At 57.9% G+C, this 54,874-nt stretch carries 62 protein-coding genes (1 of these 62 cut by a window edge); 27 read left to right on the top strand and 35 right to left on the bottom strand.

Translation table 11 applies throughout. The features are described from left to right. Positions 1-22 precede the first annotated feature (22 nt). Positions 23-331, top strand: a complete 309-nt coding sequence (locus tag QN370_RS09030) for an antibiotic biosynthesis monooxygenase family protein (RefSeq protein ID WP_416347704.1) — start codon at positions 23-25, stop codon at positions 329-331. A gap of 17 nt (positions 332-348) precedes the next feature. On the opposite strand, the gene QN370_RS09035 is transcribed toward QN370_RS09030, so the two are convergent. The 3 genes from QN370_RS09035 to htpG form a co-directional block, all read right to left on the bottom strand. Next, entirely contained in the window at positions 349-639 is a 291-nt protein-coding gene (locus QN370_RS09035) for a type II toxin-antitoxin system RelE/ParE family toxin (RefSeq protein ID WP_322128354.1), read from the bottom strand. Then, on the bottom strand, positions 636-920 hold the full coding sequence (locus QN370_RS09040) for an antitoxin of toxin-antitoxin stability system (protein WP_322128353.1): 285 nt from the start codon (positions 918-920) through the stop codon (positions 636-638). The genes QN370_RS09035 and QN370_RS09040 overlap by 4 nt, the downstream gene beginning before the upstream one ends. A 223-nt stretch (positions 921-1,143) precedes the next feature. Next, positions 1,144-3,057, bottom strand: coding sequence for a molecular chaperone HtpG (htpG, locus tag QN370_RS09045; protein WP_322128352.1), 1,914 nt, complete (start codon positions 3,055-3,057; stop codon positions 1,144-1,146). Between the two features lie 246 nt (positions 3,058-3,303). Here htpG and QN370_RS09050 point away from each other — a divergent pair, with 246 nt between their 5' ends. Next, positions 3,304-3,639: a BrnA antitoxin family protein gene (locus tag QN370_RS09050; RefSeq protein WP_322128351.1), complete on the top strand. Its 336-nt coding sequence runs from the start codon at positions 3,304-3,306 to the stop codon at positions 3,637-3,639. A gap of 337 nt (positions 3,640-3,976) precedes the next feature. Continuing rightward, positions 3,977-5,044 carry an SDR family oxidoreductase gene (locus QN370_RS09055; RefSeq protein ID WP_322128350.1) on the top strand — a complete coding sequence of 356 codons (1,068 nt, stop codon included), beginning with the start codon at positions 3,977-3,979 and terminating at the stop codon, positions 5,042-5,044. 25 nt (positions 5,045-5,069) lie between these two features. Here QN370_RS09055 and QN370_RS09060 read toward each other — a convergent pair whose 3' ends face one another. Continuing rightward, a complete protein-coding gene (locus QN370_RS09060) occupies positions 5,070-6,059 on the bottom strand; it encodes a Gfo/Idh/MocA family oxidoreductase (protein ID WP_322128349.1) in 990 nt (329 codons plus the stop codon). Between the two features lie 213 nt (positions 6,060-6,272). Here QN370_RS09060 and QN370_RS09065 point away from each other — a divergent pair, with 213 nt between their 5' ends. After that, complete coding sequence (locus tag QN370_RS09065; RefSeq protein ID WP_322128348.1) at positions 6,273-6,533, top strand: helix-turn-helix transcriptional regulator; 261 nt, start codon at positions 6,273-6,275, stop codon at positions 6,531-6,533. After that, complete coding sequence (locus tag QN370_RS09070) at positions 6,530-7,810, top strand: type II toxin-antitoxin system HipA family toxin (protein ID WP_322128347.1); 1,281 nt, start codon at positions 6,530-6,532, stop codon at positions 7,808-7,810. The genes QN370_RS09065 and QN370_RS09070 overlap by 4 nt, the downstream gene beginning before the upstream one ends. Before the next feature lie 18 nt (positions 7,811-7,828). Here QN370_RS09070 and QN370_RS09075 read toward each other — a convergent pair whose 3' ends face one another. The 3 genes from QN370_RS09075 to QN370_RS09085 all read right to left on the bottom strand — a co-directional run bounded on the left by QN370_RS09075 (position 7,829) and on the right by QN370_RS09085 (position 10,003). Beyond that, the gene (locus QN370_RS09075) at positions 7,829-8,029 is read right to left on the bottom strand and encodes a hypothetical protein (protein ID WP_322128346.1); all 201 of its coding nucleotides are present in this window, start codon (positions 8,027-8,029) and stop codon (positions 7,829-7,831) included. 130 nt (positions 8,030-8,159) lie between these two features. After that, positions 8,160-8,582: a hypothetical protein gene (locus QN370_RS09080; protein WP_322128345.1), complete on the bottom strand. Its 423-nt coding sequence runs from the start codon at positions 8,580-8,582 to the stop codon at positions 8,160-8,162. Then, positions 8,579-10,003 (bottom strand): PLP-dependent aminotransferase family protein, encoded by a 1,425-nt coding sequence (locus QN370_RS09085; protein ID WP_322128344.1) that lies wholly within the window; start codon positions 10,001-10,003, stop codon positions 8,579-8,581. The genes QN370_RS09080 and QN370_RS09085 overlap by 4 nt, the downstream gene beginning before the upstream one ends. A gap of 99 nt (positions 10,004-10,102) precedes the next feature. Between QN370_RS09085 and QN370_RS09090 the strand changes: the two genes are divergently transcribed. From QN370_RS09090 to QN370_RS09105, 4 genes are all read left to right on the top strand, one after another. Next, positions 10,103-10,705, top strand: coding sequence for a LysE family translocator (locus QN370_RS09090; RefSeq protein WP_322128343.1), 603 nt, complete (start codon positions 10,103-10,105; stop codon positions 10,703-10,705). Positions 10,706-10,796: 91 nt separating this feature from the next. Continuing rightward, complete coding sequence (locus QN370_RS09095) at positions 10,797-11,261, top strand: RidA family protein (RefSeq protein WP_322128342.1); 465 nt, start codon at positions 10,797-10,799, stop codon at positions 11,259-11,261. A gap of 109 nt (positions 11,262-11,370) precedes the next feature. Beyond that, entirely contained in the window at positions 11,371-12,564 is a 1,194-nt protein-coding gene (locus QN370_RS09100) for a PLP-dependent aminotransferase family protein (RefSeq protein ID WP_322128341.1), read from the top strand. Continuing rightward, positions 12,558-13,475, top strand: coding sequence for a delta(1)-pyrroline-2-carboxylate reductase family protein (locus QN370_RS09105; RefSeq protein WP_416172163.1), 918 nt, complete (start codon positions 12,558-12,560; stop codon positions 13,473-13,475). The genes QN370_RS09100 and QN370_RS09105 overlap by 7 nt, the downstream gene beginning before the upstream one ends. A gap of 48 nt (positions 13,476-13,523) precedes the next feature. On the opposite strand, the gene QN370_RS09110 is transcribed toward QN370_RS09105, so the two are convergent. From QN370_RS09110 to QN370_RS09160, 11 genes are all read right to left on the bottom strand, one after another. Next, positions 13,524-13,994 carry an RES family NAD+ phosphorylase gene (locus tag QN370_RS09110; RefSeq protein ID WP_322128340.1) on the bottom strand — a complete coding sequence of 157 codons (471 nt, stop codon included), beginning with the start codon at positions 13,992-13,994 and terminating at the stop codon, positions 13,524-13,526. Beyond that, entirely contained in the window at positions 13,991-14,533 is a 543-nt protein-coding gene (locus QN370_RS09115; RefSeq protein ID WP_322128339.1) for an MbcA/ParS/Xre antitoxin family protein, read from the bottom strand. The genes QN370_RS09110 and QN370_RS09115 overlap by 4 nt, the downstream gene beginning before the upstream one ends. A 157-nt stretch (positions 14,534-14,690) precedes the next feature. After that, entirely contained in the window at positions 14,691-15,881 is a 1,191-nt protein-coding gene (gene pncB, locus QN370_RS09120; protein WP_322128338.1) for a nicotinate phosphoribosyltransferase, read from the bottom strand. Positions 15,882-15,890: 9 nt separating this feature from the next. Next, on the bottom strand, positions 15,891-16,979 hold the full coding sequence (locus QN370_RS09125; protein ID WP_322128337.1) for an MBL fold metallo-hydrolase: 1,089 nt from the start codon (positions 16,977-16,979) through the stop codon (positions 15,891-15,893). Continuing rightward, positions 16,979-19,297 carry a DNA topoisomerase IV subunit A gene (gene parC / locus QN370_RS09130; RefSeq protein WP_322128336.1) on the bottom strand — a complete coding sequence of 773 codons (2,319 nt, stop codon included), beginning with the start codon at positions 19,295-19,297 and terminating at the stop codon, positions 16,979-16,981. The genes QN370_RS09125 and parC overlap by 1 nt, the downstream gene beginning before the upstream one ends. Before the next feature lie 14 nt (positions 19,298-19,311). Beyond that, on the bottom strand, positions 19,312-20,103 hold the full coding sequence (locus tag QN370_RS09135) for a lytic transglycosylase domain-containing protein (RefSeq protein ID WP_322128335.1): 792 nt from the start codon (positions 20,101-20,103) through the stop codon (positions 19,312-19,314). After that, positions 20,081-22,069 (bottom strand): DNA topoisomerase IV subunit B, encoded by a 1,989-nt coding sequence (locus QN370_RS09140; RefSeq protein WP_322128334.1) that lies wholly within the window; start codon positions 22,067-22,069, stop codon positions 20,081-20,083. Before QN370_RS09140 ends, QN370_RS09135 begins: the two co-directional genes overlap by 23 nt. Before the next feature lie 407 nt (positions 22,070-22,476). Further along, positions 22,477-23,559 (bottom strand): PDDEXK nuclease domain-containing protein, encoded by a 1,083-nt coding sequence (locus QN370_RS09145; protein ID WP_416172162.1) that lies wholly within the window; start codon positions 23,557-23,559, stop codon positions 22,477-22,479. A 150-nt stretch (positions 23,560-23,709) separates the two neighbouring features. Continuing rightward, the gene (locus QN370_RS09150; RefSeq protein WP_322128332.1) at positions 23,710-24,879 is read right to left on the bottom strand and encodes a hypothetical protein; all 1,170 of its coding nucleotides are present in this window, start codon (positions 24,877-24,879) and stop codon (positions 23,710-23,712) included. After that, positions 24,873-25,466, bottom strand: a complete 594-nt coding sequence (locus QN370_RS09155) for a GNAT family protein (protein WP_322128331.1) — start codon at positions 25,464-25,466, stop codon at positions 24,873-24,875. Before QN370_RS09155 ends, QN370_RS09150 begins: the two co-directional genes overlap by 7 nt. 10 nt (positions 25,467-25,476) lie before the next feature. Further along, positions 25,477-26,331 (bottom strand): MoxR family ATPase, encoded by an 855-nt coding sequence (locus QN370_RS09160; RefSeq protein ID WP_322128330.1) that lies wholly within the window; start codon positions 26,329-26,331, stop codon positions 25,477-25,479. A 235-nt stretch (positions 26,332-26,566) separates the two neighbouring features. Here QN370_RS09160 and QN370_RS09165 point away from each other — a divergent pair, with 235 nt between their 5' ends. Continuing rightward, positions 26,567-26,887 (top strand): cytochrome c, encoded by a 321-nt coding sequence (locus tag QN370_RS09165; protein ID WP_322128329.1) that lies wholly within the window; start codon positions 26,567-26,569, stop codon positions 26,885-26,887. Between the two features lie 13 nt (positions 26,888-26,900). Then, positions 26,901-27,257, top strand: a complete 357-nt coding sequence (locus QN370_RS09170; protein ID WP_322128328.1) for a c-type cytochrome — start codon at positions 26,901-26,903, stop codon at positions 27,255-27,257. A gap of 62 nt (positions 27,258-27,319) precedes the next feature. Here QN370_RS09170 and QN370_RS09175 read toward each other — a convergent pair whose 3' ends face one another. Beyond that, positions 27,320-27,745 (bottom strand): DUF1841 family protein, encoded by a 426-nt coding sequence (locus tag QN370_RS09175; RefSeq protein ID WP_322128327.1) that lies wholly within the window; start codon positions 27,743-27,745, stop codon positions 27,320-27,322. A gap of 110 nt (positions 27,746-27,855) precedes the next feature. Here QN370_RS09175 and QN370_RS09180 point away from each other — a divergent pair, with 110 nt between their 5' ends. After that, positions 27,856-28,437 carry a malonic semialdehyde reductase gene (locus QN370_RS09180; RefSeq protein ID WP_322128326.1) on the top strand — a complete coding sequence of 194 codons (582 nt, stop codon included), beginning with the start codon at positions 27,856-27,858 and terminating at the stop codon, positions 28,435-28,437. Here QN370_RS09180 and nth read toward each other — a convergent pair whose 3' ends face one another. From nth to fdxA, 4 genes are all read right to left on the bottom strand, one after another. Further along, positions 28,438-29,088 (bottom strand): endonuclease III, encoded by a 651-nt coding sequence (nth, locus tag QN370_RS09185; protein ID WP_322128325.1) that lies wholly within the window; start codon positions 29,086-29,088, stop codon positions 28,438-28,440. Further along, on the bottom strand, positions 29,085-29,813 hold the full coding sequence (gene rsxB, locus QN370_RS09190) for an electron transport complex subunit RsxB (protein WP_322129180.1): 729 nt from the start codon (positions 29,811-29,813) through the stop codon (positions 29,085-29,087). Before rsxB ends, nth begins: the two co-directional genes overlap by 4 nt. An 85-nt stretch (positions 29,814-29,898) precedes the next feature. Then, positions 29,899-31,134 carry a polyhydroxyalkanoate depolymerase gene (locus QN370_RS09195; RefSeq protein WP_322128324.1) on the bottom strand — a complete coding sequence of 412 codons (1,236 nt, stop codon included), beginning with the start codon at positions 31,132-31,134 and terminating at the stop codon, positions 29,899-29,901. 558 nt (positions 31,135-31,692) lie between these two features. Then, the gene (fdxA, locus tag QN370_RS09200) at positions 31,693-32,016 is read right to left on the bottom strand and encodes a ferredoxin FdxA (RefSeq protein ID WP_322128323.1); all 324 of its coding nucleotides are present in this window, start codon (positions 32,014-32,016) and stop codon (positions 31,693-31,695) included. A 366-nt stretch (positions 32,017-32,382) separates the two neighbouring features. Here fdxA and QN370_RS09205 point away from each other — a divergent pair, with 366 nt between their 5' ends. From QN370_RS09205 to QN370_RS09220, 4 genes are all read left to right on the top strand, one after another. After that, positions 32,383-32,985: an FxDxF family PEP-CTERM protein gene (locus QN370_RS09205; protein ID WP_322128322.1), complete on the top strand. Its 603-nt coding sequence runs from the start codon at positions 32,383-32,385 to the stop codon at positions 32,983-32,985. A gap of 919 nt (positions 32,986-33,904) precedes the next feature. Next, the gene (locus QN370_RS09210) at positions 33,905-34,525 is read left to right on the top strand and encodes an FxDxF family PEP-CTERM protein (protein WP_322128321.1); all 621 of its coding nucleotides are present in this window, start codon (positions 33,905-33,907) and stop codon (positions 34,523-34,525) included. A gap of 200 nt (positions 34,526-34,725) precedes the next feature. Next, positions 34,726-35,712 carry a D-glycerate dehydrogenase gene (locus QN370_RS09215; protein WP_322128320.1) on the top strand — a complete coding sequence of 329 codons (987 nt, stop codon included), beginning with the start codon at positions 34,726-34,728 and terminating at the stop codon, positions 35,710-35,712. Between the two features lie 4 nt (positions 35,713-35,716). Continuing rightward, a complete protein-coding gene (locus QN370_RS09220) occupies positions 35,717-36,001 on the top strand; it encodes a polyhydroxyalkanoic acid system family protein (RefSeq protein ID WP_322128319.1) in 285 nt (94 codons plus the stop codon). Between the two features lie 49 nt (positions 36,002-36,050). Here QN370_RS09220 and QN370_RS09225 read toward each other — a convergent pair whose 3' ends face one another. The 4 genes from QN370_RS09225 to QN370_RS09240 form a co-directional block, all read right to left on the bottom strand. Further along, entirely contained in the window at positions 36,051-36,311 is a 261-nt protein-coding gene (locus QN370_RS09225; protein WP_322128318.1) for an acyl-CoA-binding protein, read from the bottom strand. Positions 36,312-36,338: 27 nt separating this feature from the next. Beyond that, on the bottom strand, positions 36,339-36,524 hold the full coding sequence (locus tag QN370_RS09230; protein WP_322128317.1) for a hypothetical protein: 186 nt from the start codon (positions 36,522-36,524) through the stop codon (positions 36,339-36,341). 5 nt (positions 36,525-36,529) lie between these two features. Further along, the gene (locus QN370_RS09235) at positions 36,530-36,880 is read right to left on the bottom strand and encodes an FKBP-type peptidyl-prolyl cis-trans isomerase (RefSeq protein WP_322129179.1); all 351 of its coding nucleotides are present in this window, start codon (positions 36,878-36,880) and stop codon (positions 36,530-36,532) included. Positions 36,881-36,990: 110 nt separating this feature from the next. Further along, positions 36,991-37,347, bottom strand: a complete 357-nt coding sequence (locus QN370_RS09240) for an FKBP-type peptidyl-prolyl cis-trans isomerase (protein WP_322128316.1) — start codon at positions 37,345-37,347, stop codon at positions 36,991-36,993. A 178-nt stretch (positions 37,348-37,525) separates the two neighbouring features. Between QN370_RS09240 and QN370_RS09245 the strand changes: the two genes are divergently transcribed. Genes QN370_RS09245 through QN370_RS09265 form a run of 5 tightly spaced genes read left to right on the top strand, consistent with a single transcriptional unit; the run spans position 37,526 to position 41,958 of the window. Continuing rightward, entirely contained in the window at positions 37,526-38,491 is a 966-nt protein-coding gene (locus QN370_RS09245; RefSeq protein WP_322128315.1) for a cytochrome D1 domain-containing protein, read from the top strand. A gap of 18 nt (positions 38,492-38,509) precedes the next feature. Beyond that, positions 38,510-39,319 (top strand): polysaccharide deacetylase family protein, encoded by an 810-nt coding sequence (locus tag QN370_RS09250; protein WP_322128314.1) that lies wholly within the window; start codon positions 38,510-38,512, stop codon positions 39,317-39,319. Next, positions 39,319-40,302 (top strand): sterol desaturase family protein, encoded by a 984-nt coding sequence (locus QN370_RS09255; protein WP_322128313.1) that lies wholly within the window; start codon positions 39,319-39,321, stop codon positions 40,300-40,302. The genes QN370_RS09250 and QN370_RS09255 overlap by 1 nt, the downstream gene beginning before the upstream one ends. Beyond that, the gene (locus QN370_RS09260) at positions 40,302-41,123 is read left to right on the top strand and encodes an EI24 domain-containing protein (protein WP_322129178.1); all 822 of its coding nucleotides are present in this window, start codon (positions 40,302-40,304) and stop codon (positions 41,121-41,123) included. Before QN370_RS09255 ends, QN370_RS09260 begins: the two co-directional genes overlap by 1 nt. Positions 41,124-41,130: 7 nt before the next feature. After that, positions 41,131-41,958, top strand: coding sequence for a competence/damage-inducible protein A (locus tag QN370_RS09265; protein ID WP_322128312.1), 828 nt, complete (start codon positions 41,131-41,133; stop codon positions 41,956-41,958). On the opposite strand, the gene ureG is transcribed toward QN370_RS09265, so the two are convergent. From ureG to QN370_RS09300, 7 genes are all read right to left on the bottom strand, one after another. Then, positions 41,927-42,541, bottom strand: coding sequence for an urease accessory protein UreG (ureG, locus tag QN370_RS09270; RefSeq protein ID WP_416172161.1), 615 nt, complete (start codon positions 42,539-42,541; stop codon positions 41,927-41,929). The two genes, QN370_RS09265 and ureG, sit on opposite strands and share 32 nt — an antisense overlap. A gap of 152 nt (positions 42,542-42,693) precedes the next feature. After that, a complete protein-coding gene (locus tag QN370_RS09275; protein ID WP_322128310.1) occupies positions 42,694-43,374 on the bottom strand; it encodes an urease accessory protein UreF in 681 nt (226 codons plus the stop codon). Further along, on the bottom strand, positions 43,375-43,893 hold the full coding sequence (ureE, locus tag QN370_RS09280; protein WP_322128309.1) for an urease accessory protein UreE: 519 nt from the start codon (positions 43,891-43,893) through the stop codon (positions 43,375-43,377). A gap of 14 nt (positions 43,894-43,907) precedes the next feature. Further along, positions 43,908-45,620 carry an urease subunit alpha gene (gene ureC, locus QN370_RS09285; RefSeq protein WP_322128308.1) on the bottom strand — a complete coding sequence of 571 codons (1,713 nt, stop codon included), beginning with the start codon at positions 45,618-45,620 and terminating at the stop codon, positions 43,908-43,910. After that, on the bottom strand, positions 45,617-45,925 hold the full coding sequence (locus QN370_RS09290) for an urease subunit beta (protein WP_322128307.1): 309 nt from the start codon (positions 45,923-45,925) through the stop codon (positions 45,617-45,619). The genes ureC and QN370_RS09290 overlap by 4 nt, the downstream gene beginning before the upstream one ends. Before the next feature lie 8 nt (positions 45,926-45,933). Beyond that, the gene (locus QN370_RS09295) at positions 45,934-46,236 is read right to left on the bottom strand and encodes an urease subunit gamma (protein WP_009667877.1); all 303 of its coding nucleotides are present in this window, start codon (positions 46,234-46,236) and stop codon (positions 45,934-45,936) included. 20 nt (positions 46,237-46,256) lie between these two features. Then, complete coding sequence (locus tag QN370_RS09300) at positions 46,257-47,102, bottom strand: urease accessory protein UreD (protein ID WP_322128306.1); 846 nt, start codon at positions 47,100-47,102, stop codon at positions 46,257-46,259. Positions 47,103-47,316: 214 nt separating this feature from the next. Here QN370_RS09300 and QN370_RS09305 point away from each other — a divergent pair, with 214 nt between their 5' ends. Next, positions 47,317-49,803, top strand: coding sequence for a DUF349 domain-containing protein (locus QN370_RS09305; RefSeq protein ID WP_322128305.1), 2,487 nt, complete (start codon positions 47,317-47,319; stop codon positions 49,801-49,803). A gap of 106 nt (positions 49,804-49,909) precedes the next feature. Here QN370_RS09305 and phaP read toward each other — a convergent pair whose 3' ends face one another. After that, the gene (gene phaP / locus QN370_RS09310) at positions 49,910-50,479 is read right to left on the bottom strand and encodes a TIGR01841 family phasin (protein WP_322128304.1); all 570 of its coding nucleotides are present in this window, start codon (positions 50,477-50,479) and stop codon (positions 49,910-49,912) included. A 256-nt stretch (positions 50,480-50,735) separates the two neighbouring features. Here phaP and QN370_RS09315 point away from each other — a divergent pair, with 256 nt between their 5' ends. The 5 genes from QN370_RS09315 to pbpG form a co-directional block, all read left to right on the top strand. Next, positions 50,736-51,668 carry a histone deacetylase gene (locus QN370_RS09315; protein WP_322128303.1) on the top strand — a complete coding sequence of 311 codons (933 nt, stop codon included), beginning with the start codon at positions 50,736-50,738 and terminating at the stop codon, positions 51,666-51,668. An 8-nt stretch (positions 51,669-51,676) separates the two neighbouring features. Beyond that, on the top strand, positions 51,677-52,573 hold the full coding sequence (locus QN370_RS09320; RefSeq protein ID WP_322128302.1) for a DMT family transporter: 897 nt from the start codon (positions 51,677-51,679) through the stop codon (positions 52,571-52,573). Next, positions 52,573-53,028: an acyl-CoA thioesterase gene (locus QN370_RS09325; RefSeq protein WP_416172160.1), complete on the top strand. Its 456-nt coding sequence runs from the start codon at positions 52,573-52,575 to the stop codon at positions 53,026-53,028. Before QN370_RS09320 ends, QN370_RS09325 begins: the two co-directional genes overlap by 1 nt. Beyond that, positions 53,025-53,720: a nitroreductase gene (locus QN370_RS09330; RefSeq protein ID WP_322128300.1), complete on the top strand. Its 696-nt coding sequence runs from the start codon at positions 53,025-53,027 to the stop codon at positions 53,718-53,720. The genes QN370_RS09325 and QN370_RS09330 overlap by 4 nt, the downstream gene beginning before the upstream one ends. 183 nt (positions 53,721-53,903) lie before the next feature. After that, positions 53,904-54,874 carry the 5' portion of a D-alanyl-D-alanine endopeptidase gene (gene pbpG, locus QN370_RS09335; RefSeq protein WP_322128299.1) on the top strand. 94 nt of this gene lie beyond the right edge of the window, so only the first 971 of its 1,065 coding nucleotides appear in the window; it begins with the start codon at positions 53,904-53,906; its stop codon lies beyond the right edge, outside the window.

The following is a 54,874-nucleotide window of genomic DNA, read 5'->3' on the forward strand; positions in this document are numbered from 1 at the left end:
TTCGACAGCAACCCGCTGCGCTCTGATTTATACGACATCACGAAACGGCGCAATCACGCCTCTGAGTGAGCGCTTACCTGCCTACAGCGACATGGCCGAAGCGATGTTGGCGCTTGCTGCGCAGCAACCGGGGTTTCTCGGGGTTGAATCTGCCCGCGAATCAGGTCGTGAAGCGGTCGGGATCACGGTGTCGTATTGGGATGGACTGGAGGCGATCGCCGCGTGGAAGAAGAATGCTGCGCATTTGGTGGCGCAGCAGCGTGGTCGGGAGAATTGGTATGCGGCGTATCGGGTGCGGATTTGCCGGGTGGAGCGGGAGTATGGTGTGTGATGGTTGATGCAGGAAGATTACCTTTTCCGGTTGACCGGTGGCCACTGTTTTGACGTGCTCACCAATGCAAGTATCCAAACGGTATCACCTTCAATTTCGTAAACCAGACGATAGCTTTCGTGCGGAATCCACTCACGCGTACCGGGAATTTGTCCGATACGACCAATCTGCGGAAAGTCAGTCAGGTTATGCGCGGCGTCGCTGAACAGGGCATCCATGGTCACTGCAGCCGGTTCGTTGTCCTGGGCAATACACTCGAAGATATCCTCGCGATCTTGTTCCGCTTCGGGTGTCCAGCGGAGTTTCATTCCTCGTTTTCTCTGGTCAATTCAGCACGCCGCGCCGCAAATCGTGCTTCGACTATTTCATTTGTGTTGCCAGATCCAGCCTGTACCGATAGCCGCGCTGTCGCTACTTTGTCGCGTAAAAATTCGTTGTAGTCACGTGCTTCGCGCTGGTTCTGGACGAACCCGCGCATCATGTCTCGAACGATCTGTGAGGCTGGGCGATGCGACGCTTGCGCTTCGGCCATGAAGGCAGCGCGCAACTCCGCTTCAAGTTTCATTGTAAAAACAGCTTCTTTAGACATGGCAGTGTCTTTGCGGTAGTGGGTATAGGCGAAGTATATACGACGTAATTACCCATCGGTGGTGTTGCCGGTACCGCACGTTTTCAGGTGTGCGATAGAGCTCATCCACAGAATCGCTAACCGTGGTCTGCAGCCACACAAAAAAAAGCGCAACCACCCGAGGATGATTGCGCCATTGGTCAGCCCGACCGGGTTTTACCGGCCATCAGCCTTGCTTGCCTGCTTACCGGCTAGCCATTCCCAGCAACAGTTCATTCAACCGCTTCACGAACGCAGCCGGATCGGCCAGCGCGCCGCCTTCGGCCAGCATGGCCTGATCAAACAGGATGTTGGACCAGTCATCGAACTTGGCTTCTTCGTATTTCAGGCGTTGCACCAGCGGATGATCCGGGTTGATTTCGAGGATGGGTTTTGAATCCGGCGCGCTCTGACCCGCAGCTTTCAGCATGCGCATCAGGTTGCCCGACAGTTCATTCTCGTCGGCTACCAGACAAGCTGGCGAGTCGGTCAGACGGAAGGTGACCCGCACATCCTTGGCCTTGTCGGCCAGCGCGGTTTTCATTTTCGCGACCAGGTCGTGGTACTGCACTTCGGTTTCTTCGTGCTGCTTTTTTTCGGCTTCGTCTTCAAGCTTGCCCAGATCAAGGCCACCCTTGGCGACCGAGGTCAGTTCCTTGCCGTCGAATTCGGTCAGGAACGACAGCATCCATTCATCGACGCGATCCGTCATCAGCAAGACTTCGACACCTTTCTTGCGGAAGATTTCGAGGTGCGGGCTGTTTTTTGCTGCAGTGAAGGTTTCGCCGGTGGCGTAATAAATCTTGTCCTGGCCTTCTTTCATGCGGCCGAGGTAATCGGCGAACGAGGTGGTTTGCGCACTGTCGTCGTTGTGCGTCGACGCGAAACGCAGCAGCTTGGCGAGGCGATCCTTGTTGGTCGCATCTTCGCCGATGCCTTCTTTCAGGACCTGGCCGAACTCGTTCCAGAACGTGACGTACTTGTCTTTTTCGGTTTGCTCGTCATTGTTGGCCAGTTCTTCCAGCATCGACAGCACGCGCTTGGTCGACCCTTCGCGGATCACCTTGACGTCGCGCGACTCTTGCAACAGCTCGCGCGAGACGTTCAGTGGCAAGTCGTTCGAATCAATCACGCCCTTGGTGAAGCGCAGGTACACCGGCATCAGTTGCTCGGCATCGTCCATGATGAACACGCGCTTGACGTACAGCTTGATGCCGCCGCGCTTGTTGCGATCCCACAGGTCGAATGGTGCGCGGGCCGGAATGTAGAGCAGTTGCGTGTACTCGCTACGACCTTCAACGCGGTTGTGCGTGTAGGTCAGCGGCGCTTCGTAGTCATGCGAGACATGCTTGTAGAACTCGACATACTGCTCCGGCGTGATCTCGTTGCGGTTGCGTGCCCACAATGCGCTGGCCTGGTTGATGGTTTCGAGTTCGGTGGTGACGACCGATTCTTTTTTCTCTTCGTCCCATTCCTCTTTCTGCATCTGGATTGGCAGCGAGATGTGGTCCGAGTATTTGCGGATGATCGATTTCAGCTTCCAGTCCGACAGGTATTCATCCTGGTCGGCACGCAGATGCAGCGTGATCGTGGTGCCGCGCTGCGGCTTGTCGATGGCTTCGACGGTGAAGTCACCGGCACCTTCGGATTCCCAGCGCACGCCGTCCGTGGCAGGCAAGCCGGCACGGCGGGTATCGACCGTGATGCGATCGGCGACGATGAAGCCGGAGTAAAAGCCGACACCAAACTGGCCGATCAATGCAGCGTCTTTTTGCTGGTCGCCGGACAGCTGTGAAAAGAAATCCTTGGTGCCGGATTTGGCAATGGTGCCGAGATGCGCGATGGCTTCATCGCGGCTCATGCCGATGCCGTTGTCGGCGATGGTGATCGTGCGTGCCGTCTTGTCGAAGCCGACCGTGATCTTCAGTTCGGTATCGTCTTCATACAGCGCCGCATTATTGATACCTTCAAAGCGCAGCTTGTCGGCCGCATCGGACGCATTCGAGATCAGCTCGCGCAAGAAAATTTCCTTGTTCGAGTACAGCGAGTGAATCATCAGCTGCAGCAGTTGCGTGACTTCGGTCTGGAAACCAAGGGTTTGCTTTTCGGTTGTGGTCATTGTGGCCTCGGGAATGGAAATGGATGTTGGTTGCTGCTGACGGTGAACGTGGGGGTGGTGCGGGTGAATTCAAGGCGGCAAGGGTTGGCGGTGACGATGTTGGTGAATTTTTACCAGGTATTTAGCGGTTTTCGTTTTGCTGATCGCCGCCTAATCAGGCAACAACGGTGGTGGATTGCCTGCAACCCGAGATACCATCACCGAATCTGGTTTGTATTCAAACGTCCAAGTTAGTAATATTTAAGAATGATTGATCTTGCAAAAATTTCAGGGTTCGACTGGGACCGAGCTAATGCTCGCAAAAACGAGAAGCATGATGTGTCCTCAGCCGAGTCGGAGCCGGTATTTTCTAGCGAGGCCGAAGAACGGAAGTTCTGGGAAACCCATGACTCGTCCGACTATGTTGATTGGACCAAAGCGCGCAAAATCGTTTTGCAAAATTTGAAGCCAACGACGAAGACGATCTCGTTGCGCTTGCCACAGCACCTGCTTGATTCGATCAAGGTGGCGGCTAACGCACGCGACGTTCCCTACCAGTCGTTGATCAAGGTATGGTTGCAAGAGAAATTACACGGTCTTTAAAAAATGGGACATCAAACAGCAGGGCAGCGCATGCCGGTCCAATCAGTCGACTGGATCGGTACCGGCCTTGACGTTGTCACAGTCTCAACTCAATAACCCTTCTCTTCCCTTCATCACCAGCACATCAATCACCGGCCTGAGTTTCGGCAGTAAATGCCTTGTCTGCGGCCATACCGCATATATCTCGCTTTCGCAGGTCGATGCGGTGCGCCGCCCTTGCGGTCCATCGCGAAGTACGCGGCGTCTAATAAGTAGAGATAAGTAGAGATTCAAAGGTGATTTACTGTCTAGCAATTCGACAGTAGGCTTGTCTAATTGAAAACTTTGGAGGTTCACCATGCAAAAAACAGCATTGGTAGTAGGCGCAACTGGCATCGGTGGCAGCAACCTGGCTGCCGAACTGATCAAGCAGGGCTGGACGGTTTATGGCCTGGCACGCAATCCGCGCGATGATATTCCCGGCTTGCGCCCTGTCGCTGTCGACTTGCTCGACCAGGCGGCGTTACAAACGGCACTGGCTGACATCGCCCCGACCAACGTCTTTCTCACGACATGGATGCGGCAGGAAAATGAAGCGGCCAATATCCGTGTCAACGGTGCACTCGTGCGTCATGTACTGGCCGCGCTGGCACCGAAAAAATCGGTGCGTCACGTGTCGCTGGTCACTGGTCTGAAACACTATCTGGGGCCGTTCGATTCCTATGCCAGCGGAGCCACGTTGCCGCAGACGCCGCTGCGCGAAGACCAGCCGCGCTTGCCGGTCGAGAATTTTTATTACGAGCAGGAAGACGAGCTGTTCAAGGCCGCCGAGCGCGACGGCTTCAGCTGGAACGTGCATCGGCCACATACCGTGATCGGCAAGGCCGTCGGGAATGCGATGAACATGGGCACCACGCTCGCGGTCTACGCATCGATCTGCAAGGAAACCGGTCGGCCGTTCCAATGGCCCGGTTCGCAGGCGCAGTGGGAAGGAATCTCTGACGTGACGGATGCCCGTCAATTGGCACGACAGCTAGTGTGGGCGGCCGATGCCGAGGCGGCGCACAACACCGCATTCAACACCGCCAATGGCGATGTGTTCCGCTGGCAGTGGCTATGGGGCCAGTTGGCGACATGGTTTGGTGTCGAGGCAGCCGGATTTGATGGCACGGTTCGTCCGCTCGAGCAGGCGATGTCGGGCGACCACGCCGTGTGGCGCGAGATCGCGCAACGGCACGGCCTGGTCGAGCCCGACCTGAACCGGCTGGCATCGGCATGGCATTCCGACCTTGACCTGGGGCGGCCGATTGAAGTCATGACCGACATGACCCGCAGCCGCAAGCTGGGTTTCACCGCTTATCAATCGACCGAAGAATCGTTTACCGATTTGTTCGCCCAGCTTCGTGCGGAGCGGTTGATTCCCTGAGCGGCGGTTGCCACAGTAGCCTGCGTTACTGGTTATCAGCCGGATAGCGCAGGCCGATCTGGCTGCGCATCTGGTCCAGGCTGTCGAGCAATGCGACGGTCTGGTCCAGCGGCATGACCGGACTCTCCTGCAGTCCCGCCCGCAGGCAACGGCCCACTTCAAGGATTTCGTGCGCATAACCGTTGCCTGTCAGAGGCATCGTCAAAGTCTGTACGTCCCCATCCCGCAATGCAATCGTAATCTGTCTGGCTTGAGAAAACGGCTGCGCGACACGCACCGAACCCAGCGGCCCGGAAATCACCAGCTCACGCGGCGTGGTCACCCGGAACGAACAAAAGCACGACGACAATCCTCCTTCTGCATGACGCAACGTGAACGCCGTCTGTTCATCGACCCCGGTCGCGCCGAGTTCGGCGATCGCGTGCGCCGATGCCACCGGCCCGAGAAAAAACGCGGCCATCGAGAGCGGATAAATCCCTAGGTCCAGCAACGCGCCACCACCCAGCGCCGGATCGAGCAAACGGTGCTTGGGCCCCACTTCGGCGTAATAACCGAAATCAGCCTGCACATGCTGCGCGCGGCCGATGACGCCGGAATCGACCAGCCGTTTGGCCTCGACGATGCCCGGCAGGAATCGGCTCCACATCGCTTCCATCAGAAACAACTGCTGCTCACGCGCCAGCGCGACGACGCTGCGTGCTTGCCCTGCATGCATCGTGAACGGTTTTTCGCACAGCACCGGTTTGCCGGCCTGCAGGCACAGGCGCACATTGTCGGCATGCAGCGGATGCGGCGTGGCGATGTAGATCACATCAATGTCGGGATCAGCAGCCAGAGCGGCGTAGCTGCCGTGGCAAGTCGGTACGGCGAAGTCGCGGCCGAATGCCAGTGCGGTTGCCTGCTGGCGCGAGGCCACGGCCTGCAAATGCGCATCGGGCACATGGTGCAGGGCGTCGGCAAACTGGCGGGCAATGATGCCGGTGCCGAGGATGCCCCAGCGGATCGGATGGTTCATGGAGTGCTCCGGTGAGGGGAAAGAACGAGAGGCAAGTTGCCCATGACTGCATCGGGTGTTCCCCGGCACGAGACAAGAGACTGCAGCATAGTCTTTAGCGCAGCGCCGTGGCGATCAACGTCATTACCGATCGGGATAAAACGTGTGCGTCAGCCGCCAATTGCGCTATTCTTTACCGAACGGTAAAACTTCACTCCCAAAGACACGCTCGTCATGAAAAATAGCCCGAACGGTAAAAAACTCACTATGCATCCCGTCATCACATCGGTTCCGGAACTCGGTTCGCTGGTGCGCCAGGCGCGCAAGGAACAGGGCCTGACCCAAGCCGACATGGCGGGTCTGGCCAATACCGGCACGCGTTTCCTGGTCGACCTCGAAAACGGCAAGCCGACCATCCAGCTGCAAAAAACACTGGATGTGATGGCATTGCTTGGCTTGGAACTGGTGGTGGCGAAGAAGGGAGCGCCACGATGAAGACCACTGGTAACGACGAGTCCCTTGCCGTGTTCATGGAGTCAGCGTTGATCGGTACGCTGTATGACGACCAGCCGCTGGCGTTCGAATACGCTGCGGCGTGGCTGAGTCAGCCTGCGGCTCTGGCGCTGACGCCAGACATCCCTTTGCAAGCTGGCAAAATCAGTACCTCCTTTGTCCATGCTTTTTTCGAGAACCTGTTGCCGGAAGGTGAACAGCGCACGCTGATCAGTCTGCGTTACCACGTATCGACGGTCTATGGATTACTGGCGATCATCGGGGGTGATACCGCCGGCAGCACGGTGTTATTGCCAGCCGGTCAGCGACCGCAGCCCGCGTCTTATCAGCGTAGCAGCTGGGAGGCAATCAACGCGCTGCTGCACGGTAGTGATAGCGCCGCCGACGAGAGTGGCGAATTGGCCGCCGGAAGCGAATCCGGACCGCGGCTATCGATCTCCGGGGCGCAGTTCAAGTTGCTCGTTTCAATCGATCGTGACGGCAATCCGCACCTCCCGCTGGGTAACTCACCTTCGACCCATATCCTGAAACCGGACATGGTGCGACCCGGTATCAAGCTGTTCGCGTCAGCCGCCAATGAAACCATCGTCATGCGCGCAGCCCATTTGTGCGGTCTGCCCACGGCTGCAGTGAGCTACCGCCGTGAGGTCAAGGCTTGCCTGGTGGAGCGCTATGACCGCTACTGCGATTCCGCCGGCGTCTTGCGACGGCACTGGCAAGCCGACTTTTGCCAGTTGTCCGGCAATGCGTCGGACGTCAAATACGAGGTGGACGGCGGGCCGACATTTGCGCAATGTTTTGCGCTCTTGCGAATGCATTCGGTCGTGCCTGCAATCGATCAGCGCAACTTGCTGCGCTGGCTATTCTTCAATTTGTACGTAGGGAACAACGATAGCCACGCAAAGAACCTGTCGATCCTGGCCACGCCAGAGGGTCTGCGCCTCGCACCGTTTTACGATTTGATGTGCACGCGAGTCTATACAGGTCTGAGCAGGCAGTTTGCCTTCCAGATTGGCGGGGAGAGCCTGCCCGGGAAAATCGGTGCTCCACAAATTCAGTTGCTGGCGCAAGCGCTGGGCGTCACGCCGAAATATTTACGCTCGATTGCGGGCGACATGGCCGGGAAGGTGGAAGCAGCTATCGGACTGGCAGCCAATGAAATTGGTCTTGACCTCAGCCCGTCCGAACTAGTCATGGCCGAGCGGCTGCAGGTGAAGATTGCCGGGATCGTGAAGCAGATGCGTGCAAGGATTTTGTAACGGCGCTGGTCTAGCCCATCATCCCCGCGCTGCCCCCACCTCCCGCTCCAGAAACCGCCACACCGCCGCATCCTCCATCGTTGCCACATTGATGCGCATCCGGTGTGAAGGCAACTGGCGTGGCGAGAACAGGCAACCCGGTGCAAGCAACATGCCGTCGGCCATGGCTTTTTCGGTCAGCGCATTGGTGTCGCAGCCGGCATCGGCCCAGACGAACATGCCGCTGGTGCTGCCGGATCGGCGCGGATGCCGATGCGTTTATTCCTGCGCAGGAAATCGCAATTGAGAAAAATGGCGTCCGTTCCGTAAATAGAAGCTCTGGCTTGTCATCCACTACGCCTGGTCCTGCTTACGGAAGTAATGCATGCAGGCTGTTCACCATCGCCTGTGTCCTTGCTGCGGGCAAGCGCGGCATTGGAAGATGGGCTTGCGACATCAATAAAAATAAATCTTCGTCGCTGTCGATACCGAGTGCGGCCATGGTGTTCGTGTCGTTGACGTGTCCCAATGAAAAATCCAGCAGCGCTTTGAAGTTCTGATTTTCGGCCGCTTCCGCAGCTTCATAGGTTTCGACGAAATGTCGCAGTTCGGCGTTCAGCAGGGCATTGACCGAGGTGTCGGATTTAGCGGCAATGATTTTGGCGCGTCTTAGCAATTCCTTGTCGACTGCGCCGGTAAAGTTGACTGTTCCTGCCATCGCGATCCCCTTAACATTAAACCTGAATAAGTATGGCACGGTTGTTCTTGCTTGAAACTGATCTTCCGCAATCATTCCCGCGCCGCCCCCACCTCCCGCTCCAGAAACCGCCACACCGCCGCATCCTCCATCGCCGCCACATTGATCCGCATTCGCTGCGACGGCAACTGGCGTGGCGAGAACAGGCAACCCGGTGCAAGCAACATGCCGTCGGCCATGGCTTTTTCGGTCAGCGCATTGGTGTCGCAGCCGGCATCGGCCCAGACGAACATGCCGCTGGTGCTGCCGGTATCAACGCGAATACCGATGCTGTCGAGTCGGCGTATGGTCTTGTCGCGCACGCTGTCGAGGCGGCTGCGCAGGCGGTCCAGGTGCTTGCGGTAGCGGCCTTCGGACAGGATCTTGTAGATCACGCGTTCGCCGATTTCGCTGGTGGTCAGCGCCGACAGGATCTTGCGGTCGGCCAGCTGGATCGCCAGTTCGGGCGAGGTCGCAATGAAGCCGACGCGCAGGTTGGCCGCCAGCGTCTTGGAAAATCCACCGAGGTAAATCACGCGCTGCAACTGGTCCAGCGCGGCGATGCGGGTGGCACCGCCCGGATGCATGTCGCAGTAGATGTCATCCTCGATGATCATGAAGTCATGCTGTTCGGCCAGCTTCAAAATCTGGAACGCCTTGGCGGCCGACAGCGAGGTCGAGCTGGGGTTATGGAGTACCGAATTAATCACGTACAGACGCGGCTTGTGCAGCGCGGCCATCTCTGCCAGTCGCGCGATATCGGGACCATCGGCCAGACGCGGGATGCCGATCACCTTGGCCCCGAGCAGCGAGAACGAACCGAACATCAGGAACCAGGCCGGGTCATCGACAAAGATCGTGTCACCCGGTTGCAAAAAATGCCGCGCTACCAGATCGAGCCCCTGCGTCACACCGCTGGTGGTGATGAACTGTTCGGGCGTGGAGGCAATGTCGAGTTCAGCCAGCTTCAGTTGCAGTTGCTGGCGCAGTGGCAAAAATCCCTGCGGCACCCCGTACTGCAGCAGCAGATTCTGGTTGCTGCGACCGACCGAGCGCAACGCACTGCCGATCAGGTCGGCATCGAGCCAGTCGTTGGGCAGCAAGCCGCTGCCGGGCATTTTTTGTGGTGGCAACTGGCGGAACATGTTGCGCACCAGCCAGACGACATCGAGCTTGGGCGGCATCGCAGTGGAGGTATCCGGATGCCGTCCGGCGCGGGCCATCGCATGCCGCTCGCGCACATAAAACCCCGAGCCACGACGCGATTCCAGATAGCCTTTGGCGACCAGCCTGTCATAGGCTTCCACCACCGTGAAGCGCGAGACCTCATGCAGATCGGAAAACTGCCGGATCGACGGCATCCGCGCTCCGGTGCGCAAAAGCTTGTCGTCAATGCGCAAGCCCACCGAACGGACGATTTGTTCGACCAGCGATTCGGCGCTGTCGCGCAAGAGGAGCGGGGGATTTGTACTGGCCATGACACCGTGACAGTCTACTGAAATGAATGGCTAATTGTACTGGTGCTGTACTGGTGTTGTCGATTACGATGAAGTCTCTTCCTGCTTACGGTGCTGCTTATGCCTCCTCTGTTGGTCTCGTTGCTTCCCCTTGTCGTGTTTGCCTTCGTCTCGTCGATCACGCCGGGACCGAACAACATCATGCTGACCTCATCGGGCATTCGCTTTGGTTTTATGCGCTCGATTCCGCACATGCTCGGGATTGCGTTCGGCTTCGGCGTAATGCTGGCGTTGTGCGCGATGGGCATCGGCAGCCTGATCCTGGCGGTGCCGGCGCTGCATCTCGGCCTGAAAGTGGCTGGCTCCGGTTATCTGGTCTATCTGGCCTGGCAATTGCGCCGCATCGCGTTTCGCAAGGACGAAGGCGAAGATCAGCGGCCGATGAGCTTCCTCGGTGCGGCGCTGTTTCAGTTCGCCAATCCGAAAGCCTGGGTCATGGCGATTACCGGCGTGGCGGCTTTTCTGCCGGAAGTGCAACCGGTGGCGCTGGCCATTGCGTTGTTCTGTCTGGTATTTTGTGCAGTGAATCTGCCGTGTATCGCCGTCTGGGCCGGTGCCGGTTCGGTGCTACGGCGCTATCTGGCACAGCCGAAATGGCAGCGCGTGTTTTGCGTCGTGATGGTCGTGCTGACGCTGTATGCGGCGGCGGCGATCTGGATGTGAAACCTGCTGCCGTATAGCGGCGATAATGCGGTATGAAATCTTTACTGGCCGGTGGCAGGTGCCGCCGGCAATCTTTTTTCTGGAGACCACCATGTCCGTCTACGACAAACTGAGCGCCCTCAATATCGAACTACCCGCCACCGCTGCGCCAGCCGCTGCCTATGTGATGGCGGTCCAGACCGGTAACACCGTGTTCCTGTCCGGCCATCTCGCCAAGAAAGAGGGCAAGGTCTGGGTCGGCCAGTTCGGCAAGAACATCAGCACCGAAGAAGGCAAACTGGCCGCACGCGGTATCGCCATCGACCTGCTCGCTACCTTGCAGGCAGCGTGTGGCGGCGACCTCAACCGGGTCACGCGCATCGTCAAGCTGATGAGTCTGGTCAATTCGACCGGTGACTTCACCGAGCAGCACCTGGTCACCAACGGCGCGTCGGAGCTGATCGGCGAACTGTTTGGCGAGCAGGGCAAGCATGCCCGTTCGGCCTTTGGTGTCGCGCAAATCCCGATGGGCGCGTGTGTCGAAATCGAAATGATTGCCGAGATTCGCCCGGCCTGATCGCTGCGGCTCATTGAGCGTGAATCCATCGAACGGTACCTATCCGGCGCCGTTCGTTCCGAAGGCAGCCACAAGCCAGCCTGAACCCCTTTGCTACCCCGAGACCATCATGCCCACTCCCCAATCGACCCCGATACCCTGGCAATTTTCCGAACGCGCGATGCGGATGCAAGGCTCCGTCATCCGCGAAATCCTGAAGATCGCGGTACGGCCGGAAGTCATTTCATTTGCCGGTGGCCTGCCGTCGCCGGATACGTTTCCGATCGCGCGCATGCAGGCAGCGTTCGACAAGGTCCTGTCGACCAATGGCCGGGTTGCGTTGCAATACGGACCGACCGATGGCTATTTGCCGCTGCGCGAATGGGTGGCCAATTCGCTGTCGATTCCCGGTGTGACGATTGAGCCGGAGGAGGTGCTGATGGTGTCGGGGTCGCAGCAGGCGCTCGATCTGCTGGGCAAGGTCCTCATTGACGAAGGCAGCAAGGTGCTGGTCGAGACGCCGAGTTATCTCGGTGCGCTGCAAGCTTTTTCGGTCTATGGTCCCGAGTTTGTCTCGCTGCCGACCGATGATGCCGGCTTGCTGCCGGAGGCGGTGGCGTCGGTGGCCGCTGATGCACGCCTGCTGTATGCCTTACCCAATTTTCAGAATCCGACCGGACGCACGCTGTCGCTGGAGCGTCGACTTGCGCTGGTCGATACGTGCGCCCGACTTGGCTTGCCACTGATCGAAGACGATCCGTACGGCGCACTGAGTTACCGCGCCGCACCGCTACCGAGGATGCTGACCATGCATCCCGAAGGCGTGGTCTATATGGGATCGTTCTCGAAAACGCTGACGCCCGGCATCCGGCTCGGGTATGTGGTGGCACCGAAGGTGCTGGTGCGCAAGCTGGAACTGGCCAAGCAAGCGGCCGACCTGCACACCGCGACGCTGACGCAAATGGTCGTGCATGAAGTGGTCAAGGATGGTTTTCTCGAGTCCCACATCCCGACCATCCGTGCGCTCTACGCCGAACGGTGCGCAGCAATGCTGGCGGCACTCACGGATTTTTTTCCGGCCGGTGTAACGTGGACCCAACCGGAGGGCGGCATGTTCATCTGGGTCACGCTGCCGGCACAGATCGACAGCATGCAATTGCTCGATCAGGCGATTGCGCAAAATGTCGCGTTCGTACCCGGCGCGCCGTTTTATGCCAACAACCCGGTGCGCAACACGCTGCGCCTGAGCTTCGTCACCGTCACGCCGGAACGCATCCGCGAAGGCATCGAAAAGCTCGGCAAACTGATCGCCGCACAATGCTGACCGTGCGCACGCTCAACGCCGAACAGACCGCGCAGTCGCTGCCGTATGCACGGTTGGTGCCAGCGATCGCGGTGGCTGCGCGTGAGTTGGCAGCCAGCCAGATTCGCTCGCCCGAGCGACTGGTGGTTCCGCTTGATGGCGGCGGTGTCTTGCTGTGCATGCCGGCCACCGCCAGCGATATCGGCGTGACCAAGCTGATCACCGTCCATCCGGACAATGCGCGTCACGGCTTGCCGGTCATTCAGGGCGAAGTCATCGTGTTTGAGTCGGCGACCGGACGGCGGCTGGCGCTGCTCGATGGTCCGACCGTGACCGCACGACGCACGGCCGCTGTCACGCTGCTGGGTATTCAAACGCTGCTGCCGCGACCACCGGCATCGGCGCTGCTGATCGGCACCGGTGTGCAGGCCCTGGCGCATGCCGAAGCGCTGATCGAGTTCTTCGGTGTCGGCCAATTCCGGATTGCGGCGCGTGATGTCGCCAAGGCCGAACTGTTCTGCGCGGCACTGCGCCTGCGGTATCCGCAGGTCAAGGCGATCGCGTTGTCCAGCCAGTTCGACGCGGTGCCGGTGACGGACGTCCTCATTGCCCTGACGACCTCGCGCACGCCGGTGATTCCCGCGCAACTCGATGCCGGCACACTGGCTATCGGTGTGGGTGCGTTCAAGCCGGAGATGGCTGAGTTTCCGGCGGCGCTGCTGCAGGCGCGACAGATTGTCGTCGATGATCTCGCTGGCGCGCAGCATGAAGCGGGCGACCTGATTCAGGCGCAGGTTGACTGGACGGCGGTGCGCGGATTGGCATCGGTGCTCGATGGCGGCTTGCCCGCATCGGCCTTGCTGCCGGTCTTCAAGACAGTGGGGCAGGCGGCGTGGGATCTGGCAGCGGCGCGGGTCGTGCTGGGCGGATAAGTCTGCGGCGCTTGGCATGTCACTGGCACGGGAGCAGTCGTATCGACATCAAAAAAAACGCGGATCGTAAATCCATCTCTTTGTCGTTGACGCGAGCACCTTGCCGGCATCGGCATGATCGGGATTGACCAGGAAATTATCTTCATCAGGCACGATCGCAGAAGGCACGACCAGGATTGATGCGCTGCGTCCTGCGAGCCAGTTGTCGCCAGCCCGACGGCTGCTCATTCCGGCTGGCTCGGCATCCCAGCCACCCGGCAGTGGCGCAAGCACTTCGCGCCGTTTCCACACTGCTTTCGGAACGCTCACCTTGACCAGATAACGATTGAACGGCAGCGCATTGCCACGCAAATGCGCCAGCGTTTCAAGCGCTGCCAGCGCGATCGACGAGGTGCAATACAGCGCTGCCTTGCCCGCACTGTTCCAGCGTCCGCCGCTGCGCTGCGCGCTGGCGCCGCTCAGATCATCCGCACTCCAACCCGGTGCCTCGACGGCAATGCGCCAGATCGTGACCGTCACGCGTACGCACTGGTCTGCGCCATGGCCAGAATGCCAGCCACCATGTGTTGACCTTCAATGGTATCCATGAAGGTCGATGGCGCGACGCCGCCCATGACCGGATTCGGTGTGCTGATCCACGACGCCACCCACTGTGCTGCCGAGAAGCCGGTCGGGTCGCCGGATTCCGCGACCATGGTGTCGACCTGTCCGATCAGCGATTCGATGCCGATGACGAGTGCTCCGGCATCCTTGGTCAGCATGCGTTTTTCGTCCGTCTTGTGGCGGACGCTGGAGCGCGACAGTCCCAGGTAGCCTGTCACTGTCGATTGCGGTAGCGCCATTTCTTGCGCGAGATGATGCAGCCGTGTGACCGGTACCCCGCTGCGGATTTCGGCGATTTTCTCGACGGATGACGACCTGTACGCATGACGGAAGGTCGTGGCAACGGCATACTCAGCCGCTTTCATTTCCTCGCAAGCAAGTGCTTGGGTTGCTTCACTAGTCGGATAGGGCGTGTCGGATTTCTTTGGCGAAGGCGATTTTGTGCGGGGTGCCATGGCGTCATCTTTTCAGGTTGGGTAGGACGTAAAGTCAGTCAACGAGATCAGCATGCCTGCAAATTTCAACCGGTCATTGTTCCTCGTCAAATCAACTGTTCGTTACTTGAAAAAGTGACCCAAAAAATTCCGCTGCTTGCTCGTCACCGCGACTCCTCTAGACCGCCGGATGATGAAACACCTGCCGCAAATACGCCAGAAAAGTCTCGTCGGTACACATCGTCTTGCCCGGTGAATCCGACAGCTTGGCGACCGGCTGATCATTGCAGATGATGAGCTTCATGACGATATTGAGCGGCACCAGACCGACATCGTTGGACAGATTGGTGCCGATGCCAAAGCCGGTCTGGACACGGTCGGCAAAGTGCCGGTAGAGCGCCAGTGCCAGTGGCAAGTCAAGGCCATCCGAAAACACCAGCCGCTTGGTTTGCGTATCGATCCGTAACTTGGCGTAATGGGCCAGTGCTTTTTCACCCCAGATAATCGGGTCGCCCGAATCATGGCGCAAGCCATCGAACAGCTTGGCGAAGTACAGGTCGAAGTCGGTCAGGAATGCATCCATCCCGACCACGTCGGTGAGCGCAATGCCGAGGTCGCCGCGGTATTCCTGGACCCAGTCTTCCAGCGCGACTTTCTGGAAGTCGCGCAGCCGCACGCCGAACGACTGGTACGACTGCAGGTACTCGTGCGCCATCGTGCCGATCGGTGTCAGCTTGTATTTGCGCGCCAGCCAGACATTCGAGGTGCCTTTGAAGTGTTGCGGCACGCTGGTGGCCAGCGTGCGTATGACTTCATCATGCCAGGCACCAGAAAAGCGCCGGCGCGTCCCGAAGTCGAAAAAGGCGAAAGGTTTCTTGCGTTCCGGTTCGTCGCCAAACGCGCGCAGCAGGGCGATTTTTTCCTGCAGGCGGTGGCGTCCTTCGACCAGCGCAGCGTCCTGGTCGGCGCGTCGGAAGTACAGCTCATTGACAATTGCCAGCACGAAAATTTCGAAGCCGGTGACATGCACTTGCGGACCACGCGCATGGATATACAGCGTCTCGCCATCGACCTCGACGCGGATGAACTTGCGCTGGAAACGGAACACCGTCAGAAAATCAACGAAGTCACTTTTCATGTAGCGCAGGCTGCGCAGGTAATCGAGTTCGTCGTCGGCAAAGGTCAGCACGCACAGGTGATCGAGTTCGCGTTCGACATCGGCAAGCAGTTGCGCCAGCGGATACGTGGGCGTGTTGCGACAGGTGAACGCGTACTCGCTCTGCGCATCGGGATGACGGTGCAGCAGCGCCTGCCACATCGTGAACTTGTAGAGATCGGTATCGAGCAGGCTGTGAATGATCGGTGGCATGGGCGTGACTCAGAATTTGACGGTTTCGCCGTGACGCAGTACGCCGAATTGACTGGCCGGTATCGCCGCATCCTGCAGCGCTTGAATCAACGCTTGCGGCGGTTCGTCGAGTGGCTCGTCGGTCAGCTCGAACGTGCCCCAGTGGATTCCGATCGAATGCGTCGCATGCAAGTCGCGATGGATGCGCACGGCCTCGGTCGGGTTGACGTGCTGGGGTGCCATGAACCAGCGCGGCGCGTACGCACCGATCGGCAGCAGCGCCAGATCGGTCGTCGGGAAGCGTTTGGCAATGTCGGTGAAGTCGGCCGAGTAGCCGGTGTCACCCGCAAAGAAAAACGAAAACGGCTTGGCTGCAGTGGCGTCGGTGCGCACCATCCAGCCGCCCCATAGCGTCTCGAAACGGTCGGTCAGTGTGCGTGCCGACCAGTGCTGAACCGGTACCAGATACAGCTCCAGGCCCGGCATGCTGACGTGCTGCCACCAGTCCAGTTCGCGCACGTTGCTGATGCCGGCGTCGGCCATCCATGCCTTTAATCCCAGTGGCACCAGAAACAGCGGCGGGCCACCGGCCTGCTTGTTGAGTTGCTGCACGCTGGGCCGATCCAGATGATCGTAGTGGTTGTGCGAGATCACGACCACGTCGACATGTGGCAACTGGGCGATGGTCATTGGCACGCGCACCTTGCGTTTCGGGCCGTAGAAACTGACCGGCGAGGCCCGCTCGGAAAAGATCGGGTCGGTCAGGACATTGACGCCATTGACCTGCATCAGCACCGTCGCATGACCGATCCAGGTTGCGCTGGTGACGCTACGATTTTGCGCCAGCCACGGCAGGTCCGGACTATCGACCGGGAACTGGTAATTGTTTGCCGGTGGCTTGGGCACGCCTTGCGTGATGCGCTCCCATTGCCACCTGAAGAACGAGCCGCCACTGATCGCGCCTTCCAGATAATTGTTCTGGTAGCCGTCCTTGGTGTGATGCGATGCCGCTGCATTGGTCTTCGGTGCGTCGACAGCAGGTTCGGCCACCGCGCAGCCCATGCACAGCAGTGCCATGGCCAGCGCAGTCCCGCGCCGGTATTGCATGATGCGCGGCATCAGGAAATGGCCGTCAATGTGTGCGGTTTGAGTTTCGATTCAAGCGCCTTGCCCTTGCGGGCGCGCTTGCCAATATGCGGTGCCAGACCGGTGGCCGACAGGCTGACTTCCTGTGCCTTGCCGCCGCGTCCGATGCCGGACACTACTACGCCGCGCTGGCTGACCGGTTGCGCGGCCAGCAGTTTCTCGCCGTCTTCGAGCGCCATCAGAATCATGCCGCGCCCGCCGCTCATGGTCTTGAGTTCGTCGAGGCCGAACACCAGTAGTCGGCCGTGTTCGGACAGGCAGGCCACGGCACTGGCCGACGGCGTCAGCACGCGTGGCGGCAAGGGCAAGTCACCGGCATCGAGCGTGATGAACGCTTTGCCGGCCTTGTTGCGACCGATCATGTCGGCAGCGCGGGCCACGAAGCCGTAACCGGCGCTCGACGCGAGCAGCATCGTGGTCTCGGCGCTGCCGGCAAAGTAATGCAGTACGGTGCTGCCGCTGGCCAGTTCGACCAGCGCGCTGATCGGTGCGCCGTCGCCGCGTGCGCCGGGCAGGGCGGAGACGGCGATCGAATAGATCCTGCCGTTTGAACCGAAGGCCAGCAAGGTGTCGAGCGTGCGGCATTCAAAGGTGCCGTACAGGTCATCGCCGGCCTTGAAGGTGAACTGTGCCGGATCGTGGCCGTGCGCGGTGCGGGCGCGCAGCCAGCCTTTTTGCGAGATCACCACCGTGACCGGTTCATCGACCACCTTCTGTTCGACAGTGGCTTTTTCGGCCGCTTCGATGAGCGTGCGACGCGCGTCGCCGAAGCGTTTTTCATCGGCTTCGATTTCCTTGATGATCAGCTTCTTCATCGCGCCGGGATTATTCAGCAACTCTTCCAGCGTACTTTTCTCGGTGCGCAAGCCAGCCAGTTCCTGCTGGATCTTGATCGCTTCGAGGCGGGCCAGTTGGCGCAATCGGATTTCGAGGATGTCTTCGGCCTGCCGGTCGGACAAGTTGAAGGCGCCCATCAGTGCGGGTTTCGGCTCATCCGATTCGCGGATGATGCGAATTACCTCGTCGATATTGAGCAGGATGGTTTCGCGTCCCTCGAGGATGTGGATGCGGTCCTCGACTTTTTTCAGGCGGAAATGGCTGCGCCGGGTCACGGTATCGAAGCGGAATGCAATCCACTCGCGCAGGATATCGCCCAGGCCTTTCTGGCGCGGCCGGCCATCGCCACCGATCATCACGAGGTTGATCGAGGCGCTGGTTTCCAGCGACGTTTGCGCCAGCAGCAGGTTGGTGAATTCGGTCTGGTCCTGGTTCTTCGACTTCGGCTCGAACACCAGTCGCACCGGTGCCTCGCGGCCGGATTCATCACGCACGGCGTCGAGCAGCGACAGCATCAACTGCTTCTGCGCCATCTGGTCGGACGACAGCGCTTTTTTGCCGAGCTTGATTTTCGGGTTGGTCAGTTCCTCGATTTCTTCGAGCACTTTTTGCGCCGAGGTGCCGTGCGGCAGTTCGGTGACGACCGCTTGCCACTGGCCGCGCGCCATCTCTTCGATCTTCCACAGCGCCCGCACTTTCAGCGAACCGCGCCCGCTCGCATACATCTCCGACAGCGCTGCGGCCGACGTGATGATCTGGCCGCCGCTCGGAAAATCCGGACCCGGAATGATGGCCATCAGTTCGGCGTGCGTCAGCGCCGGATTACGAATCAGCGCCACCGCAGCTTGTGCCACTTCGCGCAAATTGTGCGACGGGATTTCCGTGGCCATGCCCACCGCAATGCCGGAGGCGCCATTGAGCAGCACGAACGGCAAACGGCCCGGCAGCAGCGACGGCTCTTCGGTCGATCCATCGTAATTGGGCTGGAAGTCGACCGTCCCCAGATCGATTTCATCGAGCAGCAAACTCGAGATCGGTGTCAGGCGCGCTTCGGTGTAACGCATCGCCGCTGCGCCATCGCCATCGCGTGAACCGAAGTTGCCCTGGCCATCGATCAACGGATAGCGCAATGAAAAGCCCTGCGCCATCCGCACCAGCGCGTCGTAGACCGACTGGTCGCCATGCGGATGCAATTTGCCCAGCACATCACCGACCACCGCCGCGGATTTACGCGGTTTGGCAGCAGCGTTCAGGCCGAGCTGGTTCATTGCAAACAGGATGCGTCGTTGCACCGGCTTCTGGCCGTCGCTGACATCGGGCAGTGCGCGGCCCTTGACGACCGAGATCGCGTAGTCGAGATAGGCGCGCTCGGCGAAAGTCGCCAGCGTCAGGGTTTCGCTACCGTCCGGCGGTTCCGGCGTGTCGCCTTCAAACAGGGTGGCTTGTTCAGTCATGGATGTGGATCAAATCAATTGTCGGTGTGAGTCAGCGGGGCAGGCATGTTGCTGCGCCCGGGAATGGTCAGGTGGATGCGGCCGGTGCCGGCAGCCTCGGTGACGCCCGCCAGAGCGGAGACTTGCGGCACATAAAACTGGTAGAACTGCGTTACCAGCCGGACGTAATTGCGTGTCTCGGGATACGGCGGAATCGTGTTGCGGTACTTTTGCACTGCGCCTTCGCCGGCGTTGTAGGACGCAATCACCAGCGCTTGCTGGTCCGGGAACAGCGCGGTCAGTTCGCGCAGGTAGCGCGCGGCCAGACGCACATTGGTTTTCGGGTCAGCCAGCTTTTGCTGGATGCTATTTTTGGCATCACCGACCAGGCCGTAACGCTTGGCCGTCGCCGGCATGATCTGCATCAGGCCGATGGCACCTTTCGGTGACACGGCAGCCGGATTGAAGCCCGATTCGGCTGCCATCATGGCTTTCATCAAGGCCAGGTCGACGTCGAATTCGGCGGCAGCCGATGCCAGTACCGCTTCAAATTTTTTCAGGTTCGGGTGTTCGGTCAATACCTTGAACAATCGCGTGCGGACCGGTTCCGGTTCCACCGCCGACGGTATGCGCTGCGACGAATCGAATATGCCGTCGCCCTTGATGAACAATTGATAGCGATCGTCGAGCGCTTCGGTCGCAAGATGCGTGTCGCCTTGCGCATCGACGTAGGCATACACATCGGCACGGGCGACCGACGTTAGCAGGCAGGTCGCCAGCACGAGTGTGACTTTACACGTCAGGTTAAATATCGGCTTCAGCTTCATTGCCGTGTTCTTCGATCCAGGCACGCCGTGCGGCTGCTTCGCCTTTGCCCATCAACATGTTGAAACGCTCTTCCGAAGCGATCAGGTCGAACTCGCCAAAGGCCACCGGCAGCAAGCGTCGGGTATCGGGATTCATCGTGGTTTCCCACAACTGTTCGGCATTCATTTCACCGAGGCCCTTGAAGCGCGAGATGCTCCAGGCACCTTCCTTGACGCCATCCTTGCGCAACTTGTCTTCTATCGCTTCGAGTTCGCCGCTGTCGAGCGCGTAGATTTTTTGCGCGGGTTTCTTGCCGCGTGCCGGCGCGTCGACCCGGAACAGCGGTGGCCGCGCGATACAGATATGGCCGTGGTCGATCAGTTTCGGGAAGTGCTTGAAGAACAGCGTCAGCAGCAGGACCTGAATATGCGAGCCATCGACGTCCGCATCCGACAGGATGCAGATGCGGCCATAACGTAAATTGCTCAGGTCCGGCGTGTCGTTCTTGCCGTGCGGGTCGACCCCGATGGCGACCGCGATATCGTGGATTTCGTTGTTGGCAAAGAGCCGGTCGCGTTCGGTTTCCCAGGCGTTGAGAACCTTGCCGCGCAGTGGCAGGATGGCCTGAAATTCCTTGTCACGTCCCATCTTGGCAGAGCCGCCCGCCGAGTCACCCTCGACCAGAAAGATCTCGTTGCGCTTGATGTCATTCGATTCGCAATCGGTCAATTTGCCGGGCAAGACCGCCACGCCGGAGGATTTTTTCTTTTCGACTTTCTGGGACGAGCGCAGCCGTGATTGCGCCTGCTTGATGACCAGATCGGCGAGTTTCTTGCCGTATTCGACGTGCTCGCTGAGCCACAGTTCGAGCGATGGCCGCACGAATGTCGAGACCAGTTTGACCGCATCGCGCGAGTTCAACCGTTCCTTGATCTGACCCTGAAATTGCGGGTCGAGCACCTTGGCCGACAGCACGAACGAGACCCGGGCAAAGACATCTTCGGACAATAATTTCACGCCCTTCGGCAACAGCGAATGCATCTCCGCAAAACTTTTTACCGCGCCGAACAAGCCTTCGCGCAGGCCTGATTCATGGGTGCCGCCGGCCGAGGTCGGGATCAGATTCACGTAGGACTCACGCACCACGCTGCCTTCTTCGGTCCATGCGACAACCCACGCTGCGCCTTCGCCTTCGGCAAATCCTTCGGCATCCTTGCCGGCATATTGCTCGCCTTCAAACAGCGGGATCAGCGGGTCCGAACTGCTTGCCTGCGCCAGACATTCGACCAGATAACCGCGCAAGCCCTGCTCGTATTGCCAGGTCTGCGATTCGCCAGTCTTGCCATTGACCAGCGTGACTTTCACTCCGGGCAGCAGCACGGCTTTCGAGCGCAGCAAGCGCTGCAGTTCGGATTGCGAGATGGCAGGGGAGTCGAAGTACTTGGGGTCGGGCCAGGCGGTGACGCGGGTGCCGGATTTTTTGTCCTCGCGCGCAATCGGACGGGTGCTGATGGGTTCGATCAGATCACCATTGGCAAAGGCCAGGCTGTGCACACCGCCTTCGCGCCAGACGGTGATTTCGAGGCGGGTCGACAACGCATTCGTGACCGATACGCCGACGCCGTGCAAGCCGCCGGAAAACGCGTACGCGCCGCCGCTGCCTTTGTCGAACTTGCCGCCGGAGTGCAAGCGCGTGAAGACGATCTCGACAGTGGGCACGCCTTCTTCGGGATGGATGCCGACCGGAATGCCGCGTCCATCGTCATCGACGGTAACGCTGCCATCGACGTTTTGCGTGACGGTGATGTGCTTGCAATAACCGCCGAGTGCTTCATCGGAGGCATTGTCGATCACTTCCTGGATGATGTGCAGCGGGTTCTCGGTACGGGTGTACATGCCGGGACGCTGCTTGACCGGTTCGAGTCCTTTCAGGACCCGGATCGATGATTCGCTGTAATCAGAGGGGGCAGTTTTCTTTGTGGCCATTCAGGTTGGTGCTCTAGTGACTTTGTTGCTGGTGAGTGGGACTGTTTGTGCAGTGCATTCTAATGGGGTTTGTGGAGGTAGGGGTTTTGGTGCGGGGAAAATAGTTGAGGCGGTGCTACGGTAAGTGGTGCATTCGGTGCAATGCCATTGGTTATTGCACCCACCGCGAGAGGTCGTGGATATTTTCGTGATGAGGCAGCCGGCTTCACCAAAATCGTAGGGTGCAATAACCGCAGGGCATTGCACCGGTTGAGTTTGCGGTATTGGCGATGATCGACTGTGCACTCGGTGCAATGCCCTTTGGTTATTGCACCCTACGCACTGCATCGCTGGCAAAGGTAGGGCTACGTACGCCGTTTGATTGACAAGGCAGCGCTCATGGGATGATGTGGTACCGGATACCGGTATCAATCGCGTCGGTTGATATGTTGTCGGGCACGAGCCGTCGCGAGTTGCAGGCGTTTGGCCAGTACGGAGCGCGGCGGTAATTCGGTCAGATATTCGGCAACATGAATGCCGGATTTATCGAGTTCCAGCAATTCGATCTGCTCAGTTTTTTTGCCTGTGCAAAGGATGATGCCAAGCGGTGGCAGTTCATCGGTTTCGCGCGCGAACTTGTCCAGCCAGCGCAGATAGAGTTCCATCTGCCCTTTGTAGGCTGCCTTGAAATCACCAATTTTCAGTTCGATGGCGACCAGGCGTCGCAGTTTGCGGTTGTAGAAGAGCAGATCGAGGTAAAAGTCGTCACCATCGATCTGAATGCGTTTTTGGCGCGCGACAAAGCTGAGTCCGGCACCGAGTTCGAGCAAGAAATTTTCCATCTCGCGTACGATTGCGCCTTCCAGATCGCTTTCTTGATGGGTTCCCTGCAGCCCCAGAAAATCGAGTACATACGGGTCGCGCATCAGCAAGTCTGGCGTCAGTCGCTCTGTATCGTGCAAAATCGCGAGTTCACGAGCAATCAAGGCATCCGGTTTTTGTGACAACGCCGTGCGCTCGAACAGCATTGAATCAATACGCTCACGCAGGGTGCGGACGCTCCAGCGTTCGATGCGACACATCTCTGCATAGTAGTCGCGTTGCAAAGGTAGCTTCAACGGGATCAACAGGACGAAATGGCTCCATCCCAATTGTCGCGACAGTGTCGCGACAATTCGTTCGTCCGGGAACAGCTCGGCGAATTGCACCATACGCCGCAGATTTTTCTCGGCAAAACCTTTGCCATATTCCGTGGACAGTTGCTGCGCCAGCAAGGAGATGGTTTCTTTGCCATAGCTCGCGCGTTGTCCACCCATTACCTGAGTTTGTATGCGATGACCGATATGCCAGTACAGCAGTGTGATTTCACTGTTGACCGTGAAGACGGTACGTTCACGGGTTGTTTCGATCAACTGGCGGATATCACTTAATAATGGTGAGGGATGCGTCAAGGGCCCCGGTAGCGAGCTTAATGGGTTGTCGGTCGGACGACTGATTTTTTTTATTGCCATGAAGGTCGCGGAAGTGAAGGCGCAAAGTCGTGCCGATACTGGCAGAGCCCAGTGAATCACTTGCAGTGTGCCTGCTGTACGGAGCAATCATGTTGATCATAGTCATTGTTACGAGTTCAAACCGTTGAACGATTTTGTCTGCACCACACCTCACTTGCTCAACAACTGCATCCCCCGCTCCAGCCCCTCAATCGTCACCGGAAACATCCGGTCATTCATCAGTTGCTTGATCACCGCGATCGATTGCCGGTACTGCCACAGGCCCTCCGGTTCGGGATTGAGCCAGATGAATTTCGGGAAGGCGTGCGTGAAGCGTTGCAGCCATTCCGCACCCGCTTCTTCATTGTTGTACTCGACCGAGCCGCCGGCTTGCAGGATTTCGTATGGACTCATCGTTGCGTCGCCGACGAAGATCAGCTTGGTGTCAGCCGGGTATTTGCGCAGGATGTCCCAGGTCGGAAAACGCTCGGCATGGCGACGCCGGTTGTTCTTCCACAAGTAGTCGTAGACGCAGTTGTGGAAGTAAAAAAACTCCATGTTCTTGAACTCGGTCTTCGATGCTGAAAACAGTTCTTCGGTGCGGGCGATGTGGTCGTCCATCGTGCCGCCGACATCGAGCAGCATCAGTACCTTGATCTTGTTCTTGCGCTCGGGCTGCATCTTGATGTCGAGGTAGCCGGCATTGTTGGCGGTGGCGCGGATGGTGGCATCGAGCGCGAGTTCTTCTTCGGCTCCTTCGCGGGCGAACTTGCGCAGGCGGCGCAGTGCGACCTTGATGTTGCGGGTGCCGAGTTCGCGTTCGGCATCGTAATCGCGGTAGCTGCGTGCTTCCCACACTTTGACGGCGGTGCGGTTGCCGCCTTCGCCGCCGATGCGGATGCCTTCGGGATTGGTGCCGCCGTGGCCGAACGGCGAGGTGCCGCCGGTGCCGATCCACTTGTTGCCGCCTTCGTGACGTTCCTTTTGTTCGGCCAGCAAATCCTTGAGCCGGTCCATCAATTTGTCGTAGCCGAATTTTTCCAGCGCGGCTTTTTGCTCGTCGGTCAGTTCGCGCTGCATGCGCTTGACCAGCCAGTCGAGCGGGATCTGCGGATTCTTCTCGAAGATCGCATCGATGCCCTTGAAGTACAGGCCGAAAGCGCGGTCGAACTTGTCGAAGTGGGCTTCATCCTTGACCAGCGTGATACGCGACAAATAATAAAATTCGTCGAGCGAATTGCTGATCACGTTCTTTTGCATCGCCTCGAGCAGGATCAGGAATTCCTTGATCGAGACCGGGATTTTCGCGTCCTTGAGCGTGAAGAAAAAATCGATCAGCATCGCTTGCCTCGCTGTGCCAGTTTGTAGGTCAGGTGCGCATCGATTTCCGGCCATTCGCCGGCGACGATGCTGAACATCACCGTGTCGCGCACGGTGCCGTCGCGACGCAGCGCGTGATGGCGAATTACGCCGTCGCGTTTGGCACCGAGCCGGGCGATGGCTTCTTGCGACACCAGATTGAAGTTGTCAGCACGAAAACCAACCACGTCGCAACCGAGTACTTCAAACGCATGGCGTAATAACAGCCATTTGCAGGTGGTGTTGACATGGGTGCGCTGCCAGGTCTTTGCATACCAGGTGTGGCCGATTTCGACCCGACCCAGCGCGGGCACGATGTCGTGAAAACTGGTGGTGCCGATGATGGTGTCACTGGCGATGTCGCGCACGGTGAAGGGCAGGCGAGTGCGGTCATTGAGTGCGGTGGCGATGTACGCGGCTTCGTCGCCGGGTGCCGGTGCCGAGGTCACGCGCAGGGTCCAGAGCTCGCCATCGGCGGCAGCTGTTGCCAGCGCAGAGGCATGCTCGGCGCGCATCGGTTCGAGGCGCACGCCGTGCAATTCCAGTGTGACGAAGTCGATCGGTGTCATCGTCAGGGACTCAGCGATTGGTGCGCGACATGAATACCAGCCGCTCGAACAAATGCACGTCCTGTTCGTTTTTCAGTAGCGCACCATGCAGCGGCGGCACGATGGATTTGGCGTCCTTGCTGCGCAGCGCTTCCGGTGGAATGTCTTCAGCCAGCAGTAGCTTGAGCCAGTCGAGCAGTTCGGAGGTCGACGGTTTTTTCTTCAGGCCGGGGACCTCGCGCACTTCGTAAAAGGTCTGTAGCGCTTGCGCCAGCAAGTCTTTTTTCAGGGTCGGGTAATGGACATCGACGATCTGCTGCATCGTGTCCTTGTCCGGGAACTTGATGTAATGAAAAAAGCAGCGGCGCAGGAAGGCGTCCGGCAATTCCTTTTCATTGTTGGAGGTGATGATGACCAGTGGCCGATGTTTGGCCTTGACCATCTCGCGCGTCTCGTAGACATAGAATTCCATGCGGTCGAGTTCACGCAGCAAGTCGTTTGGAAATTCAATGTCGGCCTTGTCGATTTCGTCGATCAGCAGTACGACCTGTTCGTCGGCCGTGAAGGCTTGCCACAGCACGCCCTTGACGATGTAGTTGGCAATGTCCTTGATGCGTTCGTCGCCGAGTTGCGAGTCGCGCAGGCGCGAGACGGCGTCGTATTCGTACAGACCCTGCTGCGCCTTGGTGGTCGACTTGATGTGCCATTGCAGCAGCGGCATGCCCAGCGCAGCGGCGACTTCTTCGGCCAGCATGGTCTTGCCGGTGCCAGGTTCGCCTTTGATCAGCAATGGCCGCTGCAAGGTGAGCGCGGCGTTGACGGCAAGTTTCAGGTCGCCGGTGGCAACGTAACTGTCGGAACCTTCGAAGCGTGGTACTGGCGGCATGGGGATGGTCCGTTGAAAGATGGAAAAACGAGTATAAGCGAGAATCTTGAGGCTAACCGCGCTGCAGACCCGCCTGGCAAGGCTATTTTGTAGCGTGGACTGGGCGAAGTTCTTGCGGTAGAATCCGGATGTTTTGGTGCCGGGCGGCACGGTGGTCGCGGGCTTGCAAGAGCATTGAGATGATCCCGAGCAGTCTGTTCTCCGAGTTTTTTTCGCATTAACTACCTTAGCTGACATGAAAAAACTACTTGCACTTCTCGTGCTGGCCGGCCTGGCCAACTACGCCGCAGCAGCCGAACTTGTTGGCGATGCCAAAGCTGCCGAAAACAAGATCGCACAATGTATCGGCTGTCATGGCATCTCGGGTTACAAGGCGACTTTCCCTGAAGTGTATTCGGTGCCGATGATTGGCGGACAATCCGCCAAGTACATCGAGAGCGCGCTGCACGCTTACAAGAAAGGCGATCGCACTCATCCATCGATGCGCGGTATTGCTACCAGCCTGAGCGAGCAGGACATTGTCGATGTCGCTGCTTACTACTCGCAAAAAAAATAACGGGGACCCACAAATGAAAAAATTTTTAGCCGGCGCGGTCTTCGCGCTTTGCAGTGCCGCCGCAATGAACGCCAGTGCCGCTGGCAATGCCGACAACGGCAAGGCACTGACCGCCAAATACAATTGCGCGGCGTGTCACGGTGCCGACTTCAATAGCCCGATCGATCCGACCTATCCGAAACTGGCTGGTCAGCATGCCGATTACCTCAAGCACGCACTGGTCGCTTACAAGCGCGGTGGGGATGCACTCAACGGTCGCAACAATGCGATCATGGCCGGTATGGCAAAGCCCTTGTCGGCAGTCGACATCGAAGACATTGCTGCGTATCTGCATGGCTTGCCGGGTTCGCTGGTGATGGTGAAGCAATAAGGTAGCGTCCGCACCGATAAAAAAAGCCACGATGCGTCGTGGCTTTTTTTATGACGAAGTATTCAGCAACGCCGCCGCACATTCTCGATGTAGGTCATGCCGTCCGGTGGCAACCCGCTGCGTTGCGCTGTCCACATCATCTCGCCCAGGCATTCCATGATCTGATGATGCGCTTCATGTTCGGAGTCCAGCTTGCGTGCCAGCGTCAGGAATGCGGCGCGGATACCGGGCGGCTGGTCGATCGAGATTTGTTCGGCGATCGACAGGTGCATCGACAAATGCAGGAACGGATTGCTTTGCCCGCGTTCGACCGAGTAGTCGGCGGCCAGGGCGCTGTCAATGTCTTCGAGCGCACTGGCGTATTCGGGATGCTGCGCAATCCAGTCGCGTGCAATCGCTTCGAGCGGACTGAGGATCGCACCGCTGCGATGCTTGTCGTAGGTGGCACAAAAAAAGCGTCTTACATCATCCTGTGACGGTGTGAACATGGTGGTGGTGCCGGCAATAAAAAAGTTGATTGTACGGGGGTTGACGCGGGCACGTGGCGTGGTCGATTCGATTACCATGAACCTTTACCCAACTATTCCCGGAGTCTTTCATGCTAGATCAGGCCGCTCTCGCCACCTTGTTTTCCGATGCACGCAGTCACAATGGCTGGCTCGACCAACCGGTTAGCCAGACCCAGTTACAGCAACTCTACGATCTCGTGAAATGGGCCCCGACTTCGGCCAATTGCGAACCGGCACGGATTGTCTTCGTTCAATCGGACGACGCCCGTGCAAAGCTGGCTGACTGCATGGCAGCAGGCAATGCCGAGAAGGTCAGGACTGCACCGGTGACGGCGATCATCGGCATGGACATGGCGTTTCTTGACAAGCTGCCGCACTTGTTTCCGCATGCGGATGCGCGTTCGTGGTTCGCCGGTAATCAGCCATTGATCGACGCCACCGCGTTTCGTAATTCATCGCTGCAGGGTGGCTACTTCATGCTCGCGGCGCGGGCGCTGGGTCTGGATGTCGGTCCGATGTCGGGATTTGATGCAGGCAAGGTTGATGCTGCATTTTTCGGCGGCACCACGGTCAAGGTCAACTTTGTCTGCAGTATTGGCCACGGTGATGCGACCAAATTGTTCGCCCGCTCACCGCGCCTGTCGTTCGAGGAAGCCTGCTCGGTAATCTGATCAGACGGCCTTGGCCGGCATGGGTGTCTTGTCCCGGTAATCGCACAAGTCCGCAATCATGCAATTCCAGCATTGCGGGCTGCGCGCCGTACACGTGTAGCGACCATGCAGGATCATCCAGTGATGCGCATCCTGCAAAAATTCACGCGGCACAAATTTCATCAGCTTGTGTTCGACCACGTCGACATCCTTGCCGGGTGCGAGTCCGGTGCGATTGCCGACACGGAAAATATGCGTGTCGACCGCAATGGTCGGTTCTCCGAACGCGGTATTCAACACCACATTGGCCGTCTTGCGACCGACTCCCGGCAGGGCTTCAAGACCGGCCCGGTCGCGCGGTATCTGACCGCCGTGTTCGGTCAGGATCAGACGACAAGTTTCAATCGTGTTTTTTGCCTTGTTGCGAAACAGACCTATGGTCTGGATATACGGGATCAGTCCGTCGACACCCAGCGCGTAGATCGCCGCTGGCGTGCTGGCGATCGGGAACAATTTGCGGGTCGCCTTGTTGACGGCCACGTCGGTGGCTTGTGCCGACAGCAGCACCGCAATGAGCAATTCAAACGGCGTCGTGTACGCGAGTTCAGTGGCAGGATGCGGATTGGCGGCCTGCCAGCGTTCAAAAATGATCCGGCGTTTGTCGGCGTTCATCCGGCTTCTCCGGCATCGGCATCGCGCTTGATCCGGGCCCGTTCGATGGCGGCCTGGATGATGGCCTTCTTGCGATCCCGTTCGGCACTGTCGGCGGCAGACAGTGCCGGTGCCGCCTCGACTTCCTTGAGCTTGGCAGCCGCTTTGGCGAGCAGCCGGGCGTCGTTTTCGCGTCGCTCGCGCAGCAATCGTGCAGTCCTGAAATCATGCCGGGCCCGGGCCTCGTCGGCCTGTTGCGGGCTCCATGCCTGCCAGCCGGTCGTCGTGGTGACCGGCACCATCGCAATGCAATCAACCGGGCAGGGTGCCACGCACAAGTCGCAGCCGGTACACAGGTCGGGCAGGATGGTGTGCATCAGTTTCGGCGCACCGAGAATGGCATCGACCGGACAAGCCTGGATGCACAGCGTGCAACCTATGCACAATGCCTCATCAATGACCGCAACCGGGCGCGGACGCTCGAGTCCATGGACAGGATTGAGAGGGATGACTTCCCGGTCCAGTAACCTGGCCAACCGGACGATACCTTCTTGCCCGCCAGGGGGGCACTGGTTGATGTCGGCACTGCCATCGGCGATAGCCTCGGCATACGGACGGCAGCCGGCGTATCCGCACTTTGTACATTGCGTTTGTGGCAGTGCATCTTCGATGCGATCAGCGAGGGATTTCATGACGGGGTGCGACACGGCAGCAATCGAATTTTCAAAGACCGCATTATCCTGCATATCGGGCGCTGCCGACTTCGGTCGCTCAAATGAAAAAAGCCGTTCGACCCGAGGGTGAACGGCTTTGCTGTCGCACTGAAGCGAATCAGGAATGCGCTTTAATGAACGCACCAACTTTCGGGCAGATCAGCTCTCGCCAGCGGCGTCCGGCAAAAATACCGTAATGGCCACATCCTTCTGCGATGTAGTCTTCCTGCATGTCTGCTGGAATACCGCTGCACAGCGTGTGCGCCGCCTGGGTTTGTCCGGCACCGGAGATGTCATCGAGTTCACCTTCGACGGTCAGCAGCGCGACGGTCGTGATGTCTTGCGGACGAACCAGCTTGCCTTCGATTTCCCATGTGCCCAATGGCAGGTTGAAATCCTGAAACACGGTCTTGATGGTTTCAAGGTAGTACTCGGACGGCATGTCGAGCACGGCATTGTATTCATCGTAAAACTTGCGATGCTCTTCGGCCGACGCGTCGTCCCCTTTGCGCAGTTGCATGTAGAAATCCCAATGGCTCTGTGCATGGCGATCCGGATTCATCGCGACGAAACCGGCATGTTGCAGAAAGCCTGGATAAACTTTGCGGCCAGCGCCCGGGTAGTTCGATGGCACTGTGTAGATCACGGTGTTTTCAAACCACGAGAAAGGCTTCTTGGTGGCGAGGTTGTTGACTTCGGTCGGCGATTTGCGCGGATCGATCGGGCCACCCATCATCGTCATGGTTTTTGGCAGCATCGGATCTTTGGCAGTCGCCATCAGCGAAATGGCAGCCAGTACCGGTACGGTCGGCTGGCACACTGAAATCACATGGACGTCCGGGCCGAGTTGACGGATGAAGTCCTGCACGTAGTAAATATAGTCATGCAAGTGGAATGCACCTTCAGCCAATGGCACCATGCGCGCATCGGTCCAGTCGGTGATGTAGACATCGTGTTCTGGCAGCAGTGCCCGCACCGTGTCGCGCAACAAGGTCGAATGATGTCCCGACAGCGGCGCGACTAGCAATACTTTTGGCTGATTCAACGCAGTGCGCTTGGCAAGGCTCAGATTCTTGGCGAAATGCAGCAGGGTACAGAATGGTTTGACGGTAGAGGCCGCTTCGAGGATGCCAACGGCTTCGCCGTTGATCATTGTCGACGTCAGTCCGAATTGCGGTTTTTCGTAATCTTTACCAAGGCGAAACATCAGTTCGTAGCCTGCCGCGATGCGCTGTGAAAACGGCGTGTGCGCCAGCGGCGAAACAGGGTTGGTGAACAATTTTGCCGACGCTTCAGCCCACTGGATCAGAGGGTTCATGAAGCTGCGGTTCATTTCGTGAAAGTGGTAGAGCATGATGGCCTCATCGGTAGTTACCGTGCGTCGATCGGGGCGGACTCACGTTGTTGCACTGCATCTTAGACCAGTTCAATCGGTCTGATATCTGGATGATTCAGTAATTTTTTACAGAAACCATTAGTAGTAACCGAATTTCCCTGCTTTTTTGATTAAACGCGCTGGTTGCAGCAATTGATGACATTTTTTTCTTCATTTAACCAACATGAACGGCGCGATCGAATGAATCAATTTCAAGTATGAAAGTGCTGGAGCGTAACGGATGGTTGTGCAATTAAAACCGTTAATTAATAATTCGTCACTACTTTCATTGTCATCCCGGGCGAGTGTACGGCATGCGGAAACATTGCGTGCAATTCATTACGGTAAATGTCAAAAAAGCACAATGCTTCCGGGGAAGTATCGTGCTTTTTTTAAACAAGCCGACCAAGTCGACGCCGCTCGCAGCAAACATGTCCGAGATAGCCGGAACATGCGTTCCGAGTTTTACAGTGCTCACGATGATCTGCTTTTAAGCTCTATCGTGACCTTATTTGACGGTTGGTTGACGTCCCGGCATCAGCGCTTTAGCAGATGAAGTTTTTTCTGCATATCCTTGAAATCGTCCGCTTCCGGCAGTGGTGCCTTGGTTTTCGTGATCGATGGCCAACCGAGCGAGAGATCAATATTCAATTTGATGAACTGTTGCTGGTCAGCCGGTACGTCTTCTTCCGCGTAAATGGCATTGACCGGGCACTCGGCAACGCACACGGCGCAATCGATGCATTCATCGGGGTCGATCGACAGAAAGTTCGGGCCTTCGCGAAAACAATCTACCGGGCACACATCCACGCAATCGGTATAGCGGCACTGGATGCACGATTCGGTCACAACGTGGGTCATAACTATCCTGGTTCTGTAAAGGTAAGACGGGTGGCAGGGCTGTGCGTCACTGTTCAGCGGACCGATGCAGGACGCAGCATGAAAAGGGCAGCCGCGGAGGGGCGTATTTTAAGTCAGTTCGGGTATTCCTACAAATTGGACTTAGACAGATTGCGTATAAGCAAATTCGGAACCCGCACGCCTCACTACGAGAAATTGTGTCTTGATTGTGAACAAGTGTGTATTGCAGAAATAAGTTATCATAAAATCCATTGTTTTTTTGATTGTTGAGATACTATCAAGTCATAAAAAAGCGCCAGGAAAAGTCAACCTGGCCAATGTTGCTGAAAAACTAACTTTTCTGTCAAAACTTTTATCGAGAAAATTATGAAATTTAACTATGTGCTTGCAGTGATTGCACTATCTAGCGTAACGGGTTTCTCTAACGCGGCTAAAATTTCTACCGCGAACACGCAAAGTTTTAACTTTACGCTTGATGCCTCTGATCCAGATTTTTTGTACACTCAGACCCAATCAGTCGTTCACCTTACAGGAAAGTCCTTTCTAGACAACTTTTCGTTTGCGCTTGTAGGGCAAGAAAATGCGCTTGGTTCATCTGCTACGAATCAGCGTCCGGTTTTAGGGTTTTATGTTAATCCTGGCAGTATTTTTGATATAAACAGCATGGTGGTTTCTCTCTACAAGGGTGTTTTAAATACCGGGGTATTGCTAGGTTCTTCCCCGATCCCAGGAGCAAATATTGCCAGCTACGGTCAAGAACTACTTACTGCGGGTGATTATTACTTTACCGTTGCAGGAAAAACCACGGGAAGCGGCTCAAGTGGCTCGTATTTGTTCACAGTGGATGCTCCCATGGGTCAGGCAATTCCTAGCCCAGTCCCGGAACCAGAAACTTACGCAATGATGCTTGCTGGCCTCGGTCTGCTTGGCTTTGCAGCACGACGCAAATCCAAGGGTAATCAAGTTTGATTGCTAATTAGGTAGTGCTCCTGCTGATGCAGGAACATGATGCAAAAAAATGCCTTGGTATTCCTAGGCATTTTTTTTGGAATGTTGAAAAGAAGTAGATTTATAGTTCGCTGATGGATGGTACTCAGCAGTTAGTTTACAAAAATTATTTAACATGAAATTGCATCTGCACGAACAGCAACTTTTATCTCATTAATTGTCATTGAGAAATTGTTCGTGTCATTGTCCCGTTGCGCTCCATGGATAGCCTCTCGTAACGATCTCATCGACTCTTTTGAGCTCTTCCGGTTCATTCCGATTTTGCTGATGCTGATGCGTTTATCTACACATAGCTATCTACACTGACAGGCAACCTTTCGCCGGTCCGGCATTCGCCAAGTGTTTGGCTTCCCTTCCTTCCGCGAAACACTCCATCAGCTGTCCTGCGGGGTGTCCGCTCGCGTTTCGGCATCATCATCTTCCCAGTTGGTTTCTTCACCCTCGTTCCACTCCCTGCTTTTCCTTGTGGAAATATTAACTAAATAATCACATCAGCACAATATATAAAAAATTGCAAAGTACGGCGTTGCTGGAACGGGATGGTCATATTTTATTTTTTATATTTTTCTAATTACTAGTATTCGGGAATTATTGACTAAATAAAATTGCTATTAAATAATATATTTTCAAAGAAAGTTAATGCTCCTGATTAATACTTTGTAGGTAATTATAAAGTCGTTTGTAGGAGTAAATGAAGTGACATGTAGGAAATGCGGAAAGATGAAGTAGGTTAGTAAGAGAATAAATAGTTAGTGTGATTTTTATCAATATATTATTAAAACAACTACATATGTTTTTTACTCTGCGATAAGATTCGAATTAGTTTTTGATCCAAGCGGTGTAGTTTTATTAATGTGTCTGATTAGAAATATTCAGCATATTGATTTTATTAATTTTTTATTCACTGGTTACTTTTTTAATCCTACTTTTAATCGAGATATTTATGAAACTTCAATACGCCGTCGCTGCCTTAGCACTTTCATCTGCGTTTGCCATGCCAGTGGCCTATGCTGATACCGCCCCAATACAAAGTGTTCCGCTGTCGATTGATTCGGCGACGGGCGATCTGACATCGTATTTCGGTGGTACTCACTCCGGGACGTCAGCGTTTAATGATGTGTTCAATTTCACGCCGACGCTTAGCTCCGGTTTGGCGACAACACTGGTAAGCTCGTTTACGCTGTTTGGTGGCGGTGTCACTTTTAATTCAGCATCGCTGAATGGAGTCAGCCTGATGGCGACTACGCCATTGAGCCCTGCTTCTGGCTTCACCATTTACAATCTTGTGCTGGGTGCTCAGCAGTTCACCGGTCCATTGCAACTGCTGGTGAGTGGTAATTCATTTGGTAGTATCAGCAGCTACAACGGATCAATCTCTGTTACTGCTGGCACGCCAATCCCTTCACCTGTCCCTGAGCCAGAGACCTATGCAATGATGCTAGCTGGCCTCGGTCTGCTTGGTTTCGCTGCTCGTCGCAAAGCGAAGTCCAACCAGGCTTGAGTTGCGCTCCAGCGCCGATGCCGCAGTCGCGGTGCCGGACTGGTGCCAATGAACAATGCCTCGCTTAGCGAGGCATTTTTTATGGGCGCATCGTCGTGTCTTGTGTCCGCCTGTCATGCGCTCTGAGCTAGAATGCAGGCCACCCAGTGACTGGCATCCTGCCCCGCCATTGCGGATTACTTCCTTCATGATTGCCCGCCATGACCAAGAAACACATTCTCATCGCCCGTGCGATCTTCCCAGACATCCTTGCCGGCCTGGAGCAACAGTTCGATGTCGAGTCCAACCAGGATGACATGATTTTTTCGCCGGAAGTTCTGCTGGAAAAAGTGCGGGGCAAGGATGCCGTCATGGTGACTTCCAGCGAGGGCATCAGCGCCGAGTTGATCAGGGCGTCACCGCAACTCAAGGCAATTTGTAATATCGCTGTCGGCTACAACAACATTGCACTCGATGCGGCGACGCAAGCCGGCATTCTGGTCACGAACACGCCAGACGTTCTCAACGAAACGACAGCTGACTTCGGCTGGGCACTGCTCATGGCGGCAGCACGGCGCGTCACGGAGTCCGAACACTGGTTGCGTGCTGGTCACTGGGAAAAATGGCGCTACGACGGTTTTCTCGGAGCCGATCTGCATGGCAGTACGCTGGGGATCATTGGCATGGGTCGCATTGGTCAGGCGATTGCCCGCCGGTCAATGGGATTCGACATGAAGGTCGTCTATCACAATCGTTCGCGTCTGACGTCGGAACTCGAGGCGCGCGCCAATCATGCCGAGTACCGGAGCAAGGAAGACGTGTTGCGCCAGGCGGACCACGTGGTCTTGGTGTTGCCCTATTCCGCAGCGACACACCATACGATTGCGGCGGCCGAACTGGCGCTGATGAAGCCGACGGCCATCCTCGTCAATATTGCGCGGGGCGGGATAGTCGATGATGTCGCTCTCATTGATGCGTTGCGCGAACAGCGTATCGCCGGTGCAGGGCTTGATGTATTTGAAGGCGAGCCGGCGTTCAATCCCGGCTTTCTTGCCTTGTCGAACGTGGTGCTGACGCCGCATATTGCCAGTGCCTCGGCCCCGACGCGGCGTGCGATGACCCACTGCGCCGCAGCGAACCTGATCGCGGCGCTTGGCGGCCAGTTGCCACCGAATTGCCTGAACCCGCAAGTGACGTCGAAAGGATAAGGCAATGGCCGATATCAGCATTACCCAGCAACACCAGCTCTCGCGTAACAACGCCATCGCTGCAGCCCAGACCGTGGCCGACAAAATGGCGTCCGATTATGACGTCGCGAGTACGTGGAACGGTGACGTGCTGTCGTTCAATCGCAGCGGAGTCGCCGGTACGCTGGCAATCGGAGCCAATGACGCTAGGCTTGATATCACGTTGGGCATCATGTTGAAGTCGTTTGCGCCGATGATTCAGGAAAAAGTTACGCGCAATATGGCGAAGGTATTTGCCGGTGTGGCTTAAGAAGTCTTGAGGCACCGGCGACTTTCCGTCGGCGGTTACACCGAATGCACTAAATTCCGCTCTTGAGATCCGCAACCAGATCCACATACTGCTGCATCGCGTGTTCCGGGGTAACACCTTTGAGCGCATCCCAGGCATCCCATTTAGCCCGGCCGACCAGGTCCGTAAAGCCAGGTCGCGCCCCATCGGCATCGCCCTTGCTACCCTGTTTGTAGAGCGCATACATTTTCAGCAACGTCATGTTGTCAGGGCGATCGGCGAGATTTTTCGAGTCGGCGAGAGCCTGTTCGAACTGGATTTGCAGTGTCATGGAGCGCCTTGGGCAAAGAAAAAAAGGTTAATTGACGAGCAGGCCAGCCGTCCCCTTGACCGCACTGCCGGCCACGCCGACCGCAGCCGAGCCGACGGTGACGCCGACCCCGACTACCGTGCTGGCCACCGATACCGCTGCTGCGCCCACAGTCATGACGACGCAACCGCCGAGCGACAGCAGGATCAGAACGGCAGCAAGGACTCTGGTCATGTGGTTCAGAGACCGAGCAACTCGACGTCGAAGACCAGGGTTGCACCTGGCGGGATCACACCAGCAGCTCCACGCTGGCCATAGCCCAGCGCTGCCGGAATGACCAACCGGCGCTGACCGCCAACCAGCATCCCTTGCACGCCCTCATCCCAACCGCGAATGACTTGACCGCGACCCAGCGGAAACTGGAAGGGCTGGCCCCGGTCGCGGCTGGAGTCAAACTTCTTGCCGATGCTGCCGTCAGGATTCTGCAGCCAGCCGGTGTAGTGCACGCTGACATTGCCGCCGGCCTTGGCCATTGCTCCGGTGCCGAGTTTGACCTCGCTGTATTGCAGACCGGAAGGCGTCGTGACCATGGCCTTGGGATCCACGGGCGCGGTCGCTTCAGCGCCAAAGCTGGCACCCGCCATCACAGTCAGCATTGCTGCAGCACAAAGATGCTTGATAAAGAGTTTCATGCCGGACCTTAAACGCCTAGCAGTTCGACTTCAAAAATCAGCGTGGCGTTCGGTGGAATGGCTCCGCCGGCACCGCGTGCGCCATAGCCGAGCGAGGCAGGGATCACCAGTGTCCGTGCGCCGCCAACCTTCATGCCTTGCACGCCTTCGTCCCAGCCCTTGATGACATGACCGGCACCCAGCGGAAAATTGAACGGGTCATTGCGATCCTTGCTCGAATCGAATTTGCTGCCGGCGCTACCGTCGGCTTTTTGCAGCCAGCCGGTGTAATGCACGCTGACATGATCCCCTGCTTTGGCTTCATCGCCCGTGCCGACTTGGGTATCTTCGTATTGCAGGCCTGAGGCCAACATGGTGAGGGACATGATTTTTTCCTGAAATGAGTGGGGGGAAGCGAGATAAAAGCGCGACCTGATTGTAGCAGGCCGTGAAAGTGATGGGGATGGTGTGGCCTCTGACGCGGCGGGAAACATATGACGGCTTGGAGCGCCCGGGCTGACGCGGTAAAATGCGGCTCGTTCCAACCCTCTTCAAGTGGTGTTCATGTTTCGTTATTTAGGTAGTGCTTGTGCGGTCCTGTTTGTGTTGTTGTGTGCAGCGCCAGTTCAGGCCACCGTCGTAGTGGTTCTCAACTCTCGTGATGCAACGGTTAGCCTGATCGATCAGGATACGTACAAGGTCATCGACACCTTTTCGGTGGGCAAGGAGCCACATCATCTGATGGCGACGCCCGACAACAAATCGCTGATCGTTGCCAGTGCCACCGGCGACGAGCTGGTCTTCCTCGATCCCGCCTCCGGCGAGATTCAGCGCCGCGTCAAGAATATTGCTGACCCATACCAGATCGGTTTTTCGCCTGACCAGAAATGGTTTGTTGCCAATGCACTGCGGCTCGACCGCGTCGACCTCTATCGGTACGACGGCAAGGACATGACACTGGCCAAGCGTGTTCCGCTGCCAAAGTTACCCAGTCACATGGCGTTCACCGCCGACAGCAGTACCGTCTTCGTGACACAGCAAGGCAGTCACGAAATCAGTGCGATTGACCTGGCCACGCAGACGGTCATGTGGACCATGCCGGTTGGCAAGCTACCGGCCGGCATCGCGCTGACTCCCGACGACAAATATCTGATGGTCGGCATCATGGGTAGCGATGTCGTCGAAGTGATCGACTGGCGCACCCAGAAGGTCATCAAACGCATCAAGGCAGGTGCCGGTGCCCATAATTTCCATCCGAAAAGCGACGGACGTCACATGTTCGTATCGAACCGGGTGTCGAATACGATCAACCTGATCGACATGAAAACTCTGGAAAACGTCGGTACCATCAATGTGCCCGGCGGGCCGGATTGCATGGAACTGACTGCCGATGGCAAGACGCTGTGGGTCACGCTGCGCTGGATCAAGAAAGTCGCCGTGATCGATGTGGCCAGCCGCAAGGTCATCAAGCTGATCCCGGTTGGACGTTCGCCGCACGGGGTGTATTTCATCAACCGCGCAGCGAGCTGACAACATGAGCAAGCGCGCATGACGACGAGGCATTTTTCTGCCGGACCAGTTCGACTGATCTGTCTGCTGCTGGCGTGGGCGCTAGCCGGCAATGCGGCAGCAGCGGCGGCCGCCGCTTGCAAGGGCACCATTTACCTGACCTTCGATACCGGCAGTCAGTCGCAGGCGGCGCTGATCGCCGAGACTCTCCGTCGTCATCACGCTAAAGCGACCTTCTTTCTCGCCAATGAAAAAACCGTCAACGGTGACTTTTCGCTTGAGTCGACCTGGGCGCCGTACTGGAAAGCGCTGATCGCGGATGGCCATGCGTTCGGCACGCATACGTTTGACCACGTGTACGTGCAGCGCGATCTACCGGATGGCAAGATCGAAATGAAGCCGCAATTTGGCGCGCAGGCGGGTAAAAAAGTCAGTTGGACAAGCCAGCAGTATTGCGACGAACTCAATCGTGTCGCAACGCGCTTCCAGGAACTGACCGGCAACAAGCTGGATCCGTTATGGCGTGCGCCGGGTGGCAAGCTGACACCCAACTTGCGTGCCGCCGGAGCCGCGTGCGGCTACGCACATGTCGGCTGGGCACCCGCCGGATTTTCCGGCGATGAATTGCCGAGTCAGACCTCGCCCAATGCGAAGCTGTTGCAGCAATCACTGGCCGGTCTGAAAGACGGCGATATCTTCATGGCGCACCTCGGTATCTGGTCGCGTAAAGACCCTTGGGCACCGGCGGTGCTCGAACCCTTGCTGACCGGATTGGAGCAAAAAGGGTTTTGCTTCGCAACCTTGCGCGACCACCCCGATTACCGTCAGCATGTTCTGGAGCATCGTTGATGATTGCCACTCTGGTCGATCTGTTCGCGCAAGTCCACGGCTGGCTGTTCCAGAGCGTGATCGCGCCATTCATCTATCTGACCGGTCTGGGCGAATTCACCGAACAAGCTTTTGAAGGCACCGAGTGGCTGCTCGTCGGACTCTGCGAAATCGTGCTGCTGTTTGTTTTACTGCGTCCCCTCGAAGCGCTCTTGCCAGCGCAGGTCATCACCGACAAGGGCGCGCGTCGCATCGATTTTTTGTACACGGCGATCCATCGCCTCGGCGCGTTCACGGTCGCCGTGTTTTTCGTACTCGACCCGCTGATTGATCAGTTGACTGGTGTACTGCATCTCGAAGGCCTGCAGCCATTCAATCTCGACAGCCTGTGGCCCGGCGTGACCGACCTGCCGCTGGTGACCTTCCTCCTGTATCTGTTCGTACTGGATTTTTTCGATTACTGGTATCACCGTGGTTCGCATCAAATTCACTGGTGGTGGGGTTTGCACAGCCTGCACCACAGCCAGCAGGACATGAATCTGTGGAGCGATAACCGCAACCACTTGCTCGATGATTTCATGCGAGACATCTACATGGCCGTCATTGCGCTGGCCATTGGTGTGCCACCCGGCCAGTACGTATTGCTGGTGGCCGCATCGCGCATTCTGCAAAGCCTGCAGCATGCCAACGTCAAGTTGTATTTCGGCTGGCTCGGCGAACGGCTGCTGGTCTCGCCACGCTACCATCGGGTTCATCACGGTATCGGTATCGGTCACGAAAGCTACGGCAAGGGTTCCTTGGGGGGACATAATTTTGCGGTGCTGTTTCCGGTCTGGGACATCCTTTTCCGGACGGCCAATTTTAGCGAGAGCTTTGGTCCGACCGGTATTCGCGACCAGTTGCCCGCACCGGCTGGCAGCAGTCGCGACTACGGGCGCGGTTTCTGGGCGCAGCAATGGCTGGGCCTGAAACGCATGACCGGTTTCGACAGGCATCACTCTTGATGCATCCTGTGCTCGCTGCTTTTTTTCGCGCGGTCTGGTCGCAAATGCATGCGCGCATGCTGTTGCTGACACTGATGCCGTTTCTGCTGTCGGTGGTGATCTGGGGCGTCGTGCTGTGGCTGGGCTTCCAGCCGTTAATCGACTGGATACACGGCTGGTTCCTCGACAATAATGGTTTTCGCATCGTCGGTGACGTACTCGGGTGGTTCGGCCTTGGTGCGATCAAGGCGGTGATCGTGCCGCTGCTGGCGATGTGGGTGTTGCTGCCGCTGATGATACTGACCGCTCTGGTATTCATCGGCACGCTGGCCATGCCGGTCGTCGTCAAGCATGTCGCCAGCCGACGTTTTCCGACGCTGGAACAACGCGGAAACGGTTCACTCCTCGGCAGTCTCTGGATCGCGTTGTCATCCTTCGTGATTTTTCTACTGTTGTGGCTGGTCACGTTGCCGCTGTCGGCGATTCCACCACTGGGATTTCTGGTGCAGCCGTTGTTATGGGGCTGGCTGACTTACCGCGTACTGGCGTACGATGCGCTGTCACTGCATGCGGACACAATTGAATTGCACGCGATCTTGCGTCAGCATAAATGGCCTCTGCTGCTGATCGGCACGGTTGCCGGTGCGCTTGGTGCCATGCCGACCTTGCTGTGGCTGGGTGGTGCGCTGTCGGTTGTGCTGTTTCCATTGCTGGCCGCGTTATCGATCTGGCTGTACGTGCTGGTGTTTATTTTTACCGGATTATGGTTCGAGCATTATTGTCTGGCGGCGCTGACACAGCACCGCCAGGCCAACCCATCAACAATTTCTTCACCGGACTGACACACTCATGGCCATCGGACTCATCATCATCGGCGACGAAATCCTTTCCGGAAAACGCGCCGACAAGCATTTTCCCAAAGTGGTTTCACTGCTCTCGGCACGTGGCCTGCAACTCGGCTGGGCCGAATACATCGGCGATGAGCGCGCCCGCATCACCGCCACGCTGGCCCGTACCATGGCCACCGGCGACATCGTGTTTTCTTGCGGCGGCATCGGCGCAACACCGGACGATCACACGCGCCAATGCGCGGCGGCCGCGTACGGGACGCCGCTGATCCAGCATCCCGAAGCCAAGGCGCTGATCGAAGGCCGGATGATCGAGATGGCACGCGAAAGCGGCACCGAACTCAATCTGTCGGCCCCGGAAAATCTGCATCGGCTGCACATGGGGGAATTCCCGGCGGGCTCGTCGATCATCCCCAACCCGTTCAACAAGATTCCCGGCTTTTCACTGCTGACCGGCGACGGCGGCGCGCATTATTTCGTGCCGGGATTTCCGGTGATGGCCTGGCCGATGATTGAATGGGTACTCGATACCCACTACAGTCACCTGTTCCATCAAGTGCCGCGCCTGGAGAAAGCCGCGCTGGTGTATGGCTCGATGGAGTCGACGCTGACGCCATTGATGGAGCAGATCGAGAGCCAGTATCCGCTGGTCAAAGTGTTCAGTTTGCCCAGCGTCGGTGACGCCGAAACACGCCGCCATATCGAGCTGGGCGTCAAGGGCGAACCGGAGCAGGCCACCGCCGCCTTTGCCCAGATGATGGCGACACTCGACCAGATGACCGTCGAGTACGTGCTGCTCACGACTCCATCAAACCTTCCCGCCGGATAAATTCAATCACGGTCTCGACGCCATCGCCACTGCGTAAATTGGTGAACACGAATGGCCGATCGCCACGCATGCGCTTGGCATCGGCGGCCATCACGTCGAGATTGGCACCGACATACGGCGCCAGGTCGGTCTTGTTGATGATCAGCAGATCCGAGCGCGTGATACCGGGACCGCCCTTGCGCGGAATTTTTTCGCCGCCGGCAACGTCGATGACGTAGATCGTCAGGTCGGATAATTCCGGGCTGAAGGTCGCAGCGAGATTGTCACCGCCGGACTCGATCAGGATCAGATCGAGGTCCGGGAATTCGGCGCTCATGCGGGCAATGGCTTCGAGGTTGATCGACGCATCTTCACGAATGGCGGTGTGCGGACAGCCGCCGGTTTCGACTCCCATCAAACGTTCTGCTGGCAGCGCATCGGCGCGCAACAGGATTTCCATGTCTTCCTTGGTGTAGATGTCGTTGGTGATGACGGCCATGTCGTACTGGTCGCGCATGCGTTTGCATAGCAGTTCGCACAAGGCAGTTTTGCCGGAGCCGACAGGGCCGCCGATGCCGACGCGTAGGGGATTGGGAGTGGTCATGGATAACATCAGGTTGGGTTAAAGGACGCCGCAAACCACATCGGCAGCCACCGGGGTCAGAGTTTTTTTTCGCAACGGGTTATCGCGAAAATTACTCTGAGGCCGCTGGCGGATTACGGAGTAAAAACGTTCAACGATCGCAGCCGTAAAAATCACGACCGATACAACCGGCTGTACTGCACTTCATGCTGCATGGATAGCAACGACAACCCCGGCGACCAGCTCGACAACTCTTCATCGGCGATCGTGCTGGCCGCCTCCGCCGCCAGCGCTAGCTCCGGCTGCAACGACAGCAGCAAACGCTGCCCAGCCACCTGCCCGAGCGGCACCGATTTCACACACACCAGCACTTGATTCTCAGCCCAAGAAAACAGCATCCCAAGCAGCGCAGCGTCCGCCGGCACCTTCAGCGCAACCGCTGCATACGCAAACGCCGTCGGCAGCGCAATCTCCGGTTGCGCCTGCAACAGCGCCAGCAAGCCACCATCGTCAATCTGCAAATCAGCCATCAGCTTGCCCAGCGAATAGCCCATCTGTATCGTCTCGGCCCGGAATTCCGCGGTGTCGCGCGCGGCGATGAATTGCTCGGTCCAGTGCGCAATCGCCACTGCATCCCGCGCAGAAAATGCCTGCAGCAAGCGCCACAAAACAGGTGCTTCGAAACGCGCAACAACATGATGCAAGGTGTCGATAATCCATGCGCGAGCGGTCGGTGCGTCGGTGACGAGGCCGCTTTCCATCGCCGCTTCCAGTCCTTGCGAATAGCTGTAGGCACCGATCGGCAAGGACGGACTGGCCAGTTGCAGCAGATGGAGCAGGGCGGTGGCGTGCATCTAGTCGGTCGTCTTGTCGGTGACCTGTGCCGGTCTGTGAATGCGCTGGCGCAGCGGAACCGGTGCCAGCAGATTGCCGTCATCGCGATGCGCATGCCCGCCACCGTACGCGCCGGACTCCGGCTCGAACGGTGCCAGTTCGTCGGTCACCGTCGCGCCCAGTCCTTGCAGCATTTCCTTCAAGACCGGATCAGCGCGAATGCGTAAAAAGCCATCGCCGACTTGCGCTTGGGTGTGGCGATTGCCGAGATGAAAAGCGCAGCGCAGCAAGTTATGCGCGGTCGGGCAATCGACGCGGCAGGTCGCCTCGGCGGCCGCCGTAATCTTGACCACGCGGCCATCGTCACCGCGCAGCAAATCGCCATCGCGCAGCACGGTGCCGCGGACCGTGAAGACAGCAACGACTTCGCCGCTGACGAGGGTGGCGCGCAAGCGACTTTTTTCACGCAGCTCGAAGGGCAGGATCAGTTCATCATCGATGTGTTCGGCATGGTCAATACGGGAGTTAAGAGTCAGCATGGGTGGGCTTCGATTCAGAATAAAAAATAGCGCTGCGCCATCGGCAGCACCTTGGCCGGTTCGCACACCAGCAGCTCGCCATCGGCGCGCACTTCATAGGTTTCGGAGTCGACTTCCATCGTCGGCGTTGCGCCGTTGTGGATCATGTCGGACTTGCGCAGGTGACGCATGTTCTTGACCGCAAAGAGCGTCTTGTTCAGCTTGAGCTGGTCGCCGACACCATCCTCCATCGCCGCTTGCGAGACGAAGGTGAATGAGGTTTTCAGACCGCCGCCATACGCGCCAAACATCTTGCGGTAATGGACCGGTTGCGGTGTCGGGATCGATGCATTCGGGTCGCCCATCAGCGCGGCAGCAATCATGCCCCCCTTCAGAATCATCGATGGCTTGACACCAAAAAACGCCGGCTTCCACAACACCAGATCGGCCAGTTTGCCCACTTCGACCGATCCGACCAGATGGCTGATGCCATGGGTGATGGCCGGGTTGATCGTGTACTTGGCGATGTAGCGCTTGACCCGGAAATTGTCGTTGCGGCTGCTGTCTTCCTTCAACGCGCCACGCTGGATTTTCATTTTGTGCGCGCTTTGCCAGGTGCGCAAAATCACTTCGCCGACGCGTCCCATCGCTTGCGAATCCGATGACATCATGCTGATCGCGCCGAGGTCGTGCAGGATGTCTTCGGCCGCAATCGTCTCGCGCCGGATGCGCGACTCGGCAAACGCGATGTCTTCGGCAATGGCGGGATCGAGGTGGTGGCAGACCATCAGCATGTCGAGATGTTCATCGAGCGTGTTGACGGTGTAGGGCCGGGTCGGGTTGGTCGATGAGGGCAGGACATTGGCTTGCCCGACCGCGGCGATGATGTCCGGCGCATGGCCGCCACCGGCACCTTCGGTATGAAAGGTATGGATGGTGCGGTCCTTGAAGGCAGCCAGCGTGTGTTCCAGAAAGCCGGCTTCATTGAGCGTGTCGGTATGTATGGCTACCTGCACATCCATGCGGTCAGCCACCGCGAGACAATTGTCGATTGCAGCCGGCGTGGTGCCCCAGTCCTCATGCAGCTTCAATCCGATCGCACCGGCACGCACCTGCTCTTCGAGCGGCGTCGGCAAACTGACATTGCCCTTGCCGAGAAAGCCGAGGTTCATCGGGAACGCATCGGCCGCCGACAGCATCGCATGCAAGTGCCACGGTCCCGGCGTGCAGGTGGTGGCCGAGGTGCCCGCAGCCGGGCCAGTGCCACCGCCCAGCATGGTCGTCACGCCCGACATCAGCGCATCATCGATCTGTTGCGGGCAAATGAAATGGATATGCGAATCGACGCCGCCGGCAGTGACGATCATGCCTTCGCCAGCGATGATTTCGGTCGCGCCGCCGATCGACATGGTGACATTCGGCTGGATGTCGGGATTGCCGGCTTTGCCGATGGCGGCGATGCGACCGTTTTTGAGGCCGATGTCGGCCTTGACGATGCCCCAGTGGTCGATGATGACGGCGTTGGTGATGACGGTATCCATCACGTCGGCATGGTTGCGCTGCGACTGGCCCATGCCGTCGCGGATCACTTTGCCGCCGCCGAATTTGACTTCTTCGCCGTAGGTCGCAAAATCCTTTTCGATCTCAATGAACAGTTCCGTATCGGCCAGCCGGACACGGTCGCCGGTGGTGGGGCCGAACATTTCGGCATAGGCTTGACGGGTCATCGAACTGAGTGGCGAGCTCATTTCAGCGCTCCCATCACTTTGGCATTGAAGCCATAGACTTCCCGCGAGCCGGCCAGATCGACCAGTTCGATCGTGCGTTGCTGGCCCGGCTCGAAGCGCACGGCGGTGCCGGCGGCGATGTGAAGGCGCATGCCGTAGGCCGCTTCACGATCAAATTGCAGCGCCGGATTGGTCTCGAAAAAATGGAAGTGCGAGCCGACCTGGATCGGTCGGTCGCCACTGTTGGCGACCACCACGGTGGCCGTGCGGCGACCGGCATTGAGGGCGATCTCGCCGGGTTCGATCAGCATTTCACCTGGAATCATGGCGGCCTCTAGGGTATCGGTTGGTGAACGGTGACGAGCTTGGTGCCGTCCGGGAAAGTCGCTTCGACCTGGATGTCGGGGATCATCTCGGCGATGCCTTCCATCACATCGGCGCGGGTCAGGATGCGGGTGCCGGCCGACATCAGTTCGGCCACGGTGCGGCCATCGCGTGCGCCCTCCATGATGGCGGCGCTGATCAGTGCGATGGCTTCCGGATAGTTCAGTTTCACGCCGCGTGCCATGCGGCGTTCGGCCAGCAGTGCTGCCGTAAAAATGAGCAGCTTGTCTTTTTCTCTTGGAGTCAGGTCCATGGGTTTGCCTTGGTAAGTGTTCAGGTATTCCAGATGCGCGGTACGACGGCTTCCCGCGCCAGGTGCAGCGGGCGCAGCGCCTGCCAGGCCTGCATCATCAGGGCGCGCGCGACCTCGCTGGAGTTGCCCAGATGGCGCACGACGAGGATGGCTTTCGTTTGCGTGATACCGACTTGCGGGCCGAGCTTCTCGCGCAGTGTCGTCAATGCGCTCGGCGTGATGGGTTTTCCGGCGACCAGCAGCGTCGCACAAACCGTCTTGCCAGCCAGTCCCAGCGGGCTGTGCATGATCGTGCCGGCACCCTCGATGCGTCCTTGCTCGAACCAGATCAGCTTGCCGTCGCGCCGTATCGTGCAGTGCTGTGCGATGGTGCCGGCGTTAAACGTTTCGCCGGAAGCAGTGCGGCCAAAGCAGAGGATATCGCAACCGAAATAGGTCGCGTCGCCGTGCAGCGTGATGGCGCTGTCGAGGTGAACGTGGGCGTTGTTGAAGAAGATGGTTTCTTGTGGCAGCCATTCCAGTGAGGCGCCGGCGGCGACGTCAAGACGCACGGTCTGGCGCGAGACATGGCCATTGGCGCGATACCACTTGGCGGCACCGGGTGTGCTGATGAAAACAGCGGCCTCGCGACCGACCCGCACCGCGATATCGAGCTGGTCACCGCCGACGACACCGCCCGGAGGATGGACAATGACGGCATGGCAGACCGAGGGATGTTCGGGATACAGCGCCTTCTGCACCCGCAGCGGCCCGACATGTTCGCGCTCGGTCAGGCGTGTGGTGCCGGCATCGTTGACGAAGCCGAGCGACAGGCGTGCTTGCCAATGGCTGCGCGGGAGGGAGGGTGAATGGCTGGCGTCGGGCATGTCGGGTATCGGAGTGTCGGTGCGGTAATCGCTTAGCAGTATATGTGCCAATCACGAATGTGCGATCCGCAGTGAGCCTGCTAATTTCCGGTGCGCGAACGCTTTGCGCCGGTGCGCGCTGGTGCCGAGATGGTACTTACTGTGAGATTGCGCATGAGCGCCATCGCATCCGTTGTTATGATGACGTTCCTATTTCTGCTGCGGCCTGCCATCCATGTTCGATTTTCTTTTCAAGCGCAAACCTAAAACTCCGCCAACTCCTGTTGTGGTGGTCGCGCCCATCGTGGTCGCGCCAACCGCTGCGCGCGAAGCGGCGATGACCGCTGCGAAAGCAGTGCAACACGACGAAGCGGCCAGTGTCGCCTTCCTGATTGCCTGCGATTTTGCTGATGCCCGCTTGCTCGCTGCGCAAGCTGTCCACTCCGTACCTGCCTTGCAGCAGGTGCTGGCGGCTACGCGCAAGACCGACCGGCGTGTCGCCAAGCTGATGCAGACGCGACTCGATCAACTCGACACACAGCGCAAGCTGCTGGCATTGGCCACCACCTGCATCGCCGATGCCGACCGACTTGCCAACGCAACGACATTAACGCCCAATCAGGTCAGCGAACTGGATCGTCGCTGGCAAGCACTGACGCTGGTGCCGGAGTCCGAGCAACAAGCGTTCGCGACAAGTCGCGCCACGTTGGGCATTCGCCTCGCCGCGCAAGCCACCTTGCAACGCGCCGTCCTCGACACGCTGGCCCAATTGCGCGCACTACCCGGCGAGCAACCTCCCGAGGTGGTGCGCGCCACACTGGACGCGCTGGTGGCATCGCTTGCCGACCTGCGCCTGTCGGCCGACATCGGGGCTGTCCCGAAACATTTGCTGGTCCAGTGCGACGAAGCCGCACAGGTGTTGCGCACGTCGCTGGTGGCGTTCGAGCAGCGCCACGCCGCGTCGCTGGCGCGTCTGGCCCTGCTGGAAGAATGGGAAGCGGCTGCGCCCGAGTCACTGCAAGAATCGACGTTGCGACGCGGCTGGCAAGGCGAGGTCGCGCCGGAGTGGCAGCAGCGCTTCGATGAATTACTGCAGCGCGTGATTGCTGCCCGGCCGGTCAAAGTGGCACCGGTGATGTCGGTACTGCCGGTGTCTGATCAGAAGCCGATTTTTATCGCGGCCTTGCAGTCGATGGAGCAGGCCCTCGAGGAGGGCAGTCTGCAAATCGCCTCGGAAGCCGACAAGCGCTTGCGTTCGCTTGATCTGCCCGCATTGCGTCCGAGCGAGGCCGAGGCCGCGCAATTGTCGCGTTTGCGCGCCGAACTGGGACGTCTGCAAGGCTGGGCGCGCTGGGGTGGCAATGTCTCGCGGGAAGAATTACAGAAAGCCGCCGAAGCCTTGCCCGAGCAAGCCTTGGCGATGGGCGAGCTGGCCAAGAAAATCGGCAGCCTGCGTGAGCGCTGGAAGTCGCTGGACGGGTCGGCCGGTTCTGCGCCGAAAGAGCTCTGGCATGGCTTCGATGCTGCCTGCACGGCCGCCTACGCGCCGGTCGCCGAGCACTTCGCCAGGCTGGCCGAAGAGCGCCAGGCCAACGTCGGGGTAGCAACCGACATGATCGCGGACATGCAACGCAATGCCGACGCGTTAGTCGGTGTCGAGCATCCTGACTGGAAAGCGGTGGCGCTGTTTTGCCAGCGCAGCCTGCAGAGCTGGCAGCGTCTGGGGCCGACCGAGCGCAAGGAAAAGAAGCGTCTCGATGCCGAATTCAATGCCGTGCTGCAGCGCCTGCGTGCGCCCCTGGATGACATCCGCGCAAGCGAAATCCGCGAGCGCGAACAGATGATCGCTGACGTGGTCGCGTTGTCGCCCAATGATCGCGGTGCACTCGATGCGTTGCGCGTTCTGCAGGATCGCTGGCAGGAACGCGCCAAAGCTTTGCCGCTGGAGCGCAATGACGAACAGGGACTGTGGACGAGGTTTCGCGCTGCCTGCGATACCGTTTTTGCGCGTCGCAAGGAAGCGGTTTCCGAAGCCGACGCTGGCCGTCAGGACAATCTGCACGCGAAGGAGGCGCTATGCGTTGCGCTGGAACAGGCTGGCGAACTGGCAATCCCGCAAGTGGTCAGCCTGCTGCGTGATACGGCGAGCGCCTGGCATCGCGCCGGCCCCGTGCCGCGTGCGGCAGAAAGCGCGATCGACACACGCTACCGACAGGCCGTCACCGCCTTGCAGCAACAGGTTGACCATGCGCAGCGCGCCAGTGATGCGCTGGCCAAGCAAGCGATCCTGGCCAAGCTGCAGTTGTGCCAGCAAGTCGAGTCGGCATTAGTGGCAGGCGGCGATGCGGCTGCGTTACAGGATCAGTGGCAAGCATTGCCGGCCTTGGCCACTCCGTTTGAGCGCGCCCTTGGTCAGCGTTTCGAGCAGGCGCAAATCGCTGCACAGCAGACCGATACCGCGTACGCGGCGACACTCGAAGCCAATCGGACCGTCCTGGGCCGGGAGTTGCTGCGGATGGAAATCGTGTTGTCGCTCGATAGTCCCGCCGAGCTGATGCGCGAACGCTTGCAATTGCAGGTCGAGGTGTTGCAGGCGGCACTCAAGTCCGGACAGCCGGTGGCGACCGAACAGCAGATGCTGGTGGCCTTGTGCAATTTGCCGGCGCTGACCGATGGCACGGCGACGGAGCGCTTGCAGCGTGTGCTGGAGCGCGTGCTGTAAAGCACGACAGGTCGTTAGCCACGTTCTCCGGCTGAAAACAACAATGCCCCGATATATTCCGGGGCATTTTTTTCATCATTGCACGTGGCTTACTGCACTAACGGACTTACTTTTTTGCGGCTGCGCGCGGCGTGCTTTTTTCAACGACTTCGGCCATCTGGGTGACCGCATTGTTGACATTGCCTTCAATGGTGGCAACCGCTTGCTTGGTAGTACGCGAGAGTTGCTCGTAGCCGGCATTGGCATTGCCCAGTGCGGTCTTGAACATCGCGACGACCGTTTCGGAGCCGGCCGGTGCATTCTTCGTGACGTCTTCAACCAGTGTGACGACCTTCTGGTTGATTTCGCTGATCTTGGCTTCGGTCACTTTGGCGAATTCAGCCTGGATTTCGGAAGCGATGCTGGCGACGTTGCGTGCGTACGCCGCTGCTTTTTCGGTGCCTGGCTGCGACTGTGCCGAGCCGAGTGCAAAGAACTCTTGTGGCGTCTTGGCCGAGAACATGTGCTTGAGCGCAGCGTTGGATTCTTCCATCGAGGTACGGGCCGTGTGCATGTTCAGTGCAGTAAGTTTTTCTACGGCTTCAAATGCTTTGTGAGACAGCGACGACATCAATGTGAGCTGGGATTCAAATGCGGATTTGGTTGCTGCTGAGAACTGTTCTGGTGTTGAAAACATGTATTTCTCCTGTGGGTGGGATCGGTCTGCCGCGACTGGATTGCGCTTGCTTGGTGCGCTGCAGCACGTTCTATTTTAAGGAATGGTGATGTCAAGTCAAGCACATTATTTACCGCACGGTCGGGTTATTCGGGTGATTACTTGTTGACAAATTGATTAGTAGTATCCGTGGACAAGTGGTCGTTAGTTAGTAGGCGTTTGCGTTGTGATGGCCGATGCTAAACTCACAGTTCAATTTTTTTGGACTTTGCCTGCCTTGAAAGCCTTCTACAGCGACCACTTTGTCTTGCCACTGCCCGCCGGTCATCGCTTCCCGATGCAGAAGTACCGCCTGTTGCGCGAGCGTGCCGTCAGCGTTGCGCCTGAAATCGAGTTTGCCGAGGCACCCGATATCGGCAATGGCGTGCTGGCACTGGCTCATCATCCGGACTACATCCGTCGAGTCAGCGTCGGCGACCTGTCGGCGGCGGAACAGAAACGCATCGGTTTTCCCTGGTCGCCTGGTATGGTTGAGCGCTCGCGGCGCTCGACAGGCGCAACCATTGGTGCTTGCCGTGCTGCGTTTGATGATGGGGTCGCACTCAATCTTGCCGGTGGTACGCATCATGCGCACGCGGCTCACGGCGAAGGGTTTTGTGTCTTCAATGATGCGGCAATTGCTGCACGCCTGATGCAGGCCGAGCGGCGTGTAAGCCGGGTTGCAGTGGTCGACCTTGACGTGCATCAAGGTAATGGGACGGCCGACATTCTCGCGCACGACGACTCGGTGTTTACACTGTCGTTGCACGGCGAACGTAATTATCCGTTCGAGAAGGCAGTCAGCGATCTGGATGTGGGCTTGCCGGACGATATCGCTGATGTCGCCTACCTGGCTGCGCTGTCGATCGCACTGGCGACGTTATTTGCCCGCTTCGATCCGCAACTGATTATTTTTCTGGCAGGTGCCGATCCGCACGAAGGCGATCGGCTCGGGCGCATGAAGCTGACGCTCGATGGTCTGGCACAGCGCGACCGGATGGTGCTGGAAGCGGCACATCAGCGCCGTATTCCGGTCGCCATTTCGATGGCAGGCGGTTATGGTCGGGATATTGAGGATACCATTCGGGTCCACTTACAAACCATCGCCATTGCCGCAGAGTACGCAGCACGCTGGACGATGCCACCTGCCATGCTGGCAACCACGCCATGATGAATCGAATGTCCTCACCTGCGATGACGGCAATCCGTCCGTCTCCTTACCTGGCGGCGATGCCCTGGGTGTTTGTGCTGCTGTGGAGCACCGGTTTCATTGTGGCCAAGTTCGGTTTACCGTATGCGCCGCCGTTGACCTTTCTGTTGTTGCGGTTTGCCGGGGTGCTTTTGGTGCTGCTGCCGCTGGTGCTGGTGCTGCGCGCGCCGTGGCCGACCGGACGGGTCGGGCACGTTGCGCTGGCCGGTATTTTGCTGCAAGCCGGCTATCTGGCCGGTGTCTGGACCGCTATCAAGCTGGGCATGCCGGCGGGACTGTCGGCGCTCATCGTCGGCATGCAACCCGTTCTGACTGCTTTTGCCGCACCGCTGATTGGCGAATCGGTGCGTGGCAAGCAGTGGATCGGACTGGCATTGGGCTTGTGCGGGGTTGCGCTGGTGGTCGCCAACAAGATCAGCCTGATCGGGTTGTCGACCGAGAGTATTTTGTTGTGTCTGATGGCGCTGCTGTCGATCACGGCTGGTACGCTGTATCAGAAGCGCTATTGCGCCCACTTCGATTTGCGCACCGGTACGATTATCCAGTTCGCGGCCTCCGCTGCGGTGGTACTGCCGTTTGCGATCCTGTTTGAAGGGTTTTCGCCGGCGCTGGAGACGGTGCAGTGGACGCCGAGTTTCATCGGTGCGTTGCTGTGGTCAATCCTGGCACTGTCGATCGGGGCGATTTTCCTGCTGTTTTCGTTGATCCGGAAAAGCGCGGCGACAAGCGTAACTAGCTTGTTGTACCTGACGCCGCCGACCACCGCAGTGATGGCGTGGCTGGCATTTGGCGAACAGTTCAGCTGGATAGGCATCGTCGGCATGTTGTTGGCCGTGATGGGTGTGGTCTTTGTGGTGAGGAAATAATGCGGATGGCGGCACACCGTCGCGCCGACTACGCGCATTTTCATCCGATCACGACGCGCTGGCTCGATAACGATGCCTACGGTCACGTCAACAACGTGGTGTATTACCACTGGTTCGATACGATCATTAACGAGCTGCTGATTTCAGGCGGCGTGCTGGATATCGTAGACAGTTCGGTGATCGGTCTGGTCATTGAGTCGAACTGCACGTATTTTTCGCCCGTGGCGTTTCCTGACCGGATTACTGCTGCGCTGCGCGTGGCGGCACTGGGCAATTCCAGCATCCGCTATGAGCTTGCTATTTTTTGCAACGACGACGACCTTGCGGCAGCACAGGGCTATGTGGTCCATGTCTGTGTGGAACGCGCCAGCCGTCAGTCGACACCTATTCCCTTACCCATGCGTAGTCTGCTTCAATCGATACCGATTCCCTCCTTTGCCCCGAGCCAGCCATGACCCAGACACCGCAGCAGCACGTTGATGACGCCATTATTTCCCGCCATTCGATCCGGGCTTTCCTGCCTGATCCGGTGAGTCCTGAAGTGATAACACAGTTGCTGGAGGTGGCTGCCCGGGCACCGTCAGGCACCAACACCCAGCCCTGGAAAGTGTATGTGCTTACCGATGCGATCAAGCAGCGCTTGTCGGCAGCAGTGCTCGCCGCGCACGACGATCCAGACGGGGCGACCAAGTACGTGCAGGAATATAACTACTACCCGCTGAAATGGAATTCGCCATTTATCGACCGCCGCCGCAAGGTCGGTTGGGACCTGTATGCATTGCTGGAACTGACGCGCGAAAACAAGGCGGGCATGCACGCGCAGCACGGTCGCAATTACCTGTTTTTCGATGCGCCGGTCGGTCTGATGTTCACAATCGATCGCAGTCTGGAACTGGGTTCATGGCTGGACTACGGCATGTTCCTGCAAAATGTGATGATTGCCGCGCGCGGTCGTGGCCTCGATACCTGTCCGCAAGCAGCATTCACGCAGTATTACAAGATCATTGCCGAGGTGTTGCAGTTGCCGGAAAACGAGATGCTGGTGTGCGGCATGTCGCTCGGTTACGCAGATAACAGTAAAATCGAAAATACATTGATTACCGAACGTGAGCCTGTGGCCGGTTTTGTGAGGTTTCTCTCGCAATAGTTGTTGCTTCCACAGAATACTAATTTTGCCGACAAACGCTGAAACAATAATTCATTGTCAAATTAGTATGGTCAGTGCGAAATAAGGTTAAAAGCTAACGCTAAGTGGTTAATTCGCTTGTGGATAATCGACTTTTTGCTAAACTACAATGTGATCAATTTTTCCCATGATCGGGAGCCCCTGATGTCCAGACCCTTATTTGTATTTTTGCTGATGTGTTCGTTTTTCTTGTCTACGGGCACCGTGGCAAATGCTGCAGACAAGCCGGAGCGATCGACGTCCGCGAAAAAGTCCACCAAGAAATCAATTGCTAAAAAATCGTCACGGCGACGCTCTGTTGCTGTGGCTCCCAAGGCGAAGCCGAGCACTCGCCAACGGACAGCAGCGGTGATTTTGCCGGCAGTGGTGAGCGCCGGCGAACTTGCCGGCCTGAACCGGACTCCTGATGCGCTCGACCTGAAATCGAATGTCGCACTGGTGCTGGATCAGTCCAATTCAAAAGTCTTATTCGAAAAAAACTCGAACGTCGCCTTGCCGATTGCATCGATCACAAAACTGATGACCAGCATGGTTGTGGTGGAGTCGAATCAGAACATGGATGAAATGATCGAGGTCACCAACGACGATATCGATCGTGAAAAAAATTCGTCGTCACGTCTGCGGGTTGGCTCTATCCTTTCCCGCGCCAACATGCTCCATATTGCATTGATGAGTTCAGAGAATCGGGCAGCGTCGGCACTTGGTCGAAACTATCCGGGCGGACTGCCGGCATTCGTTGCTGCAATGAATAACAAAGCCAAGTCGCTCGGCATGAACGATACCCATTACGTGGATTCAACAGGACTGTCGAGCCACAACGTGGCCACCGCTCAGGACCTGGCCAAGCTCGTCATTGCAGCGCGTCAGCATCAGATCATCAGCCAGTATTCGACCGATACCAAGTACGCGGTCAAGCCTGGCAGCGGGATACTGCAATACTCGAATTCCAATCATCTGGTAGGTAATCCGGGCTGGGATATCGACCTGCAGAAAACGGGGTACATCAACGAGGCTGGCCGTTGCCTGGTCATGATGACGAATATCGAAGGTCGCCCAATTGTCATGGTATTTCTTGATTCTAAGGGCAAGCAATCCCGCACTGCCGACGCCGGCCG

Origin of the sequence: Actimicrobium sp. CCI2.3, assembly GCF_035019065.1 — a bacterium.
In the GTDB taxonomy this organism is placed as follows: Bacteria; Pseudomonadota; Gammaproteobacteria; order Burkholderiales; family Burkholderiaceae_D; genus Actimicrobium.

Bases quoted from the DNA above. Each gene is read 5' to 3' on its own strand.
- QN370_RS09035 (WP_322128354.1), bottom strand. From the start codon at position 639: ATGAAACTCCGCTGGACACCCGAAGCGGAACAAGATCGCGAGGATATC.
- QN370_RS09040 (WP_322128353.1), bottom strand. From the start codon at position 920: ATGTCTAAAGAAGCTGTTTTTACAATGAAACTTGAAGCGGAGTTGCGC.
- htpG (WP_322128352.1), bottom strand. From the start codon at position 3,057: ATGACCACAACCGAAAAGCAAACCCTTGGTTTCCAGACCGAAGTCACG.
- QN370_RS09050 (WP_322128351.1), top strand. From the start codon at position 3,304: ATGATTGATCTTGCAAAAATTTCAGGGTTCGACTGGGACCGAGCTAAT.
- QN370_RS09055 (WP_322128350.1), top strand. From the start codon at position 3,977: ATGCAAAAAACAGCATTGGTAGTAGGCGCAACTGGCATCGGTGGCAGC.
- QN370_RS09060 (WP_322128349.1), bottom strand. From the start codon at position 6,059: ATGAACCATCCGATCCGCTGGGGCATCCTCGGCACCGGCATCATTGCC.
- QN370_RS09065 (WP_322128348.1), top strand. From the start codon at position 6,273: ATGAAAAATAGCCCGAACGGTAAAAAACTCACTATGCATCCCGTCATC.
- QN370_RS09070 (WP_322128347.1), top strand. From the start codon at position 6,530: ATGAAGACCACTGGTAACGACGAGTCCCTTGCCGTGTTCATGGAGTCA.
- QN370_RS09075 (WP_322128346.1), bottom strand. From the start codon at position 8,029: ATGTTCGTCTGGGCCGATGCCGGCTGCGACACCAATGCGCTGACCGAA.
- QN370_RS09080 (WP_322128345.1), bottom strand. From the start codon at position 8,582: ATGATTGCGGAAGATCAGTTTCAAGCAAGAACAACCGTGCCATACTTA.
- QN370_RS09085 (WP_322128344.1), bottom strand. From the start codon at position 10,003: ATGGCCAGTACAAATCCCCCGCTCCTCTTGCGCGACAGCGCCGAATCG.
- QN370_RS09090 (WP_322128343.1), top strand. From the start codon at position 10,103: ATGCCTCCTCTGTTGGTCTCGTTGCTTCCCCTTGTCGTGTTTGCCTTC.
- QN370_RS09095 (WP_322128342.1), top strand. From the start codon at position 10,797: ATGTCCGTCTACGACAAACTGAGCGCCCTCAATATCGAACTACCCGCC.
- QN370_RS09100 (WP_322128341.1), top strand. From the start codon at position 11,371: ATGCCCACTCCCCAATCGACCCCGATACCCTGGCAATTTTCCGAACGC.
- QN370_RS09105 (WP_416172163.1), top strand. From the start codon at position 12,558: ATGCTGACCGTGCGCACGCTCAACGCCGAACAGACCGCGCAGTCGCTG.
- QN370_RS09115 (WP_322128339.1), bottom strand. From the start codon at position 14,533: ATGGCACCCCGCACAAAATCGCCTTCGCCAAAGAAATCCGACACGCCC.
- pncB (WP_322128338.1), bottom strand. From the start codon at position 15,881: ATGCCACCGATCATTCACAGCCTGCTCGATACCGATCTCTACAAGTTC.
- QN370_RS09125 (WP_322128337.1), bottom strand. From the start codon at position 16,979: ATGCCGCGCATCATGCAATACCGGCGCGGGACTGCGCTGGCCATGGCA.
- parC (WP_322128336.1), bottom strand. From the start codon at position 19,297: ATGACTGAACAAGCCACCCTGTTTGAAGGCGACACGCCGGAACCGCCG.
- QN370_RS09135 (WP_322128335.1), bottom strand. From the start codon at position 20,103: ATGAAGCTGAAGCCGATATTTAACCTGACGTGTAAAGTCACACTCGTG.
- QN370_RS09140 (WP_322128334.1), bottom strand. From the start codon at position 22,069: ATGGCCACAAAGAAAACTGCCCCCTCTGATTACAGCGAATCATCGATC.
- QN370_RS09145 (WP_416172162.1), bottom strand. From the start codon at position 23,559: ATGGCAATAAAAAAAATCAGTCGTCCGACCGACAACCCATTAAGCTCG.
- QN370_RS09150 (WP_322128332.1), bottom strand. From the start codon at position 24,879: ATGCTGATCGATTTTTTCTTCACGCTCAAGGACGCGAAAATCCCGGTC.
- QN370_RS09155 (WP_322128331.1), bottom strand. From the start codon at position 25,466: ATGACACCGATCGACTTCGTCACACTGGAATTGCACGGCGTGCGCCTC.
- QN370_RS09160 (WP_322128330.1), bottom strand. From the start codon at position 26,331: ATGCCGCCAGTACCACGCTTCGAAGGTTCCGACAGTTACGTTGCCACC.
- QN370_RS09165 (WP_322128329.1), top strand. From the start codon at position 26,567: ATGAAAAAACTACTTGCACTTCTCGTGCTGGCCGGCCTGGCCAACTAC.
- QN370_RS09170 (WP_322128328.1), top strand. From the start codon at position 26,901: ATGAAAAAATTTTTAGCCGGCGCGGTCTTCGCGCTTTGCAGTGCCGCC.
- QN370_RS09175 (WP_322128327.1), bottom strand. From the start codon at position 27,745: ATGTTCACACCGTCACAGGATGATGTAAGACGCTTTTTTTGTGCCACC.
- QN370_RS09180 (WP_322128326.1), top strand. From the start codon at position 27,856: ATGCTAGATCAGGCCGCTCTCGCCACCTTGTTTTCCGATGCACGCAGT.
- nth (WP_322128325.1), bottom strand. From the start codon at position 29,088: ATGAACGCCGACAAACGCCGGATCATTTTTGAACGCTGGCAGGCCGCC.
- rsxB (WP_322129180.1), bottom strand. From the start codon at position 29,813: ATGCAGGATAATGCGGTCTTTGAAAATTCGATTGCTGCCGTGTCGCAC.
- QN370_RS09195 (WP_322128324.1), bottom strand. From the start codon at position 31,134: ATGCTCTACCACTTTCACGAAATGAACCGCAGCTTCATGAACCCTCTG.
- fdxA (WP_322128323.1), bottom strand. From the start codon at position 32,016: ATGACCCACGTTGTGACCGAATCGTGCATCCAGTGCCGCTATACCGAT.
- QN370_RS09205 (WP_322128322.1), top strand. From the start codon at position 32,383: ATGAAATTTAACTATGTGCTTGCAGTGATTGCACTATCTAGCGTAACG.
- QN370_RS09215 (WP_322128320.1), top strand. From the start codon at position 34,726: ATGACCAAGAAACACATTCTCATCGCCCGTGCGATCTTCCCAGACATC.
- QN370_RS09220 (WP_322128319.1), top strand. From the start codon at position 35,717: ATGGCCGATATCAGCATTACCCAGCAACACCAGCTCTCGCGTAACAAC.
- QN370_RS09225 (WP_322128318.1), bottom strand. From the start codon at position 36,311: ATGACACTGCAAATCCAGTTCGAACAGGCTCTCGCCGACTCGAAAAAT.
- QN370_RS09230 (WP_322128317.1), bottom strand. From the start codon at position 36,524: ATGACCAGAGTCCTTGCTGCCGTTCTGATCCTGCTGTCGCTCGGCGGT.
- QN370_RS09235 (WP_322129179.1), bottom strand. From the start codon at position 36,880: ATGGTCACGACGCCTTCCGGTCTGCAATACAGCGAGGTCAAACTCGGC.
- QN370_RS09240 (WP_322128316.1), bottom strand. From the start codon at position 37,347: ATGTCCCTCACCATGTTGGCCTCAGGCCTGCAATACGAAGATACCCAA.
- QN370_RS09245 (WP_322128315.1), top strand. From the start codon at position 37,526: ATGTTTCGTTATTTAGGTAGTGCTTGTGCGGTCCTGTTTGTGTTGTTG.
- QN370_RS09250 (WP_322128314.1), top strand. From the start codon at position 38,510: ATGACGACGAGGCATTTTTCTGCCGGACCAGTTCGACTGATCTGTCTG.
- QN370_RS09255 (WP_322128313.1), top strand. From the start codon at position 39,319: ATGATTGCCACTCTGGTCGATCTGTTCGCGCAAGTCCACGGCTGGCTG.
- QN370_RS09260 (WP_322129178.1), top strand. From the start codon at position 40,302: ATGCATCCTGTGCTCGCTGCTTTTTTTCGCGCGGTCTGGTCGCAAATG.
- QN370_RS09265 (WP_322128312.1), top strand. From the start codon at position 41,131: ATGGCCATCGGACTCATCATCATCGGCGACGAAATCCTTTCCGGAAAA.
- ureG (WP_416172161.1), bottom strand. From the start codon at position 42,541: ATGACCACTCCCAATCCCCTACGCGTCGGCATCGGCGGCCCTGTCGGC.
- QN370_RS09275 (WP_322128310.1), bottom strand. From the start codon at position 43,374: ATGCACGCCACCGCCCTGCTCCATCTGCTGCAACTGGCCAGTCCGTCC.
- ureE (WP_322128309.1), bottom strand. From the start codon at position 43,893: ATGCTGACTCTTAACTCCCGTATTGACCATGCCGAACACATCGATGAT.
- ureC (WP_322128308.1), bottom strand. From the start codon at position 45,620: ATGAGCTCGCCACTCAGTTCGATGACCCGTCAAGCCTATGCCGAAATG.
- QN370_RS09290 (WP_322128307.1), bottom strand. From the start codon at position 45,925: ATGATTCCAGGTGAAATGCTGATCGAACCCGGCGAGATCGCCCTCAAT.
- QN370_RS09295 (WP_009667877.1), bottom strand. From the start codon at position 46,236: ATGGACCTGACTCCAAGAGAAAAAGACAAGCTGCTCATTTTTACGGCA.
- QN370_RS09300 (WP_322128306.1), bottom strand. From the start codon at position 47,102: ATGCCCGACGCCAGCCATTCACCCTCCCTCCCGCGCAGCCATTGGCAA.
- QN370_RS09305 (WP_322128305.1), top strand. From the start codon at position 47,317: ATGTTCGATTTTCTTTTCAAGCGCAAACCTAAAACTCCGCCAACTCCT.
- phaP (WP_322128304.1), bottom strand. From the start codon at position 50,479: ATGTTTTCAACACCAGAACAGTTCTCAGCAGCAACCAAATCCGCATTT.
- QN370_RS09320 (WP_322128302.1), top strand. From the start codon at position 51,677: ATGTCCTCACCTGCGATGACGGCAATCCGTCCGTCTCCTTACCTGGCG.
- QN370_RS09325 (WP_416172160.1), top strand. From the start codon at position 52,573: ATGCGGATGGCGGCACACCGTCGCGCCGACTACGCGCATTTTCATCCG.
- QN370_RS09330 (WP_322128300.1), top strand. From the start codon at position 53,025: ATGACCCAGACACCGCAGCAGCACGTTGATGACGCCATTATTTCCCGC.